This window comes from Pseudomonas sp. KK4 (assembly GCF_001984065.1).
Lineage (GTDB): Bacteria > Pseudomonadota > Gammaproteobacteria > Pseudomonadales > Pseudomonadaceae > Aquipseudomonas.
The window spans coordinates 1-43,289 of record NZ_LYVP01000045.1 but is presented as its reverse complement, the minus strand read 5'-3'; the positions used below and the strand labels follow the sequence as shown (position 1 = coordinate 43,289).

The following is a 43,289-nucleotide window of genomic DNA, read 5'->3' as shown; positions in this document are numbered from 1 at the left end:
GCGCGCGTTATCGTTGACGACCATCGCGAGCGAGCTCGCTCCTACAGGATTCAGACGGTCAGTTTTCGGCTGAACTTGGTTTCCATCACGATATGGGACGCGGTGTGTGCCACGCCTTTTATCATGTTGATCCGGGTGAGTTCGGCGTTGAGTTCGCTCAGGGTCGAGGTGCAGAGGTGGATGATGAAGTCGGACTCGCCCGAGACGGCATACACCGCCTGCACCGCTTCCATCTTGCGCAGTGCGGTCATGACGTCGGTGTAGCTCTTGTTGGTGCAGGAGGTCATGGTGAAGCAGTTGATGGTCTGCTGCAGCCGGTCCTGGTCGATGCGCACGCTGTAGCCGGTGATGACCCCGGCGTTTTCCAGGCGGGTGATCCGCTCTTGTACCGATGAGCGTGACACCCCGAGTTTGCGCGCCAGGGACGCAGTGGGTTCGCGGGCGTTGGCCTGCAACAGGCCAAGCAACTGCCTGTCCTTGTCGGTCAGGTTGAATAACGGACCGCGATTGTGCACATCCATGGACACTTGCTTGACCTCACACGGGTTCAGTTTTTATGGGTGGCCCGGCGTTGCGAGCGGGTTTCCTGGAACATGTCCATCATCTTAAGCCCCGCATACACCGTTTGGGCCGCCGCCGGGCCCAAGGGGCCACCGTTCCATTCCAGGCCATAGGCATCGAACAGACGGTAGCGATCGGTTTCGCCGCAGATCGCTTCGGCGATCACGCGCCCGCCAATCGGCGCGGTGTTCATACCATGGCCGCCAAATGATGTACACGTCCACAACCCCTTACCCAACGGGCCGATGTGCGGCATCTTGTGCCGCGCGTAACCCATCAGCCCCGACCAGGCTTTGTCGATCTTGATGCCGCGCAATTGCGGATACACGTCGAGAATGTCTTCGGTCAGCAACTGCCCGAGGCGTTTTTCGTCCTGCAGGTTGCGGGTGGTGATGCGGCCACCCCACAGCAGACGGTCACCGTCGACGACGCGGTAATAGTCCGAGGCCCGGCGATTATCGCCCACGGCATCGGTGGTGCCTACCGAACCGGCCAGACGCCCGCCCAGGCGTTCAGTCAGCACCGCATAGGTCGCGATCGGCAGAAAGGCCCGGCGCAATTTGCCGAACTCACGGCCGCCGTAGCCGCCGCAGCAATACACCACGGTGGAGCAATCGACACTGCCGTGTTCAGTGAGTACACGGTGCCGACCATCCCGACTCTCGACCCGGACCATCGGCGACTGTTCATGAATGATGCCGCCACTGCCTTCGATCAGCCCGGCCAGGCCGAGGCAATAATTCAGCGGGTGGAAATGGAAACCATGGTTGTCCCGCAGGGCCTGGAAATACCGGTCGGTCTTCAGCTTTTCACGCACGGCCTGGCGGTCCAGGTACTCCAGATGAAAGTCGAAATCCGTGGCCATTTTGTCCCGCAGGCGCTGGAGGTTATCGCCGTCCTCATAACGAACGACACTCAATTTTCCAGGGGTGGGCGCGCAGCCCGGCAGTTGATGACGGGCGATCGTATCCCGAACGATATCGACCCCCTCCAGCGACAGTCTGAACAGTGCGGCAGCGGTCGGTTTGCCGCAGCGGCGCTCGATGGCGGACAAGCCCTCGGACCAGCCTTGCAGCACAAAACCGCCGTTGCGCCCGGACGCGCCCCAGGCAACCCGGCCCGCGTCGAGCAGCACCACGGACCGGCCTCGGCACAGTAGCTCCCGGGCCGTGCTCAGCCCCGCGAGCCCCGCGCCGATGATGCAGACATCGGCCTGGACGTTGCCTGACAACGCCGCGCGCAGGGTCGTCTCGCGCATCGTGGCGGTGTAGTAGTTGTTGTTATAGCTGTACATGAAGTCCGTAGTCCTTTTTCGCGGCGCAGGCGGGCAGGACGCCGCGTCGAGGACGGGCGCCTGCGTTGCAGGGGAGGTTTACTGCACTTGGGTGAGGTCGGCGCCGTACCATTTTTCAGAGAGTTGCTTGAGCGTGCCGTCGGCTTTCATGTCGGCGACGATCTTGGTAAGCGCGCTGTTGAACGCTTCATCACCCTTGTCCACGGCGATGGCCAGGGGTTCGTAGTACGCCGGTTTGCCTTCGACTCTGACGATAGGGTAGCCGTTCTTGACCGCCGCCACGATGGTCGGCAGCGCGGACAGGGTGGCGTTGAGCCGGACCCCGTTGCCCATGCGCAAGTCATCCAGCGGGCCCATGCTGTCGCCATAGGTCTGGACTTCGCCGGGGGTGACGTCGTAGGTAAAGGGCGGCACATCCGCGGCGTCGATTTTCAGCCGACGGTTTATGTAGTCTTCCGACGTGGTGCCCGCTTCGACCCCGATGATCTTGCCGTTGAGGTCCGACGGCTTGGTCCCGGCCGCATCCTTGTGCACGGCGAACACGTACGGCGTGTAGTAGTAGATGGCAGGGAAGTCGAGCACCCGCGCCCGCTCGGTGGTGGGGGTCATGGAGCCGACCGACAGGTCCCAGCGGTTCGACCAACGACCGGCGGTGATGATCCCGTATTCGGGCGTCACGAAGTCGATCTTGCTGCCCAGGCGCCGGCCGATTTCGCTGGCGACATCGATATCGAAACCTTGCAGTTTGTTGTCCGGGCCGAGGAACGATTGCGGCGGCCAATTGGCGGCGGTGGCCACCTTCATCACTTTGGTTTGATGGATACGGTCCAGGGTCGAACCGGCCCAGGCCGCGCCAGTGGTGAGCGTGACGGCGGTGGCGACAGCGGCTGCGGTGAACAGGCGAGAGAGCGAGATCATGAGTAAGCCTCCAGTATCTTGAGTGCGATTGTTCTTGTTGTTGTCGATGCTTCGGAAGGTACGACGATGCTTCTCAGTGGCTGAGAATCTGCGACAGAAACTCCCGCGCACGCTCGTGCTGCGGGTTGTCAAAAAACGCGTTGGGTTTGCCTTGCTCGATGATGCAGCCGTCATCCATGAAGATGATCCGGTCGGCCACCCGGCGGGCGAAACCCATCTCGTGGGTCACGCAGACCATGGTGATGCCGTCCTGCGCCAACTCGCCCATCACGTCCAGCACCTCCTTGACCATCTCCGGGTCCAGCGCGGAAGTGGGCTCGTCGAACAGCATGATGCGCGGGCGCATGCACAGGGCGCGGGCGATGGCGACGCGCTGCTGCTGGCCGCCGGACAGCTGGCCGGGGTACTTGTCTGCCTGGTTGCCAATGCGCACGCGCTCAAGGTATTCGCAGGCCAGTTCGCGGGCCTTGGATTCGCTCAGCTTGCTCACCAGGCGCGGGCCGAGCATCAGGTTTTCCAGGACCGTCATGTGCGGGAACAGGTTGAACTGTTGGAAGACCATGCCGACCTGACGCCGGATGCTGGCCACGCAGGCGGCATCGCGGGTCAACTCGATGCCGTCGATGAACACGTGGCCTTTCTGGAAGTCTTCCAGCAGGTTCAGGCAGCGGATCAAGGTGGACTTGCCGGACCCCGACGGGCCGCACACCACCACGATTTCGCCGCTGGCAATGTGCAGGTCGATGCCCTTGAGCACGTGAAAATCGCCATACCACTTTTGCATGGCCTGGATCGAAATGGCGGGATACGGAGCAGGGGCGGCTGAAGCTGAAGGCTGATTCATCGTAGGGCTCCTGTTTCAGCGATGGGCGCGGTTGAAGTGCTTTTCCAGACGGGCCTGGACGGTTTCCAGCACGATCGACAGCAGCCAATACAGCACGGCGGCGGTGATGAGCATTTCCAGGTGGCGGAACTCGGCGCGGCCCTGGGTCCGGGCCAGGAACATCAGCTCCCAGACACCGATCACCGACACCAGCGAACTGTCCTTTAACATCGAGATGAACTGGTTGCCGGTGGGCGGAATGATCAGGCGCATGGACTGCGGCAGGATCACCCGGGTCATGGTTTGAAAGGGGTTCAGGCCGATGGCCCGCGAGGCTTCCCACTGCCCTCGGGAAATGCTGCTGATGCCCGCGCGGAAGATCTCCGTCATGTAGGCGCCATAGCACAGCGAGAGCGCCAGGATCCCCGCCGGAACGGCCCCGACGACATAGCCCAGTTGCGGAATGCCCAGGTAAATGAGGTAGATCTGGATCAGCAGCGGCACGCCGCGGAAAAACGAGGTGTAGAAACTGGCGATGGCAATCGCGAAGCCATTGGAAGACAGCCGCGCCGTGGCGCCCAACAAGGCCAGGACAAACGCAATGGCAATGGAAATCGCCGATACGTAGACGGTGGTGAACACCCCTTGGGTGATCATGAAGCCGACTTTGGTCGCGATGAAGCTGTAGGACAGGTTGAAGGTGTCGAAGAACAACAGGAACAACACCAGCAATTCGCACCAGACCGTAATGATCTGCGCCCGCAATGGGAACCGGCCAAGGATGAACAGGTTCAGGACCACCGTAATGGTGAACGTGCCGCCCACCGCGATATCACGCGCCAGGGGCGATTTGAGGTCAAGGACGATGGGCCCCATCAAGTTGGAAAGACGGCCTTCACCCACCCCGCAGACCAGCGTGATGATGAAAATCACCACCGCCATCGCGCCCATGAAGATGGCGCTGTCGGTCATACGAGCCTTGACGATATGGTCTTTGAACATGGCGTGCGTGCCTCAGGGGGAGCCCCGTTATTGTTGTGAGTTCATTATGGGTTGACGAAATGCCGGGCGGCAGCCCGCGAAATGCCGGGATGTTCGGTTTATGCGGGCAGATGAGGGGGTGCGATCCATACATATGCAAGGATCGGCTGGCAGATGTCGTTCGAAGGCGAGTTGCGACTGAGCGGCTCCTACAATGGAACGCAGTCAACTGTAGGAGCGAGCATGCTCGCGAAAAACATAGGGGCGACGCGGGCATGCAGACAGCCCACGTCATCGTTACAGAGCCTGCGCAAATCCTGTAGGAGCTGGCTTGCCAGCGAAGGCTGGGTGTCAGTCACCGAAGATGCTGGATGTACCGACCTCTTCGCGAGCAAGCCCGCTCCCACAATGTTTTGGGTTGGCCATGGATGCTGTGAACGACCCAAATCCACTGTGGAAGCTGGCTTGCCAGCGATGGCGGAGTGTCAGTCACCGAAGATGCTGGATGTGCCGGCCTCTTCGCGAGCAAGCCCGCTCCCACAGTAGTTTTGTGTTTGTCATGGATTTTTTGGTGGACCCAAAACCACTGTGGGAGCTGGCCTGCCAGCGATGGCGGTGGGTCAATCACTTTGATATTGGCTGTGCCGGCCTCATCGCGAGCAGGCTCGCTCCCACAGGTTTTTGTGGGTTGGTCGTGGATTTTCTGGTCGTCACAAATCCACCGTGGGAGCGGGCTTGCTCGCGAAGGCGGTGGGTCAGTCACCAGTGATGTTGGCTGTGCCGGTCTCTTCGCGGGCCTACAGGGGAGGGGGGGTGTCCTTGGCTATCCGCGCGATTTCTTCAATCCCTTCAGGCGTGCATTCGCCCTCTGCACGGCGGCCATTTTTTCCGGTCGCTTCATGCGTTTCCATTTCCTGATGTCGTCCTTGCTGCGTCCGCAGCTCACGCACAGGTCGCCACTCAACTGGCAGACTGCGATGCATGGGTTTTCGATTTCCTTGGCCATGATCAATAACCCTTGCCCGACGGTGCCAGGCGCTTTTGCCAATCGCCGCCGTGGCTGCGTTGGCACTCTTCTTCGGAGTCGAACCGTACGCTTTGGTCTGAAGGCTGCACCGCCAGGTCTGCTTCGTTCAATGCCGTGGCGGTCAACTCGAACACCCGAGCTTTGGCATGGGCCTGGGCGAGGTTTTTGTCGGCCAGGGTTTCGAACACCCAGGTGACCTTCAGCGTTTGTGCGAACGCGTTCGGGTCAGCGGTGTGGGTGAGCCAGGTAAAGCCCTGGAGTTCAAGTTTGGCGGTCTCGCACGCGTCGGTCAGGGTGGTGATCAAGCGGCGCTCGAGGCGCGCGAGTTCGCGTTTGCCAGGGGGCATGGCGGGTTCCTTTGGGGTCAGACAGGGCGAAATTCGACCGTCAGGTGGCTGACTTCATGAACAGGCTTGAGGCGGTCACGAATGCTGTCGGCGTTCGCGGACGCCTGACCCATGACGCTGACGATCGCCGCATGGGCTTGCGGCCCCACTCGCCAGACGTGCAGGTCGGTGATGGTCGCGTCCCCGGATTTTTCAACCAGTTCGCGTATTTCCTCGGCGACGTGTTCATCGGTTTGATCCAGCAGTACAGCCGAGGTGGCCCCCATCAACAGCCATGCCCAGCGCGCGATGACAACCGCGCCGACAATGCCCATCACAGGGTCCAGCCATACCCAGCCCAGGTAGCGGCCAGCCAGCAGGGCCACGATGGCCAGGACGGAGGTCAAGGCGTCCGCGATGACATGGACGTAGGCGGATTTGAGGTTGTTGTCGTGACCATGATGGTCGTGGTCATGGTGGTCATGATCGTGGTCATGGCTGTGGCCATGGCCCAGCAGCAGTGCGCTGACAACGTTGACGATCAAACCGACGATGGCAATGAGCGTCGCAGTGCCGAACTGAACCTCGGTTGGCTGCAACAGGCGCATGACGGACTCTACGCCGATGCCCAGGGACACCATGCCCAGGATCAGCGCCGACGCAAAGCCACCCAGTTCGCCAACCTTGCCCGTGCCAAAGCTGTAGCGCGCACTGGTGGCATGACGCTTGGCGTATCCGTAAGCCGCCGCGGCGATACCCAGGGCACCGGCGTGGGTCGCCATGTGGAAGCCATCGGCAAGTAGCGCCATGGAACCTGTGATGTAGCCGGCGGTGATTTCGCCGACCATCATCACCACGGTCAGTGCCACCACCCACAGGGTGCGCCTGGCGTTTTCTTCGTGGGCCGATCCAAGGAAGACGTGGTCGTGTACGTAATTGATGGGTGAGCTGCTCATGACGCGATACCTGTGGACTTCATTTGGAATAGCGGCGGATGGCTTCGAGAAGCTCCTCGACGCCCTTGTTGCGTTGCGCTTCGCTCAGCGCGGGATTCGCCACATGCTCGCGGGCGTGATCCTCGATGATTTCTTCCATCAAACCATTGATGGCACCGCGGGTGGCCGCCACCAGATGCAAGGTTTTTGCGCACTCGAGATCGGATTCCAGCGCACGCTCAACGGCCTGGATTTGCCCGGCGATGCGTTTGACGCGTTTGAGGAGATCGTCTTTGTTTGCTGCGATATGACCCATAGGGAAGCCCCTTGAACGGTTGATATTGCATCATAGGTATACCCCCCTACCCCTATGCAAGGAGCGTCTGACGAAACACCTTCCCTGATGATGCAGGAGCAAGCGATGAACGAACGAGCACCGCGGTAAACCCGCGCGCACTAGCGCAGCAAATGCACCACCAACCCCACCAACGCACACCCCAGCAGCACCTCGATCACACCGCGCTTGAAGCCAAGCAACGCAATGGCTGCAGCGATGGCAATCAGCGCCGACGGCCAGTCGAGGTGGGCACTGAAGCCGTTGGGCCATAGCACGTGATAACCGAAGAAACACGCCAGGTTGAGGATCACGCCGACCACCGCCGCCGTAATCGCGGTAAGCGGTGCGGTGAACTTGAGTTCGTTGTGGGTCGACTCCACCAGCGGGCCGCCGGCGAGGATGAACAGGAACGAGGGCAGGAAGGTGAACCAGGTCACCAGCGCAGCGGCCACGGCACCTGCCAGAAACGCCTGGTCGGCGCCGAATACCTGCAGGACATAGGCCCCGACAAAACCGACGAAGGCCACCACCATGATCAACGGCCCGGGCGTGGTTTCGCCCAACGCCAGGCCGTCAATCATCTGCGTCGGGGTCAGCCAGCCGTAGTGGCCGACCGCGCCCTGATAGACATAGGGCAGCACCGCGTAGGCCCCGCCAAAGGTCAGCAGGGCGGCTTTGGTGAAGAACCAGCTCATTTGGGTTAAGGTGCCGTGCCAGCCAAAAACGGCGGTGAGGATTGCCATCGGCAAGGCCCACAACACAGCGCCGACCAGCAACAGCAACGCCAGCTTGCGCCCACTGAAGCGGGCATGCGCCGGGGGCGGTGTGTCGTCATCGATCAAGGCCGGGCCAAAGGATTTTCTGGCGGCGCCGTGGCCACCGCTGGTGAATTTCTCGGGGGCCAGGCGGCCACCGACATAGCCGATCACAGCCGCGCCCAGCACGATCAGCGGGAAGGGCGCATTGAAGGCGAAGATCGCCGTGAATGACGCGGCCGCGATCGCCCACAGCCAATTGTTCTTCAGGGCCCGTGAGCCGATGCGATGGGCCGCCTGCACCACGATGGCCGTCACGGCGGGCTTGATGCCATAGAAAAGCCCGGCCACCACGGGCACTTCGCCAAAAGCGATGTACATCCACGACAGCGCAATCAGGATAAACAGCGAGGGCAGCACGAACAGCGCACCGGCAATGACGCCACCCCAGGTTCGATGTATCAGCCAACCGATGTAGGTCGCCAATTGCTGAGCCTCTGGCCCGGGCAGCAGCATGCAGTAGTTGAGGGCATGCAGAAAGCGCCGTTCCGAGATCCAGCGCCGCCGCTCCACCAACTCCTGGTGCATGATCGAAATCTGCCCTGCCGGCCCGCCGAAGCTGATAAAGCCCAGCTTCAACCAGAACCAGAACGCCTCGCGCAAACTGATCGGCACTGGCCTCGACCAGTCTTGTTCAAAGGCTGGGGCGGCTATCTTGTTCATTGAGTGTCGGTTCATGATTTCCCTAGCGCCAGCCCAGGGCCGGCGCGACGTGCTTGAGGATGGACTCGATCACATGGGCGCAATACTCCACACCCAGTTGATTGGGCACGGTCAGCAGCAGGGTATCGGCTGCCGCAATGGCCTCATCCTTGGCCAACTCCTCGATCAGCACATCGGGTTCTGCTGCGTAGTTACGGCCGAAAATCTTCTGGCTGTCGTCATCGAGAAAGCCGATGGTGTCCTCGGTCTGGTTGTTTTGACCAAAGTACATGCGGTCCATGTCGTTGGTGATGGCAAATATGCTGCGGCTCACCGACACCCGAGGCTGGCGTGTATGCCCAGCCTTTGCCCAGGCTTCGCGAAACACTCGGATCTGTTCAGCCTGCTGGATGTGCAGGGGGCGGCCGCTCTCGTCATTTTTCAGGGTCGAGGTCTGAAGGTTCATGCCCATTTGCGCCGCCCAGACCGCAGTCGCATCGGACCCCGAACCCCACCAGATTCTGTCGCGCAGACCTTCGGAGTGCGGCTCGAGGCGCAGCAAGCCTGGCGGGTTGGCGAACATCGGCCTCGGATTGGGCTGAGCGAAACCCCGGCCGCGCAACAACTCATAAAACACTTCGGTGTGGCGCCGTGCCAGGTCGGCATGGGTCTCACCCTCACGCGGCGCGTAGCCGAAGTGGCGCCAGCCATCCATCACCTGTTCGCCCGAACCGCGACTGATGCCCAATTGCAGGCGCCCACCGGCAATCAGATCCGCCGCGCCGGCATCCTCGACCATGTAGTGCGGGTTCTCGTAGCGCATGTCGATGACCCCGGTACCGATTTCAATCCGCCTGGTTTTCGCGCCCACCGCCGCCAGCAGGGGGAAGGGCGAGGCCAGTTGCCGGGCAAAGTGGTGCACACGAAAGAACGCCCCGTCCGCCCCCAGCGCCTCGGCCGCAACAGCCAGGTCGATCGATTGCAGCAGGACATCGGCGGCCGATCGCGTTTGTGAATGGGCAGATGGGGTCCAGTGGCCGAAGGAGAGGAAGCCGATTTTTTTCATGGGGATTTCTCTGAGGGGATGGCAAAAGCATAACGCCAATTTATTCGGGCCAAATGACGGACTGTAGTCTCATTGCGTTGTTTCAGAACCAACCGGGTGTTGTGAATGCGCCTTACAGGGCATTGAGCGCTTCACACCTGCTGGAAGCGGGCCGCATGGCCGCTGGCGCGGAACGCTTCGACGATGTAATCCACGAACACTCGCACTTTGGCAGGCAAGAGCTTGCGGCTTGTGTAGTAGATCGCCAGCGGCGTCGCTTCGGCGTACCACTCGGGCATTACGCGCACCAGCTCACCGCGCTCCAGCAACGGCAGGGCATGGGGCAGGGGCAGCATGGCGATGCCCATGCCGCTGGCGGCCGCATGGGCGATGGCCTCCGGGTCGTTGAGCACCATCACCGGACGCACGCTGGCCACCACTTCCTCGCCTGCCGTGTTCCTCAAGGTCCAGGGCGCCAGTCGTCCGGTGCTCAGCAGGCGCCGCAACAACCCTCGATGCCGGGCCAGTTCCAGCGGATGGGCCGGAGCGGGATGCGCCTTCAGATAGGCCGGCGAGGCGACCAGCACGATGCACAGGCGTGCCAGTTCACGGGCGATCAGGGCATCGGTCAACTCGATGCCACCGCCGATGGCAACGTCGAAGCCCTCGGCGATCAGGTCGACCTGGCGGTTATCGAAGTGCAGATCGGGCACTACGTCCGGATAGCGGCGCACGAACTCGTCCATCATCGGCACGAAATATTCGCGGCCTACGGTGTACGCCAGCGAGACCTTCAGGGTGCCCGCCGGTTTGCCTGCACCCTGGCGCAGATCGGCCAGGGCATCGCCGATCTCGCCCCAGGGCAGCCGCACCTGGCCGTACAAACGCTCGCCATCGGAAGTCAGGGCCAGGCGACGGGTGCTGCGCTGGAACAGGCGCACGCCCAGCCGTGCTTCCAACTGGCCGACGCTTTTGCTGATGGCGGCCGGTGTCTGGCCCATGCGCCGCGCGGCGGCCGAAAAACTGCCTTCGTCCGCGGCGGATATGAAGGCATCCAGATAGCTGCTGAGTTCGTTGAGCATGGTGGCATCTGATACCAATGGTTGAAACTGAACACTAAAGTTTGCGACTACCGAGATCAAGTGGCGATGTCGATGATGTGCTCACCCACTACCCAAACCAAAAGGTGAGCATCATGAGTACTCCATTGAACGGCAAAGTCGCATTCATCAACGGCGGCTCCCGGGGCATCGGCGCCGCCACTGCACGGCGCCTGGCCCGTGAAGGCGCAACGGTCGCCATTGGCTACTTCGCATCGGCCACCGCTGCCCAGGCGCTGGCCGAAGAAATCCAGGCCACGGTCGGCAAGGCCATCGCGATCAAAGCCGACGCCGCCGACGCCAAGGCGTTGACCCAGGCCATCGACAGCGTCGCCGAGCGATTCGGCCGCCTGGACATCCTGGTCAACAGCGCCGGTGTGCTGATCGTCGGCGCCCTTGAAGACTATTCGCTGGAAAATTTCGATCACACCCTGGCGGTCAATGTGCGCTCGGTATTCGTGGCGTCGCAGGCGGCGGCCAGGCATATGAAAGAGGGCGGGCGCATCATCAACATCGGCAGCACCAACGGCCAACGCATGCCATTTGCCGGCGGCGCGACTTACGCGATGAGCAAATCGGCGCTGATCGGTCTGGTCAAAGGCATGGCCCGCGACCTGGGGCCGCGGGGCATCACGGTCAACAACGTGGCACCGGGCCCGGTCGATACCGACATGAACCCCGAACACAGCGACTTCGGTGCCGGCCTGCATGACCTGATGGCCATCCGGCGTCACGCCAAGGCCGATGAGATTGCTGCGATGGTGGCCTATCTGGCAGGTCCTGAAGCCTCGTTCGTGACCGGCGGCGACTTGCTGATCGACGGTGGTTTTGCGGCGTAGTATCAGGTCCACCCTGTTCGCGGATGTCCGCCGGATTGACGTCCGCGAACAGCACTGAAACAGGTCAGAGGAAGGTGAGCATGCACACCGGATTTGAAGAGGTAGGGTTTCTCGGGTTCGACGTCTTCGGAACAGTGGTCGATTGGCGGACCAGTGTGGCTCGGGAGTCGGCTCCGTTTTTGAAGCGCTGCGATTTACGGATAGACCCGCTGGCCTTCGCCGATGAATGGCGGTCGTTGTACCAACCATCCATGCAACGCATTCGCTCGGGGCAGCGCCCGTTTGTGACGCTCGACGTGCTGAACCGGGAGAACCTCGAACAGTTGCTCGTCAGGCACAACGTCGAATTCGGGCGTCTCAAAGAACAGGACATGGCTGCCTGGTGCACGGCCTGGGAAAAACTGGACCCCTGGCCTGACGCCGTCGAGGGCCTCATGCGTTTGAAAAAACGCTTTGCCATCGGCCCCATCTCCAACGGCCATATCGCCGGCATGATGAACCTCGCCCGGTACGGCGGCTTGCCCTGGGAAGTCATCACCGGTGCCGGGCTCGCCCGTGCCTACAAGCCGCAACCCGAGGTGTACGTGAAATCGGCGAATGCGGTGGGTTTGCCGGTGCACCGTGTGGCCATGGTTGCCGCGCATAACGACGACCTTGCTGCCGCGCGCGCCTGCGGCTTGCGCACGGTATTCATTCGCCGCCCCACGGAATATGGCCCGGGGCAGCAATCGGATCTGGAGCCCGCGCAGGATTGGGACGTTGTGGCCGATTCCCTGAGTGAGCTGGCGTCGGTTCTAGGGGGCGGATGCGGTGTTCGGACAACGGTGTAGCTCCTTGATAAACAACGGGATGCAGGTCCTGGGCAGCGCTTGCCGCAGGCTAACCGAGCTGCTCGGCAAGCCCGACGATGAGACCTTCGGGTCCGCGAATATACGCGAGCCGGTAGGACGTCTCGTAATGCATCTGGCCAATCAGCTCCGCACCATGGGCCTGCATCCGCGCCACGACCGTATCGATGCCCTCGACGGCAAACATGATGCGGCGCAGACCCAAGGTGTTCACCGGCGCCTCCACCGGCCCGAACCGGACGGCGTCTGGTGTGTGGAATTTGTCCAGTTCGATGCCCTGGCCATCGGGGGTGCGCAGCATGGCGATGGTGCACCGCACGTCTGCCAATCCGATCAGTAGGCCGACGCAGGGCCCTTCAACGGTGGTCTGGCCCTCAAGTGTGAGGCCCAGCTCGATGAAGAACGCCTTCACTGCCTCCAGATCGTCGACAACGATCAGGATGTTGTCCATTCGTTTGATTGTCATGGGGCAATCCCTTTTCAGACAGTGTCGGTTTTTTTGAAGGTGCAGGTGCCAACGCAAACAACAGGCATTGGCGCCACTATCGCGGGGGACTACGGTTACGATCCCCCGTAACAGTCATTGATTGACAGGGCCTTCTGATAATACTCCGGACGGTGCGCGCGGCTTGGAAGGCGTGCAATCCTTCATCGCAATGTTGAACTCCCGATCAAGCGGCCAACTCATAATTCAAACGCCACTGCACACGACTACGAAGCAGCGATGACTCATCTACAGCCGCCTGGCCGCGAACTCGGAACGATATACGAAACCGATCTGCCCGCACGCCTGGACCGCTTGCCGTGGAGCCGATTTCACACCTTGCTGGTGTTCGCGCTCGGCATCACCTGGCTGCTCGACGGCCTGGAAGTGACTCTGGCCGGCTCGGTGTCCGGCGCGCTGAAAGACAGCCCTGACCTGCGCATGAGCAACTTCGATATCGGCCTGGCGGGCGGCGTCTACATCGCCGGCGCGGTGTTCGGGGCGCTGCTGTTTGGCTGGCTGACCGACCGCTTGGGGCGGCGCAAGTTGTTCTTCATCACGTTGTGGTTGTATGTCGGCGCCACGGGGGCCACGGCGTTCTCCTTCAACTTGGAAAGTTTCCTGTTGTTCCGTTTCCTCACCGGCATGGGCATCGGCGGTGAGTACACGGCGATCAACTCGACCATCCAGGAGTTCACCCCGGTGCGCTATCGCGGTTGGGTCGACCTGACCATCAACGGCACGTTCTGGCTGGGCGCAGCCCTTGGCGCCGGTGGGGCGATCGTGCTGCTCGACCCGCAGGTGGTCGGCGGCGACTTGGGCTGGCGCCTGTGCTTCGGCATCGGTGCGGCGCTGGGCCTGTTGATCCTGGTGATGCGCCTGTGGCTGCCGGAGAGCCCGCGCTGGCTGCTGATCCATGGTCGACACGAGCAAGCACGACAGATCGTCGAAGGCATCGAGGCGCGCCTGCGTGAACAGGGCCATGAACTGCCCGTCATCACCAGCAAGCCCCTGCGCCTGCATACGCGGGACCACACGCCGCTGGCGGAGATCTTTGAGACCCTGTTCATTCGCTTGCGCCGGCGCGCGCTGGTGGGGCTGACCCTGCTGACCGCCCAGGCGTTCTTCTATAACGCGATCTTCTTCACCTACGCGCTGGTGCTCACCGATTTTTACCAGGTGCCTGCCGAGCGTGTCGGCTGGTACGTACTGCCCCTGGCCCTGGGCAATTTCTGCGGGCCGCTGCTGCTGGGTCGCCTGTTCGACGTGATCGGCCGCCGCGTGATGATCAGCTTCACCTACGCGATGTCCGGCATATTGCTGGCCCTCAGTGGCTACGCCTTCCTGCGCGGCTGGCTGGACGTCACCCAACAAGCCGCGGCATGGATGGTGATCTTCTTTTTCGCTTCGGCCGCGGCCAGCTCTGCCTACCTGACCGTGGCGGAAACCTTCCCGCTGGAAATCCGCGCCCTGGCCATCGCCGTGTTCTACGCGTTCGGCACCGGCCTGGGCGGCATCATCGGGCCGATGCTGTTTGGCGAGCTGATCCAGACCCAAGAGCGCAGCAGTTTGATGATCGGTTATCTGATTGGCGCTGCACTGATGTGGGTGGCGGCGGTGGTGCAGGCGGTTTGGGGCGTGGCGGCGGAGCGTCGGGCGCTGGAGGAGGTGGCCAGGCCGTTGTCGCAGGCGGGGCCTTGGAGTGGCCCCGGCTGAGGTCGTCGGGAAGGGTGGCGAAAACCCGAAGACAATAGTCAGGCAACCGGTGGCACGTAGATCACTCGATTGCGTCCGGTCTGCTTGGCGGTATAGAGCCCGGTGTCGGCGCGTTCCAATGCCTGGTCGATCTGCTCGTCATCGGTCAGCAGGGTGCAGCCGATGCTCAGGCTGACCCGCAATGGGCCGGCGGACAATTGCATCGGTTCGCTGCCGATCATTTGGCGGACACGTTCGGCAATTTTCTCCAGTTCTTCGCTGTCTTTTACCCTGATCAGGGCAACGAATTCTTCACCGCCCTGGCGGACCACCAGATCATCCGGGCGCAGCGCCGCGCGCAGGCGGCGGGCGCATTCGCAGAGCACCTGATCGCCACCGGCATGGCCGTAGTTGTCATTGATCGCTTTAAAGTGGTCAAGGTCCGCATAGATCGCCCCCAGGCGCAGGCTGCTCTGTTGTGCCAGCCGTCTTTCATGGTCCTGGAAAGCGATCAAACCGCCGCGGTTCCACAACTGAGTCAAGGGGTCGAGCATGGCCTTGCGTTGCTCGCGGTCCATTTTTACGCGCAAATCACGGTTGTTCTGGATCAGACTGCGCAGTTGCAAATAGCCCTCTGCCAGGGTGGCCAGGTCTCTGAAATTGGTTTGCTGCGTTTCACTCAATACGCGCGGGCGAGGATCGAACATGCACAAGGTTCCAATGGCTTTGCCATTGCCGGCGCGCAGCGGGTGCCCGGCGTAAAAACGGATGTAGGGCGCGTTGAGTACCAGCGGGTTGTCGACGAAGCGCGGGTCGTGCGTGGCATCGGGTACCAATAACGTGCCTTCACCGAGAATGGCGTAGCCACAGAAGGACACGTTGCGCGGGGTTTCGCTGGCGTCCAGACCGATACGGGCCTTGAACCACTGACGGTCCTGATCGATCAGGCTGATCAGTACGGTGTCCACCTGCGCCAGTTGCTGCGTCAGCTTTACCAGCGTATCGAGATAATGCTCGGCCGGCGTATCAAGCAGGTCCATCTCTTCCAGTGTGCTCTGGCGAAGTGTTTCGTCGGTGGGTAGGGGACAAGCGGGCATGGGACTTCCTTCTTTTGATGACAGGCAGCGGCTGTCAAGATGAGGACATGTCATTCTCTGAAAACGCTGGGGCCATCTAAGCATAGTAAGGTTGCGGGAGGCGAGTCTGGAGGACTCCTGCCACACATAAGGGGATGCAGCTTTCCTTGCAGGCGCGAGCTTGCTCGCGAAAAACCAGAGAGCGCCGCGGTGTGTCTGGTTTCCAGCGTTATCGTTGACGACCATCGCGAGCAAGCTCGCTCCTACAGTTTATGTGCCGAGAACGCCGCTCCCCCTGTAGGCGCGAGCTTGCTCGCGAAAAACCGGAGAGCGCCGCGGTGTGTCTGGTTTCCAGCGTTATCGTTGACGACCATCGCGAGCTGGCTCGCTCCTACAGGGGGGTGACGATCATTTCGACGGTGATGCCTGCGGCCGGTGACACCCAGAGCTGGTAGTCGCTGCCGTCGTCGGGCGTATGGATTCGGTAGTGGATGCCGTGTGCCTCGAGGCGGTCGAGCAGAGCGTTCCACTCGTCGAGGTCGGCGACGCGCAAGGCGATGTGGTCGATGCGTGGCGACACTGTTCCTGCGGGTGATTCGCCCGTGCCCTGGCTGAGATGAATCAGCGGCCGGCCCTGGCTGTAAAGCCACGCACCCGGCAGCCGAAACCCCGGGCGGTGGCCATTTTCCAATCCCAGCACCTCTGTAAAAAAACCGACGGTTTGCTCGAGATCCGGGACGACGATGTTTGCGTGATCCAGTTGCATGAAGATCCCCTGTGATGCCAATGAAGTCATCGTAGTGTGCCGGGCAGGCAGGCATTTGAACATTCGCCCGGCGTTTGATGGATTATCAAACGATTTGGAAATATCGAAATCACAAGGCCATTTCCCTGGAGGCTTGCTCGAACCGGTCACGCAAAAAATCCAGCAAGGCGCGTACCCGTGGTGCCAGGTAGCGGCTGCGGGGGTAGAGCGCATGCACGGGCGCTTCGACCGATTGCCAACCCGGCAGCACCAGGCTCAAGCGTCCCGCCGCCAGGTCGGCGCTCACGTCCCAGATCGACTTGAGCACGATGCCGTGGCCATCGATCGCCCATTGCCGGGCCAACGCGCCGTCATTGGTCTCGCGCGCAGCCTCCAGCGGCACCTTGAACAACAGCGTTTCCTCCCCGCGGTGCAGGTGCCATTCGCTGGACCACCCTGACTGGCCGGCGACAATGTGATCGAACTCGACCAACTGCTGCGGATGCTCGGGCGTGCCCCGGCGTTGCAGATAGCTGGGTGCGGCGCACAGTACCCGGCGATTGGCCGCCAGGGGACGGGCGATCAGCGAGCTGTCAGGCGGTACACCGAAGCGGATCACCAGGTCGACCTCGTCGGCGATCAGGTGCGACAGCGAGTCGGACAACAGCAGCGCCGGCACAACCTGGGGATAGAGAACGGTGAACTCATCGAGCCAGGCATTGAGCACGTGGCGACCGAAGTCCGAGGTGGCGGAGATCCGGATCTTGCCGCGAATTTCCTTCTTTTCTGCCGACAGCGCCGCCCGGGCATCATCCAGCGCCTGCAATGCCTGGCGGCAATGCTGCAAATAGATCCGGCCTTCATCGGTCAGCCGCAACTGGCGGGTGGTGCGCTCGAACAGGCGAGTGGCCAGTGACGCTTCGAGCTTGAGCAGGCGGGCGCTGGCGGCGGCTGGCGACAGGCCCAGCTTGCGTCCGGCAGCCGAGAGCCCGCCCAGTTGGGCCGCTTCGACAAACAGGCGGATGGCCTCGAGGTTATCCATGATTGTTCCAGTATTTTTGAAAATCCATCAAAGACTAGCCCAATTATCAAATCAGATCCCCGATCGCAGACTGAGCCCATCCACTCTCACTGGCTCAGGAAACTCCATCATGACGACGTTATTCACACCGATCTCCTTTGCAGGCCTCAATGCCCCTCACCGGGTCGTGATGGCGCCCATGACCCGTGCTCGCAGCAGCCAGCCCGGCGATATTCCCAATGCCCTTAACGCTCAGTACTACGCCCAGCGAGCGTCGGCGGCGTTGATCGTGACCGAGGCGGCGCAGATATCCCCGCAGGGCAAGGGCTATTCCTTCACCCCCGGCATCTACAGCGAAGCGCAGGTGCAAGGCTGGCAGGGCGTAACCGAAGCGGTGCATGCCGAGGGCGGCCGGATCTTCCTGCAACTGTGGCACGTCGGGCGCTTGTCCCATCCGGACTTCCACGGCGGCGACCTGCCGGTGGCGCCGTCCGCCGAACCTTTCGAAGGGCAAATCTGGAAAGTCGACCCGGTCACGGGGCAGGGCGGCATGTTCGACAGCCCGACGCCGCGAGCGCTGACCCGCGCCGAGATCGCCCAGATCGTCGACGACTTTCGCCAGGCCGCACGCCGGGCCATCCGTGCCGGTTTCGATGGTGTGGAGATCCATGGTGCCAACGGTTATCTGGTGGACCAGTTCCTGCGCACCACCTCCAACACACGCACCGATGAATACGGCGGCTCACGCAGCAACCGCCTGCGTTTTCTCAAGGAAGTGGTCGACGCGGTCAGCGATGAAGTCGGCGCCGAACGCACGGCGATCCGCCTGGCACCGTTCCTGACCGCCCGCGGCATGGCCTGCCCGGACATCCTGCCGACCATCCTCGAAGCGGCCGAGTACCTGCAGGAAAAAGGCATCGGCTACCTGCACCTGGTCGAAGCGGACTGGGACGATGCGCCGGTGTTCACCGAAGCGTTTCGCCAGGCCATTCGCCAACGCTTCACTCGGCCGATCATCGTTGCCGGCAATTACGACCGCGCACGCGCCGAGTGGGTCATCGGCCAGGGCTATGCAGACCTTGTGGCGTTCGGCAGACCGTTTGTGGGCAATCCCGACTTGCCTTTGCGCCTGGAGCAAGACCTGCCACTGGCGGCTCTCGATCCCGCGACATTGTTCGGTGGCACGGCCCAGGGCTACACCGATTATGCCTCCATCGCCCGCGGAGAAACCCAATGCGCTTGCTGATTGCAGGTCTGCTGGCGGCTGCGGTCCTCGGTCAGCCTGCGCTGGCCGCGGAACCGACACTGGTCACTCCGAACGTGCTGATCACCGATCCCGGTGCCAAGCCTGAACAGGTTCAGGCGCAGACCCTCGCTGCACGACGTTACGCAACCTTCTGGTCATCCGGCGATCCGTCGCTGGCCCGGCAGGCTCTGGCGCCCGACTTCATGGACCGCGCCTTGCCCCCGGGCCGAGCCCAGGGCATTGCCGGGCCGCTGGCCGCGTCCCAGGCGTTCCACGCGGCAGTGCCCGACCTGAATTGCGAGGTCCGGCAGATGATTGTCAGTGGCGATCGCGTGGTATCGCACCTGCGCTTCACCGGACACTTCACCGGCAGCTTCAACGGGGTCAGGGGACAGGGCCAGGCAGTGGACTTCATTGCCACCGACCTCTACCGCATCGCCGATGGCAGGATCGCCGAAAACTGGCATCTGGAAGACAACCTGACCTTCCTGCAGCAAATAGGCGTAGTCCCCCGCTGAACAACCGGCAACCCTGGCCCCTGTAGGAGCGAGCACGCTCGCGATGAACGAAAGCACACCGCGGGGCATCAGGCGCCCCGCGTTATCGTTCACGACCATCGCGAGCGAGCTCGCTCCTACAGATCCCGCGCCCAGGTCTGGCTGACCAGGTCTTTGCCGAAACTGTGCACCTGTTCCTCGTCGACCAGTTGAAAGCCTGCCTTCTGATAGAGCTTTCGGGCATCGCCAAGCACGCTGGTGGTCCAGAGCATCATGCGCGTGTAACCGGCATCGTGCGCAAATCGCAGGCTTTCATCAAGCAGTCGATTGCCGATGCCCATGCCTCTGGCACTGGCGTCTACATAGAGCATTCGCAGTTGGGCAGTAGTCTGGTCATGTTTGACGACAAAGACTGAACCGATGACCTTGCCATCTTTTTCCGCGATCCAGCATCGCTCGCACGATGGATCGAATTCACGAAGATATTTGGCGACAATTTCTGCCACCAGCGCTTCGAACTGCGAATTCCAACCGTATTCGCGGGTATAGAGCTGGGCTTGCTGCTGAACGACAATGCCCATGTCACCTGGCTTGGGGTCGCGCAAGAGATAGGACGGATCGCGGTCGCCCAGCAGCGCCTGTATCCGCTTCATCGCTTGGGTCAATTGCTCTTGCTGCGACTCAGGCAAGCCTTGCAGCATCGCCACGACTTCCTCGCGGGCGGCTTGCTCCAGCGAGGCCAATACGCTGCGGCCGGACGCGGTGAGCTGGATTTGCGAGGCCCGGGCGTCGCTTGCCGAGCGAGTCTTGCCAATCAAGCCCTGTTTCTCGAACCCGCCTATGACCCGGCTGACGTAGCCGGCGTCCAGGCCGAGCATCTGGCACAGGTCAGCACTCTTGAGGCCATCACTGGCGCCCAACTCGAAAAGAATGCGAGCCTCCGTCAACGAGAATTCGGCCTTGAGCAGGTGCTCTTGCAGCGCGCCGATCTGGTGGGTGTAGAAGCGGTTGAAGCGGCGTACCGTTTCGGCGCGTTCGATGAGGGCGGTCATGGCAAATCTCATATGGTTGCTTTGGGCAATAATATGGTTGCCTTAGGCAATCATGTCAAATGTTCGGTGGTCGGCTTGCGAGGGGTTTTTGGGGCGGGCCATCGTTAATAATAGAGTTGTGAAAAAACACAACTCAGGTAGTATCACCACAAAGGACAGGGAAGCCAATGGATATACTCAAGCCATCACGTTTTGACGACGCTGCGATGTTGTACCCCAACGACAGGGCCGGGCTATGCCGGTGCCTGCGCCTTTTGAAGATGGCCCGCCCGGCGGAATTCGCGGATCTGCAAAAAATGTTCGGTACGCAAGGTATCGATTTGTTCAAGCCGCGAGCCGCCATGAATTGGGTGGTGATCGACGTCGGCGGCAACAACCTGAGGGTCATCGGCGCAGTGAACTACGCCCGACAGAAGTTCTATGTCAAACACATCTACACCCATGCCGATTACGACGTTGCCAACCTCTGGTACGCAAAAAACAAAGGAGTAAGACGATGAGTGCAACCCGCACCGACTTTCAATCCGTGATCGCGACACTGGGTGAACTGCACGCGGTACTGGAGCGCCTGCGCGGTGAATTCGTGCACGGCATCGAGACCCCCGCCGACTACGAGCGTGCAACCGAGCTGCTCGATGAGCTCACCGACGGCCGTGAACTGAGCAAGGTCGAGGAGAAAATTCTCGTTGAACTTGAGGACGCGATCCTGGCTTACCAGCGCGACTCCGACCAGTTTCGCCAATCGAATGCCGCGTTTGAAGCGAGCTGTACCCCTGTGCAACTGATCAAGGATCTGATGGCGACACAGGGGCTCACCGGTTCCGACCTCCCTGAAATCGGCGATAAAACGGCTGTGTCCAAGGTGCTCAGTGGCGATCGGCCCATCAGCCACAAGATGGCTTATGCGCTGGCTCAGCGTTTTGCGATGGATCCGGGGGCGTTTGTGCCGACAACCCCTGCCAAGGCAACGTCCATGAAACCGGATCGGCCCGTGGCCAGGAAAACCTCGGCCAATTACCGCTATCGCGACACTGCAGTGGCCGCACATTTGGTGACAGAGGCCGATACTGCTGAGTATGAAGCGATAGCCCCCAAGGGGCGTAAAAGCACAGATAAAGCCCCGGCGAAGGGGTAGTGCAGGATAAACAGCAGTCCGGCGAACCTGAACATAAAGCGCGCTCCCTGTCGGATCTGGCTTCAAGGCAAGTTGATGAAAACCAGAACATGGCGCGCACTGATACCTTTATCGACCCGCTCCCATGCACTTTGCGCCAGGGGCAGCGTCCTTAAGTGAACAGCATTACTCAGAACGGCGGGGCATCCTCTTTGAAAACTGCGTTCGCGCAGTCACCCTTGAACAAGTTGCTCAGCCAGCCCGACGATGATGCCTTCCGGCCCGCGAATATAGGCGAGCCGGTAGGATTGCTCGTACTGCATCTGGCCAATCAATTCGGCGGCATGGGCCTGCATATGCGCCACCACTGAATCGAGACCCTCAACGGCAAACATGAGCCGACGCAGCCCCAAGGTGTTGACCGGCGCATCCACAGGGCCGAACCTGATGGCGTCGGGCGTGTGGAATTTGTCCAGCTCGATTCCCTGACCGTCGGGCGTGCGCAGCATGACGATGGTGGACTTGACGTTTTCAAGCCCTATGAGGCGCCCGACAGCGGCCCCCTCGACCGTGGTTTGGCCTTCGAGGGTGAGGCCCAATTCGATGAAGAAGGTTTTCACCGCGTCGAGATCGTCGACGACGATCAGGATGTTGTCCATTCGTTTGAGGGGCATGGGTTTGGTCCCGTCGGGCTGCAATAGGCCGAAGTGATTGTCTTGGGTAAACGAGAGTCTGCCCAGTATATCCAAGCCCCCCAGGACTGCTTGCCAAGGGGGCAACTTCACACTTTACCAACGAGCACCTTCCACATTGCCTGACCAGCGGCGTCTCAGGCCGGTGTCGCCTTCAGGCAGTGCGCAGCGCGGCCCTCCCATTTGGCAATCACCAACGGCGCCAGGGCATTGCCCAGCACGTTCAAGGCGGTTGTCGGCATTTCCATCAACCGGTAGACCCCAGCGATGAACGCGATGCCTTCCAGGGGCAGGCCGGCACTGGCCAGCGTGGCTGACAAAATCACGAACATGAAACCGGGTACGCCGGCAGCCCCCTTGGACGTCAGGACCATGGTGACCACGAGCAGGGCCTGGTCGCCGATGCTCAAATCGATGCCATACAACTGCGCCACGAACAACGTGCCTATGCCCAAAAACAGCGAAGCACCATCCAGGTTGAACGAGTAGCCGACAGGTACGACGAAACTGACCAGCGAGGGCGGTACTCCGTATGTCTCAAGCTTCTTCATCAACTGCGGCATGACCGCTGCCGAACTGGCACTGGAGAAGGCCAGGACCAATTCGTCCTTGATATGGCGCATCAGGGCGAACAGGTTGATGCCGCAGAGTCGCGCCACCAGGTTCAGAACGACCAGTACGAAGAAAGCGATGGCGACATAACTGACCATGATCAGTTTGGCCAATGGCAGCAGAGAACTGAAACCGAAGTTGGCCACCGTCACGGAGATCATTCCGAATACGCCGATAGGTGAGTAGGCCATGATCATCGAGGTGACCTTGAACATCGCTTCCGAGACGCCGCGCAGCAGCGCAATCACCGGTTCCTTGCGTTCGTTGCTCAGCTTCGAGACACCCAGGCCGAACATCACCGCGAAAAACAACACCGAAAGCAGACTGCCCTGCGCCATCGCATTGATCACGTTGTCGGGGATGATTCCGACAATGATTTGCCCCAGGCTATGACCCGCTCCGCTGCTGGTCGGCAGGGTGATCGCGGCTGCCTTGAGGCTCGCCAGATCTGTTCCGGCTCCGGGCTTGAGCAGGTTGCCAATGACCAGCCCGATGATGATTGCCAGGGTGGTGATGCAGAAAAAATAACCCAGCGATTTAATCCCGATGCGGCCAAGGGATTTGCCGTCACCGTGACCGGCGATGCCGACCACCATGCAGGAAAACACAATCGGTACGACGATCATCTTCATCAGCTTGATGAAAATGTCGCCTGCGGGTTGCAGCAGGTTGTCGACCAGCCATGGACGGGATTCGGGAAACCGGTGCAGCAGGGCGCCGATGGCGATGCCGGCGAGCAGGCCGATCATGATTTGCCATACCAGCGCGATACGGGGCTTGTGCATGGGGATGCCTCATTTGATGACAATGATTATGAGTGTTGTTCTAGGCAGTCAATGAGCAGCCGTCCGATGGCTGTCGGATGTCGCGAGCGCTCGTCAGCGCAATCGTTGGCACGCTTGTTCGAGGCGATGGCAGCCTTCTTCGATGACGTCCAGTGAGCTGGCAAAGGACAGTCGGATATAGGGCGACATGCCGTAAGCCGCACCGCTGACGGTGGCCAGTCCGTATTCCTTGAGCAGATGGGCGACCAGCGCCGAATCGGTCTGGAGGGTTTCGCCATTTTCCGTGGTCTTGCCCATCAGTGCGCTGACGTTGGCGAACACATAAAACGCCCCGTCCGGCGGCGTGAAGCGCAACTCGCTGATCGATGCCAACAGTTGCAGCATGCGATCGCGACGCATCTGATAGACCTCGCGCATGTCAGCAATGGGCGCCTGGTCACCCGCGAAAGCGGCCACCGCTGCAGCCTGGCTGATGGAGCTCGGGCAGGTGGTGGTTTGCGACAACAGTTTGCCAATGGCTGCGATGAGCCAGGCAGGGCCTGCGCCGAACCCCAGGCGCCAACCCGTCATGGCATAGCCTTTGGACGCCCCGTTGACGATCAGCGTACGTGCCTTGAGATCCGGTGCGATCCGTGCCAAGGACACATGCCGGGCATCGGCGTAGACGAACTGTTCATAGATTTCGTCGGCCATGATCAGGACGTGTGCGTGCCTGCGCAGCACGGCGGCCAGCGCCAGCAGTTCGGTATCGGTGTAGACGGCGCCGCTGGGGTTGTTCGGGGTGTTGAGAATCACCCACTTGCTGCGCGGTGTAATGGCTTGTTCAAGCGCCTGGGGCGAGAGTTTGAAGCCGTTGCTTTCGTCACCGGGAATGATCACCGGGGTGGCATCGTTCAAGCGAGCGATATCCGGGTAAGACACCCAGTAAGGCGTGTGCACGATCACTTCATCACCCGGATTCAGGGTCGCGGCCAGTGCGTGATAAATGATGTGCTTGCCCCCACACCCGGCGACGACTTCGTCCAGGCCGTAGGTCAGCCCATTGTCACGTTCGAGCTTTTGGCAGATGGCCTGTCGCAGGGCGAGCGTGCCGGTGGTGGCGGTGTAATGCGTGTCACCGCTGTGCATGGCGGCATTGGCCGCTGCAAGGATGTGTGGCGGGGTATCGAAGTCCGGTTCGCCTACAGTGAAGTTGACGATGTCGCGACCCTGAGCGCGTAACTCAGCCACCAGTGCGTTGGCGGCAATGCTCGGTGAAGGCTCGATGCCCAGCACTCGGTCAGACAAAAAGGAAGTGCTCATGTCGTTCTCCTCAATCGGCCAGGCCGGCCTGTTTCAATACCTTGTCCATCCAGCTTTGGCGGACAGCGCCGGTGGCGATTTCCGCTTTCACCTCTTCTTCATGCGCCGCATGTTGCGCGGCGCGGCGCAGAACCTCAGCGGCATCCGACTGGGAGAAGGCCACCAGTCCATCTTCATCGCCCACCAGCAGGTCGCCTGGCTGGATGACCATGCCGCCAATGCTGACCGGCACGTTGATCTCACCCGGGCCGCTTTTATACGGGCCGCAGTGAACGACGCTTCGGGCATAGCATGGGGTGTCGTCGAAACTGGCGACGTCACGAATCGCCCCGTCTATGACGAATCCGACGCAGCCACGTTGTTGGGCGTAGAGCTTGACCAGTTCGCCGATCACAGCGTTGTTGGTATCGCCTTGGGCGTCTACCACCAGGACATGGCCTGGCTGCAGCATGCTCATGGCTTTGTAGATCAGCAGGTTGTCGCCAGGACGGGTTTTGACGGTCAGGGCGGTGCCCACCAGTTTTCCGCTTCGGTTGTAACGCGTAAGGCCGCGCGCACCGATATGGCGACCGAGGTTGTCGCTGATGTGCGGCGTCACCACGTGGGCGAAAGCTTGGAGCACTTCAGCATCGGCCAGCGGAGGATTGGGAAGAATGCGTGAACCTGGCAAGGACATGGCGGATCTCCGTAAGAATGAGGTAGCAGCCGATCAGGGCTGTGGCTCGATCTTAGGAGTGATGAGTAAACAGTTTTAGCGATATTTTATTATGCGTTACCATCGCTTTTTTTCATGTGAAGAAAGCATGATCACTTTCAAGCAAATCGACGCGCTGTACTGGATAGCCGAGCTGGGCAGCTTCGAAGCGGCGGCGAACAAACTCAACATGTCTCAGTCGGCGATTTCCAAGCGCATACAGGAACTCGAAGAAACCTTTGATGTGGAGATTTTCGACCGCAGCAAACGCAACGCTCGGTTGACCGAGAAGGGCAGTGAGCTGCTCGATTACGCCAGGGACTTGCTTGAGCGGCGCGACTATTTGCTGGAGCGCGTCAGTGCCCGTGAAGTCCTGGTGCGACGATTTCGCCTGGGTGTCACCGAACTCACCGCGCTGACCTGGTTACCGGCGCTGGTCGAGGCGATACGACAGGCTTATCCAAAAGTGCAGATCGAGCCTTCGGTGGAGCTCAGCAGCGAGTTGTTTCGCAAACTGGAAAATGACCAGCTCGACTTGATCATTGTGCCGGACGTCTATGACGACGCTCGATTCGTCAGTACGCCACTCCAAAGCGTTGAAAATGCCTGGATGTGTGCGCCAGGTCTGATTGGCGATCCAGACCCTGTGAGCCTCGACGTCCTGGCCGGGTTCACGGTGTTGACCCAGGGTTCACAGTCCGGCACTGGCCTGGTCTATGAGCGATGGCTGGCTTCCCATGACGTGCAATTGCCCAAGACCCTCACCAGCCACAACTTGCTGGTGCAGGTGGGGCTCACTTTGTCAGGGGTAGGGGTCAGCTACCTGCCCAAGGCGTGCCTGTCGCACTTGATCGACAGTGGTGCCTTGCGGGCCCTGGTCACCACGCCTGGGCTGCCGCGAATTCGCTACGCGGTGCTGTACCGTTCTGATCGGCAATTGGGTTTGAACCAGAACGTTGCACAGTTGGCTGTCAGCCACTGCGATTTTTCGACGCTGCTGCTATAGGAGGGCGGCAACCGACCCATGGCCCACTGTTTTGCTAGGCCCGCTGACGATTTCGCTGCTGTTTCACCTTATACATCTCGCGGTCTGCCAGCTTCGTCGCCTCGTCCACGGTCACACTGCCCGGCATCACCGCCACCACCCCGACGCTCGCGCCGGGATAGTGGATATCGCCAAGCCCGTGGCCCAGTTCATAGTTGCCTATGGTCGCTTTGGCCAGGCGATCCTGCAGCAGGTCGGCGGCATGGCGCATGTCTTTTGCCGGCTCTGCGTGTTCGGAAGGTGTGCCCAGGGCGATCACGATGAATTCATCGCCGCCGGTGCGCCCGATGACGTCGCTCGCTCGGAGGCCATGTTGCAGTTGGGTGGCCACACCGCGCAGCAGTTCGTCGCCTGCCTGGTGGCCGCGGGTATCATTGATGAGCTTGAAGCCATCCAGATCGATGACACCCATCAGGATGTACTTGTTCTCCCGCTGGGCCAGGGCGAACAGGCGCACGGCGTCGTTGAGGATGGCGCGGCGGTTGGACAGGCCGGTGAGTGGGTCGGTCAGGGCCAGTTTGGTCAATTCGGCGTTGGCCGTCTGCAGTTGCTCGACGAGCATCCCGCGTTCAAGGGCATAGCTGAGCAACGATGACAGCAGCATCAGCAGGGGCTCCACCTCAGGCGTGCGGGCCACCTGATCCGAGCTGGCGGCACAGACCGTCCCCAGCACTTGGCCGTCCCGGGATCTGATGGGCGCGCTCACGTAGGTTCGGATGCCCAGGGCCGTGGCCGCCTCAGAGTCACCCCAGGTCTGGGCGACGTTATCCGAATACAGGCGATTCTCGTCCAGCGCCCGCTTGCACAGCGTATCTGCCCAAGGCACCACCAGCCCCTCGGGAATCACCATGTCACCGACGTTGCGCGCGAACTCGACACGCTGGACACCCTCGTCGGTATCAATCGTCGTCAGGTAGGTCGACTCCATGCCGGCCACCTGGCTGAGCAGGGTCAGCAAGGGGCGCGTGAGCTGCTCCAGTGTTTGCGCTTTTGGAAGGGTGTCGCAGAGAAAGGAAAGCGTCTGATCCATTGGGGAGCCAATAACTGAAGGGTGCTTCAATTATCGGCTGATGGGGGGATTGCTGAACAGTGAAGGGGTTTTCCCTGCGGGGCTTGCTTGCGATAGTGTGAAACTCATCTCACTGGAGACTTGTTCGAACTGTTCGAGCAGAAAATCCAGTAAGGCGCGCAACCGTGGCGTCAAGACTGTGGCCACTGATCCTGAATCTCATACCACGACGCCTTGGACGCCACCTCGATATGTCGCTGCTTCTGCGACGTAAAAGGCGTGTCCAGGGTACCCAGTGCTACGGATACCCAGTCTGCGTACTCACTCCTGTCTTTCGACCAGAACAACGACGAGCCGCATTGGCTGCAAAACTGACGAAGTACTGACTCGGAGGAGCGGTAGCTCCTGATGTGCTCAGCACCGTGAATGATCTGCAAATCAGTGCGCGGTACGCTGCCATAGCTGGCAAATGCCGCCCCATGGCTTTTGCGACATTGGCTGCAATGGCAATGCGAAAGCGCTTTCGGGCTTGATTTGATTTCGTATCTGACAACGCGGCAGAGGCAGCTGCCTTGGAAAGTGCAGGTCATTGTTGGTACAGCCCGAAAAAAAGACAGGCCAATTTAATCGGTGAGCAGGTGCGCGGACAAACAGAATAAAAACGTCTTCCTCATCTACGCTATTGAGCAAGCATGAAGCTGATAACGAGGCCAGGATGACAATCGGTGTTAGACATGATCTTGCGTATTCACTCCTCCTGTTCGCTCCCATTCTTCTCTACGCAAGCATGGGCGCCGATCCGCTGTACTCAGGTTTCTGGTACCTGCTCGGTGTGCCCGTGGCGGCGCTGGTGCCGGGCTTGATCCTGCGAGCTCCGGCATTGTTTCTCACTGGCACGACAGCGGCAGCGATCGCGAGTCTGTTGGTCTACATGAAAGTCATGCTCAGTCACGCTCGGCCCGAAGGGTTGCTAGTGCTTGGGCACCTGTTTTCCATGCCCGGCATGTTGGTAGGCGCTGGTGTAGCGGCTTGGCTATTGAAGTACCGGGTGAAAGCACGCCTGCCATGGATTGTCGCAGGCGTCGGTTTTCTGGGCGCTGCCCTGGGTTTCTTGCTCGCCCAAATGATTCTGTGCAGCACGATGATGCACTGCGGCGTACTGTCGTTTTGAGTGTGGGTTTATGCAAAGGGGCATGAGGGAACTGACTTCAATGTACAAGAAAAAATTCTGTCATTTCATAGCGCGCGAATGCTATCAAGGGGTCATACATGACCAAAATAAGGCGATTTTGCGCAATAGCTGGTCAGATATAACCATTGTCAAATAGTCAGAGGCGGCCATGTCTTTCATGCATTTACTCTATTCGCCAGCTGAGATCGCCAGGAATGTTGGAGAGAACGCCAAGACACTGCGCCTATCAAAAAACCTCTCTCGCAAGACGCTCGCCGAAAAATCGGGGGTGTCTGAGTCTACCATCAAGCGATTCGAGACCACTGGAGTGGTGACCCTGGAGGCTCTGATCCTCATGGCCACCGCTCTTGATGAACTCACTTGCGTAACCCGGCTCTTCAAGACTGAGCATCCAAATTCAATTGAAGAGCTCAAGAATGCCAAGCGCAAGCGGGGGATGAGGTGATGACGAAAGAGTTGAACGTACCGACGCGCTGACCGTCTCGAGAAGTGCGTAAAGCCCTCGATCCACTCACACCTGATCCATCGCCTCGGTCACCCCCTGATCCTCACCCAAAAACCCACCACTCTGGTGCTGCCAGAGCCGTGCATAGAGGCCGTTCCTGGCGAGCAATTCATTGTGGGTGCCTTGTTCGACGATGCGGCCATCGTCCATGACGATCAGTCGGTCCATCGCTGCGATGGTGGACAGTCGGTGGGCGATGGCGATCACGGTTTTGCCTTGCATCATTTCATCCAGGCTTTCCTGGATGGCCACTTCGACTTCCGAATCCAGCGCGCTGGTGGCTTCGTCGAGCAGCAGGATCGGCGCGTTCTTGAGCATCACTCGGGCGATGGCGATGCGCTGGCGCTGACCGCCCGAGAGCTTGATGCCGCGCTCGCCCACCAGGGTGTCGTAGCCGCTGTGGCCCTGGCGGTCGCTCAGTTGGCTGATGAATTCATCGGCCTGGGCATTGGCCGCGGCGGTGCGTACTTGGGCGTCGGTGGCATCGGGTCGGCCGTAGGCGATGTTGTCGCGGATGGAGCGGTGCAGCAGGGAAGTATCCTGGGTGACCATGCCGATGGCGCTGCGCAGGCTGTCTTGCGTCACGTGGGCGATGTCCTGGCCGTCGACGCGGATCTGCCCGCTGTCGACGTCGTAGAAGCGCAGCAGCAAGTTGATGAGCGTGGATTTACCCGCACCGGAGCGGCCCACCAGGCCGATTTTTTCCCCCGGGCGAATGTTCAGGCTCAGGCCATCGAGCACCTGGCGTTCGCCGTTGTAGTTGAAGCGCACATTGTCGAACGTCACCGCGCCGCCGGAGGTCACCAGCGTGCCGGCGTCCGGCGCATCCTGCACCTTGGGCCCGCGGGTGAGGGTGGACATGCCGTCCTGCACGGTGCCGATGCTTTCGAACAGCGAAGTCATTTGCCACATGATCCAGTGCGACATGCCGTTGATGCGCAATGCCATGGCTGTAATCGCCGCCACGGCACCGGCGCCGACTTCGCCCTGGTGCCACAGCCACAGCGCATAACCGCCGGCGGCCATGATCAGCGCCACCACCAACGCCTGGTTGACGATCTCGAACTGACTGACCAGGCGCATCTGGCGAAAGCCGGTCTGCTTGAAATCCTCCATGGCCGCGCGCGCGAAATGCGCTTCGCGATTGGAATGGGAGAACAGCTTTACGGTGGTGATGTTGGTGTAGGCGTCCGAGATCCGTCCGGTCATCGAGGAGCGCGCATGGGCCTGTTCCTGGCCGACTTTGCCCAGGCGCGGCACGAAGTAGCGCATGGCCAGCGCGAACAGGATGATCCAGGCCACGAACGGCAGCATCAGCTTCAGCGCGAAACCGCCGGCCAGGGCGATGATCGCGATGAAATACACGCCGATGCCGGGGGCGATCTCGATCAGGGTGAACAGCACGTCGCGCACCGCCAGCGCGGTCTGCATCACCTTGGTGGTGACCCGGCCGGAGAACTCGTCGGAAAAGAACGACAGGCTCTGGCGCAACATCAATCGGTGGAAGTCCCAACGCAGGCGCAGCGGTAAATTGATCGCCAATATCTGGTGCTGCACCATCGTGCGCAACGCCACCAGGCCGACGCTGGCCACCATCACAATGGCCATGCCCCACAACACGCGACTTTCCTGCGCCGCCGCTTCACCGCCGGCCTGCCAGGTCGAGAGCAAGTCCACCACCTGACCCAGGAACGAAAACAGCCACGCCTCGTAGATCGACACCGCGGCGCTGAGCAGCGCAAACGCCAGCACATAACCACGGGCACCCCGCGTGCACGCCCACAGGAACCGCGCCAGCCCATCGGGCGGCGGCGGTACCTCGTCGGGCGGGAAGGGGTCGAGTCTTTGTTCAAATACGCGAAGCATGGAGGTCACCGAAACAATCAAGTTACGGGGATTCTGCCATTTAAAGTTTGGTTTGAGGGGGAACGCTGCTTTTGTAGGAGCGAGCTCGCTCGCGAAAAACGAGAGAGCGCCGCGGGGTGTCAGGTGGCCAGCGTTATCGTTGGCGACCATCGCGAGTGAACTCGCTCCTACAGGGTTTGGTGTGTTTTAAACATTGCGGGAGGCGGTGTGTTTAACGGGTGTCAGGAATCTTTCCGGGAAGCTACAAAGCCTTGCGCGGTTGCCTACGCGTACGCCAGAATCCGCCGGCTTGTGCGCCTGGGGTGCGGGTTTTATCGTTTGGCGGTCGCTGGAAACAGCGATCGGGTTTGGTAGCCCGGTTACGCGCTCAGACGCACAGCGCCACCGTTTTTTATGGTGGTCATGCGTAGGGCCCGCTTGCGGGCGCCGGATAGTGCGACCGGTCTACCAACCTGCGTATGGCCGCCACCCTTCGTTTGGTAGCGAGGGTGATGGCTCCTTCAAATTCGCACTAGAGGTTCCACCCATGTTCAAAGTCACACCCAACCCCCCAGACACCGATTCCACATCCCCCTACGAAGCCGATTCAACCAGGCTCAACGACGCCGCCGAGCGTGCCCTCGATTATCACTTCCCCTCAAGCGCCGACATCAAAGCCACGCCCCGCACCCCCAGCACGCTGTTCACCGTGAACCCGCACACCAGAACCGAAGACCTGATGGTGTACCTGGTGGAGACGCTGGCGTCGGTGGATGTGATGGTCCATCAACTGGTGGATCATCTGGAAGGGGGCGATCGCAACGCCTTGCTGGGCATTTCCAGCTGCGTGATGTTGGCCGAGATCACGGCCAATCGGGTGCTGGATCAGATGGATCCGCCCTGAGTCGCACACTACCTATGAGCCGTTGGATACCTGTGTGGTGAGGGAATAAACCCCTCACCACCGTTTGCCATTGCTGACTATCAACCCCCCATCAACGGTGCCAGTGCGGCCTGAATCCTCGCCATCTGTTCGGGTGTTGTCATGTGCGTGAGCAGCCGTGAAAAATGCGGATGCTCCACCCCTGAGACAATGTATTGCCAGCGGTAGGCGCTCAGCACGCAGGCGTTGATGTGCTGCGCTTCATCGGCACTGAACGATCGTGGAACATTGCCGATGAAGTAGTCGGCGTCGGCTGCCGCTTGCGCCTGCACGATCCCATCGACGGCCCCCACCAGTGCAATCAGATCATTCACCGCCTGGTCGCGCTCGGCCGGCGAGAGTTTGGCGTGTTCGGCCTGCCACTCCAGTTCATCGAGCACGACGTGCCGGCTTTCATCCTTCCAGTGGAATTTGAAGACATCCTTGAACAGTGGGCACAAATCCTCCCCCGGGGCGATGCTCTTCTGGTAGTGCGCCTGAACGAACAGCTCGATATGGCAAGTCAGCGCCAACACCGACCAGGTGCTCGCGGCCAATACCGCCCGGGCCACTTCGTTGGGGTCGGCCACTTGACGATACCCCGTGGGCAATTGCTCAGCGAGCATCGCCTCGATGCGCCGGAACAGCTCCTGATGCTTGATCTCGTCGCTGGAAAATTGGACCAGCGCTTCAAAGGCCAACTGATCGTCAAAGACATGGGCCCGGCCCTGATCGAGCATTTTGGCACTGATGAACCGCTCGACCAGGCCAAACAGGTACGCATAGGTTCGCCCCTGAATCTGGCTGAGCAGGCGAGCCTCGGTCGCCCCGAGAAAGCTCAGGCGGTCGACGTGCGACAGGCCGTCGGGCAGGAATTTGCGTGAATGGTCGAAACGGCGATCCTGCAGCAAGTCGCGGTCGATCTGCCATTCGGCTTTTTTCGATGCCTTGACCATTTGCGCGTAACGGTCAGCATTGGCTGACGCTGAGCGTGGAGCGATAACAACGGTGTTCATATGGATCTCCTGCTGCCCTGGTTGAGTTGGAATGGGGCAATTGCGGTTGACGTCGGAGCCAAAGATCTTGGGGGCAAGCCGCTGGGACAGTCTCGATCGCTGATTCCGCACAGGTGCTAATCTAGTGGTCGCAGTTCAGGCGGTGAATGACCGGTACGCCTGAATTCCTGCTCCGGCGTCCGGAAAGAGGGCGGGCCATTGTTGGATGCGCTGTCTGATGTCTTGCGAGTGATTCGACTGTCTGGAGGGGTGTTCCTGGAGGCAGAGCTCACTGCGCCCTGGTGCATCAACGGAAGAATCTCGAGCCAGGACTGCAAACCGTTCATGGAGGCGCCTCGACACGTCATCGCGTCGCATTTTGTCGCGGCGGGGCACATGCAAATACAGGTCGACGGGGGCGCCGCCGTCGATGTGAAGGCCGGCGAACTGGTTCTGCTGCCGCGCAATGACCTGCATGCCTTCGGCAGCGACCTGAGCCTTGCGCCCCTGCTGGCCAGCCAGGTGGTCAAACCGCCGGATGTCGGCGGCATTTCTCGGATCAACTATGGCGGGGGCGGTGAACTCACGCAGTTGTTGTGCGGGTTCCTTGGCACTGAAACCCCTTTCAGTCCGTTGCTGTCGTCGTTGCCACCGTTGTTGATCCTGGACGTTCGTGCGACCGGTTCGGGGGCGTGGATCGAAAGCTCCTTCCGGTTTGCGGTCAGTGAAATCGCAGCGGGGCGCGTCGGCTCGGCGACGGTCATCGCCAAGCTGTCGGAACTGCTGTTCGTCCAGGCCGTCAGCCAGTATGTGGCCAGCCTGCCCGCCGAACGCCGCGGTTGGCTGGCGGGGTTGCGCGACCCGCACATCGGCCGCGCCCTGGCGCTGCTCCATGCGCGTCCCACCGAGGGCTGGACCGCAGAAGCCCTGGCGCTGGAAGTGGGCATGTCGCGCTCGGTGTTCGCCGAGCGGTTCACGACCCTGGTGGGGCAGCCTCCGATGCAATACCTGACCCTCTGGCGCATGCACGTGGCGGCGCAACAGCTGCGCGAAGGGCGCGGCAACGTGGCGCAAATCGGCTTTGCAGTGGGCTACGAATCCGAAGCCGCGTTCAGTCGCGCCTTCAAGCGCCAGTTCGGCACGTCACCTGGCAATTGGCGCAGGCAATCAGCGTGAGCGGTCAAGTGAGCGTGATCGGAATGTAGCCCGGGACGCTCTGCATCCCATGGAACAAGCCCGCGGTAAGATTTCTCGGACGCAAATAAAATGGCCACCCCGGCACTGAATGCCGAGGTGGCCAAGGGGCTTGCGGTCTACCTCACTTCAAGTCGAAACGATCCAGGTTCATCACCTTGGTCCATGCCGCCACGAAGTCCTTCACGAATTTCTCCTTGTTGTCAGGGGTGGCGTAGAACTCCGAGATCGCCCGTAGCTGCGCGTTGGCGCCGAACACCAGGTCCACCCGTGAAGCCGTCCATTTCGGCTGGCCGGTCTTGCGGTCGCGACCTTCGAACTCTTCGTTGGTGTCGGAGGTGGGTTTCCATTCCACGCCCATGTCCAGCAGGTTGGTGAAGAAGTCGGTGGTCAGTTGCCCTTTGCGGTTGGTGAAAACACCGTGGGCGGTTTGCCCGACGTTGGTGTCGAGCACGCGCAGGCCGCCGATCAGCGCGGTCATTTGCGGTGCGGTGAGGGTCAGCAGTTGCGCCTTGTCGATCAGCAGGTGCTCGGCCGACACCTTGTAGCGGGTTTTCAGGTAGTTGCGAAAGCCGTCGGCGATCGGTTCAAGGTGGCCGAACGACTCGACATCGGTCTGCTCCTGGCTCGCGTCCGTACGCCCCGGGCTGAACGGCACGGTGACGGTGTGACCGGCATTTTTCGCCGCCTGTTCGACACCCGCGCTGCCGGCGAGCACGATCAGGTCCGCCAGGGAGATTTTCTTGCCGCCGGCGTTGAATTCCCGCTGGATGCCTTCGAGCTTGGACAGTACGCCGGCCAGCTGATCAGGCTGGTTGACCTTCCAGGATCTCTGCGGTTCCAGACGCAGCCGCCCGCCGTTGGCACCACCGCGTTTGTCGGAGCCACGGAAGGTGGAAGCCGCCGCCCAGGCGGTGGACACCAATTGCGACACGCTCAAGCCGGATGCCAGCACCTTGCTCTTCAGAGCAGCCACATCGCTGTCGTTGACCAGTTCGTGGTCGACCGCCGGGATCGGGTCTTGCCACAGCAACTCTTCAGTGGGGAGTTCCGGGCCGAGGTAGCGCGACAGCGGGCCCATGTCACGGTGCAGCAGTTTGTACCAGGCCCGGGCGAAGGCGTCGGCCAACTGGTCGGGGTTGGCCAGGAAGCGCCGGGAGATCGGCTCGTAGATCGGGTCGAAGCGCAGGGCCAGGTCCGAGGTCAGCATGGTCGGCTCACGGCGTTTATTGGGATCGAAGGCATCCGGAATGGTCCCGGCACCCGCGCCGTTTTTCGGTTTCCACTGGTTGGCGCCGGCCGGGCTCTTGGTCAGCTCCCATTCAAAACCGAAGAGGTTTTCCAGGAAGTCGTTGCTCCATCGGGTCGGCGTGCTGGTCCAGGTCACTTCCAGGCCGCTGGTGATGGTGTCCGGACCTTTACCGGTACCGAACTTGTTCTTCCAGCCCAAGCCTTGCTGTTCGAGGCCAGCGGCTTCCGGTTCCGGCCCGACGTTATCGGCGGGACCGGCGCCGTGGGTCTTGCCGAAGGCGTGGCCACCGGCGATCAGCGCCACGGTTTCTTCGTCATTCATCGCCATGCGGGCGAAGGTTTCGCGGATGTCCAGGCCCGACTTGACCGGGTCAGGCTCACCTTCAGGGCCTTCGGGGTTGACGTAGATCAGGCCCATCTGCACCGCGGCCAGAGGCGTTTCCAGGTTGCGACCGTGTTGGGTACGGCTGTCCTCGTTTTTTCCGGGCTCGGCCACCAGGGGCCCGTCGCCAGGGTTTTGCACGGGTTTGTTGTCGTCGTCGCTGTCACTGGCGTAGCGGGTGTCGCCGCCCAGCCATTTGGTTTCCGAACCCCAATACACGTCCTCATCCGGTTCCCAGACATCCGGGCGGCCGCCGGAGAAGCCGAAGGTCTTGAAGCCCATGGTCTCCAGGGCGACGTTGCCGGTGAGTACGATCAGGTCGGCCCAGGACAGGTTGCGCCCGTACTTCTGCTTGATCGGCCACAGCAGGCGCCGGGCCTTGTCGAGGCTGACGTTGTCCGGCCAGCTGTTGAGGGGGGCGAAGCGCTGCTGGCCGGAGCCGGCGCCACCCCGTCCGTCGGCGGTGCGGTAGGTGCCGGCGGCGTGCCAGGACATGCGCACGAACAGCGGGCCATAGTGGCCGAAGTCGGCGGGCCACCAGTCTTGCGAATCTGTCATCAGCGCCGCCAGGTCGCGTTTGACGGCGGCAAAGTCCAGGCTCTTGAACGCTTCGGCGTAGTTGAAGCCTTCACCCATGGGGTCGGACAGGGGCGAGTGCTGGTGCAGGATGTTCAGGTTCAGTTGGTTCGGCCACCAGTCGCGGTTCCTGGTGCCACCGCCGGCGGCGTGATTGAACGGGCATTTCGATTCGTTTGCCATGTGTGAGCTACCCTCGGTCGAGTTCATTGCGCTTCCCGGCCCGGTGCGGGCCTGGAATAGAAGCGAGCGAAATCCATGACTCAGGCTGCCAGCCCCGCGAGCGTCGGGGGCGTCTGGGCATCGCAGACAGCGGCAATCAAGTTGCCACCATGCCTAGTCAGTTTTCTGACTCATTCTTATCTTCACATCAGCTCTGTGCCGGCCGTTTGCACCGGCACCGGGTAAGGCTAGACCGCTATCGGCAAGTCAGCTAATAGCCGCAGTATTGCTAGCCGATAGGCGCAGTCTTTCAAGTCGACGCAGAGTTATGTCGGTGCCTGTCAGCGATGTGCCACAATCATTGAGGTCACCGCAGCATTATCAGGCGAACTCAATGGACGGCCCAGGATTTCGGTACGAGCAGGAACGCTTCATCGCCCAACAGGTGCGAACTGACCGATTGCATCAACTGTTTCGTCAATCGGTCAGCGCTGTATTTGGCAGCTTCCTGGCGCAGGTCATGCTGTGCTGGCTGTGCTGGGAGCGGTTCGATCATCAGATCGTTGCGTGGTGGGTCGCGCTGCTGACGGCCTCGACCCTGATTCGCATCCTGATGTTCGTGGCGTATTTTCGCAGCCCGCCAGCGGCGCGCACCCATCAGCGCTGGGAACGTGTCTATTTCGGCACGTTGGTGCTGTCCGCCGGGATCTGGGGCGGCGGCGCGCTGGCGGTCATTCCGGCTGACGATCTGCTGGCCCAGGCGCTGGTGATGCTGTTTACCGTGGGCATGTCGGTCAGCGCGGTGTCCTGCTATTCGGCTTATCGCTACATGACGGTGGTGTCCATCGCCCTGGTGTTGTTGCCCAGTACGTTCTGGCTGCTGGTTCAGCCGTCGACCCTGCAACTGGGCATGGGCGTGGCGGTGCTGGTCTTTGCCTCCTTCGTGTGTAATGCCACCCGCAAGCTGTCCGATGCGCTGGAAACCGCTTTTCGTCTGACCCGTGAAATGGAACTGGCCCACAGCATTTCCACCCGTGCCGCACAGACCGATGAACTGACCGGGCTCAGGAATCGCCGGGCGTTCTACGAACAGGCGCAGCGCCTGTACAACCATTGCCAGAACTACCAGTTGCCGCTGTGCGCGGTAATGCTGGACATGGACCATTTCAAACACATCAACGACACCTACGGCCATCAGGTCGGCGACCAGGTGTTGCGGCAGATGGGCGTGGTGATCTGCCGGTCGTTTCGCGAAACCGATGTGTACGGTCGCTTGGGCGGCGAGGAATTTGCGGTGCTGCTGCCGGATACGTCCCTTGAGGCGGCGCAGCACATTGCCGAGGATCTGGTGCAGTCGATCTCTGGGCTGATGACGGGGCCGGTTCACTGCATCACGGCCAGTGTCGGGGTGGCGTCGATGGAGTCGAGCGTCAAGGACTTGCACAGCCTGATGAGCAACGCCGACAAGGCGCTGTATCGGGCCAAGGCGCGGGGGCGCAATCAGGTGGCGGTGTCCGAGTAGGCAAAAAACCTGCGACAGCCATCGAGTCGACCACTGGTCGAGGTGCTATTGATCTATAGAGCCAATATGTCTAGTTTTGAATCTATGGATTCAGAAAAAGGTATCGGCATGTCGGTCGCGCTGCAAACCCAGGGCTTCACTAAAAACCAGTGCGTGACCGGGCTGCGTGCCGCTGTCGGCGTTCTCGAGAAATGGAACGCGAGCAGCGATCAGGCCTGTCGCATCCTGCGCATATCCCGCAGCACCTACACCCGCGCCCGCCAGCGCGATCAGGACTGGGCGGTGGCCCTGGACGCGGACCAGATGCAGCGCATCAGTTTCGTGCTGAACATCCACGCCACCCTGCGCCTGATCTTCGATAACCCGCAAAACGTCTACGGCTTCGTGGCGATGGCCAACGACAACGAGTTTTTCAACGGCCGAAGCCCGCTGGAGATCATGGCCCAGGGCGACATGATTTCGCTGTACGAGACGTTCCGGCGCATCGATGCGTTGCGGGGCGGGCAATGGTGAAGCCGGCCGGGTTGCCCGTGTTTGCAGGCGAATCTTTGCAGGCCTATCGGCTGGTCAATTCGAAATTCCCACCAATCGCAATCTTCGATGACGTGGCCGACGCCGACGAATTCGATGTGCTGTACGAGATCCAGGCGCTGACCAATCCGCGGCTGAAAAACGAGGTGGGGCACCTTGAGTTGATCCCTCGCAGCGAGATTCCGTTCGGCATTACTGGCTGTTCCTACGCGACGGCGCCCTTTACCCACGTCAACCCGGCAGGCTCGCGCTTCAGTGACGGCAGCTTTGGCGTGCTGTACCTGGCGGACACCATGGAAACGGCCTTGGCCGAGGTCCAGCATCATCAGGCGCTGTACTGGTCGAAGGTGCGCGAGCTGCACTACGAGCGGTTTGTGTTCCGAGGGCTGTCCTGCTCGTTCGTGGACAAGGCGATGCAGGATGCGACGGGCATTGCAATGAGCGATCCGATCTACGCCCCCGGCGACTACACCGATTCCCGGCGGTTCGGCAAAGCCCTCAAGCGTGCCGGCAGCCCGGGCCTGCGCTACCACTCCGTGCGCATGCCCGGCAGCCATTGCTGGGCCCTGATGACCCCCAGGCCCGTGCTGTCGATCGTGCAGACCGCCCATTACGAAATGATCTGGAACCGGCAGATCACCAGCGTCAATCAGATCAGCGAGACCTGACCGAAGTTGAATCTTTGGTGCAATGGGGGCCTGTGGTCCCACAGAAATTTGTGCTCTGGGGATTTATCTGTGGTGAAGGCATGCCTTCACCACACCTGACCACTGCCCATCAAAAAAGCACGTTCAGGCTTTCACCCAACGTTGCCGGCTCCAGCTGCTCAATGAATCGACGGCAAACACCAGCACCAGCATCGCCAGAATGATGCTGCTGGCCCGGGCTTCCTGGAACAGGCTGAGGCTCACATACAGCATCTGCCCCAAACCGCCGGCACCGACGAAGCCGAGCACGCTGGCCATGCGGATATTGTTTTCCCAGCGGTACAAAACGTAGGCCAGCAGTTGCGGCAACAGGTTGGGCAGGGTGCCATAGCAGAAGGCCCACAGGGTGCTGCTGCCCTGCAGGCGCAGAGCTTGGGCCGGTTGTGGCGGGGTGTTTTCCAGGGCTTCGGCGAACAGCCGGCCGAGCACCCCGGTGGTGTGCAGGGCCAGTGCCAGGGTGCCGGCGTTCGGGCCGAGGCCGGCGGCCAGTACCATCAGCGCCGCCCACACCAGTTCCGGCACCGCCCGCAGCGCATTGAGCAGCAACCGCGACAGGCTCTTGAGCGGCCAGCCGAAGCGCCCGGCCGCCGGCAGTGCCAGGATCAGCCCGAACACCGCCGCGAGCAAGGTGCCCAGGGCCGACATCGCGATGGTTTCCAGCGCGCCATGGGCGATGGCCTGCAAGTGAGGTTCACTCAGGTCAGGGCTGAGAAAGCGTTGCGCATAGGCGCCCATCTGTTTGAGGTTGTCACTGCCGGCCAGGGCGCCGAGGTCGATGCTCAGATAAGCGAAAGACGCCACCACCGCGACAACGATGCCCAGCAACAGCGCCAGATTGATCAGGCGATTCATCCCAGCCTCCAGCGCAACAGGCGACTGAGCTGATCGGCAAACAACACCAGCAGCAGGAAAGTCAGCAACAGGCTGGCCACTTCACCGCCGGCGAACATGCGCAGCGACAGGTCCATCTGCTGGCCCAGGCCGCCGGCGCCGACGAAGCCCATCACCACCGAGGCGCGGATCGCGCATTCCCAGCGGTACACCGTGTATGACAGCAATTCGGCGGCGACATTGGGCAGGATGCCGTAGCAGAACGCCGCCAGCCGACCGCTGCCCGCTTGCAGCAGGGCATGGGCCGGGCGTTGGTCCACCGATTCGAAAATCTCCGCATAGACCTTGCCCAGCATGCCGCTGTAGGTGATGGCGATGGCCAGCACCCCGGCGGTTGGGCCCAGGCCGACGGCGCGCACGAACAGCAGGGCCCAGACGATTTCCGGCACGCTGCGCAGGAAAATCAACAGCCCGCGCACCGGCCAGCGCAACAGCCGCCCCAAGACGCTGGGGCGGCCGGAAAGCGACGCCGCCGACAGCGACAACGCGCGGCTGGCCAGCAGACTGGCAGGCACCGCCAACAACAGCGCCAGGGCCATGCCGGCCGTGGCGATGGCCAGGGTTTGCAGGGTGGACTGCCACAGCAGCGGCAGGAAGTCGTCGCCATAGGCCGGGGGCCAGAAGGTCGAAACGAAACGACCGATTTCGCTCTGGCTGTCGCTGCGCAGCAGCACGCCCAGGTCCAGTTCGCTGAAGCGTATGCCAGGCCACAGCAAGGCGATGGCCAGCAGGCTGAGCAGCAGGCGAGGGCCGGTGGCCGGGTCTCGGGAATCGCGGCTCAGCATCGTGGAATCTGCACACTCAAGGGGGGCTGGGGCGCTGGCGGGGATTGCAGTTGCTCATTGGCGTAGAGCCGGTCGAGCAGGTCATGATCGACGTCGCTGGAGGGCAGGTCGAACAGGATCTGCCCGTCGCGCAGGCCGATGACCCGGGAAAAATGCGCCAGGGCCAGCTCCACCGCATGCAGGCTGGCCACCAGGGTGACGCTGTGTTCCCGGGCATGGCGACACAGCACCGACAGGGTGTGCCCGGCGAGCACCGGGTCCATGGCCGACACCGGTTCATCGGCCAGCAAGACCTCGGGTGCCTGATACAGCACTCGGGCCACGCCGACCCGCTGCAACTGGCCGCCGGACAGTTGCTGGCACTGGGCGAACAACTTGTCGCCCAGGTCCAGCCGGGCCAGGGCCGCCCGTGCCCCCGGGATGTCCACCGGGTGCAACAGGTTCAGCAGGCTCTTGCCCAGGCTCCACTGACCCAACTTGCCGGCCAGCACCGCGGTGATCACCCGCTGGCGTGGCGGCAATGGCGGCGCCTGGTGCACCAGACCGATCCGCGCGCGCAGGCGCTGACGCTGGCGGGCCGACAGCGTCCAGGCGTGCTCGCCCAGCAAGCGCACATCGCCGCTGCCGGGACGCAGGGCGGTGGCCAGCAGATTGAGCAGGCTCGACTTGCCGGCGCCGGACGGGCCGATGATCGCGACCTGTTCGCCGGCCGCGATGTGCAGGTTTACGTCACGCAGCGCCTGAACCCCGTTGCCGTGGGTCAGGCTGACGCCGGTCAACTTCAAGGTCATTTGAGCAGGTCGGCGGCGCGGGCGGCTTCTTCGATGCCTTTGTAATTGTCCGGGCTGGTTTCGATGAAACGGCTGGCAGCCTGCAGATCGAGGATTTCCTTGTCCGCCGGTTTCGCCGGGTCAAGCGCCAGGAAGGCGGCCTTGATCTTGTTCGCCAGCGCTGGATCGAGGGTGCCGCGCACGGTCCAGTTGTAATCGAAGTAGGCCGGGGTGGTGGCGAATACCTTGACCTTGTTGGTGTCGACCTTGCCGGCGGCCACCAGTTTTTCCCAGACGCTGGCGTTGAGCACCCCGGCGTCGACCTTGCCGGCCTGGACCCAGGCCACGGTGGCGTCATGGGCGCCGGAATAGCCGACGCGGCTGAAGTAGGTCTCCGGCTTGATCCCGTCCTTGAGCATGAAGTAGCGCGGCATCAGGCTGCCCGAGGTGGAAGACACCGAGCCGAAGGCGAAGGACTTGCCCTTGAGGTCGGCCAGGGATTTGACGTTGGGGTCGGCGGTGATGAATTTGCTGGTGAACTGGGCGTCCTGTTCACGCTGGACCAGGGGAATCGCATTGCCGGTCTTCAGGCGAGCCTGGACGAAAGTGAAACCGCCGAGCCAGGCCATGTCGATACGGTCGGTGGCCAGCGCCTCGACCACCGCCGGGTAATCACTGACCGGCACGAACTCGACCTTCATCCCCAGTTGCTGCTCGAGGTACGCGCCCAGCGGCTTGAATTTGCGCAGCAGTTCGGTAGGGGCCTCATCGGGAATCGCGCTGACCTTGAGGGTCTCGGCGGCCTGGGTAAGCAGGGTGCAGGCCGACAAGGTCAGGCCGATGGCCAATGCCAGGGTTCGCTTGAGCATTAAAGTTCTCCGTTTTGTTGCGCAAGGGGTGCGATGTAGTGAGAGGGTAGCCGAAATGGTGGTGTGAAGCTTGCTCGGGAACAGGCGGGCGGCTTCAACATCGATGTTGTCAGACACACCGCCTTCGCGAGCAAGCCCGCTCCCACACTGGATCTCCGGTGGAGGCAAATTCCGCCAACACCCCAATCAATTGTTGTAGCTGGCCTGCCAGCGATAGGGCCGGCACAGCCAGCATCACCTGTGCCTGACCCACCGCCATCGCGAGCAGGCTCGCTCCCACACTGGATCTCCAGCGGAGGCAAATTCCGCCTACACCTCAATCAATTGTGGGAGCTGGCCTGCCAGCGATAGGGCCGGCACAGCCAGCATCACCTGTGCCTGACCCACCGCCATCGCGAGCAAGCCCGCTCCCACAGTGGATCTCCAGTGGACGCACATTCCGCCTACACCCCAATCAATTGTGGGAGCTGGCCTGCCAGCGATGAGGGCGGCACAGCCAGCATCACCTATACCTGACACACCGCCATCGCGAGCAGGCTCGCTCCCACACTGGATCTCCAGTGGACGCAAATTCCGCCTACACCCCAATCAACTGTGGGAGCGGGCTTGCTCGCGAAGGGGCCGGCCTGT

At 61.4% G+C, this 43,289-nt stretch carries 45 protein-coding genes and 1 pseudogene; 15 read left to right on the top strand and 31 right to left on the bottom strand.

All coding sequences use genetic code 11. The annotated features are described in order from the left end of the window. Positions 1 to 50 precede the first annotated feature (50 nt). The 12 genes from B0W55_RS16500 to B0W55_RS16440 all read right to left on the bottom strand — a co-directional run bounded on the left by B0W55_RS16500 (position 51) and on the right by B0W55_RS16440 (position 10,786). The gene (locus tag B0W55_RS16500; protein ID WP_077047000.1) at positions 51 to 521 is read right to left on the bottom strand and encodes an Lrp/AsnC family transcriptional regulator; all 471 of its coding nucleotides are present in this window, start codon (positions 519 to 521) and stop codon (positions 51 to 53) included. Positions 522 to 547: 26 nt separating this feature from the next. Then, positions 548 to 1,855 carry an FAD-binding oxidoreductase gene (locus B0W55_RS16495; protein ID WP_077046999.1) on the bottom strand — a complete coding sequence of 436 codons (1,308 nt, stop codon included), beginning with the start codon at positions 1,853 to 1,855 and terminating at the stop codon, positions 548 to 550. A gap of 78 nt (positions 1,856 to 1,933) precedes the next feature. Continuing rightward, positions 1,934 to 2,773 (bottom strand): transporter substrate-binding domain-containing protein, encoded by an 840-nt coding sequence (locus B0W55_RS16490; RefSeq protein ID WP_077046998.1) that lies wholly within the window; start codon positions 2,771 to 2,773, stop codon positions 1,934 to 1,936. 73 nt (positions 2,774 to 2,846) lie between these two features. Then, positions 2,847 to 3,617 carry an amino acid ABC transporter ATP-binding protein gene (locus tag B0W55_RS16485; protein ID WP_077046997.1) on the bottom strand — a complete coding sequence of 257 codons (771 nt, stop codon included), beginning with the start codon at positions 3,615 to 3,617 and terminating at the stop codon, positions 2,847 to 2,849. Positions 3,618 to 3,632: 15 nt separating this feature from the next. Next, positions 3,633 to 4,598: an amino acid ABC transporter permease gene (locus B0W55_RS16480; RefSeq protein WP_077046996.1), complete on the bottom strand. Its 966-nt coding sequence runs from the start codon at positions 4,596 to 4,598 to the stop codon at positions 3,633 to 3,635. A gap of 802 nt (positions 4,599 to 5,400) precedes the next feature. Beyond that, positions 5,401 to 5,583 carry a DUF1289 domain-containing protein gene (locus B0W55_RS16470; protein WP_077046994.1) on the bottom strand — a complete coding sequence of 61 codons (183 nt, stop codon included), beginning with the start codon at positions 5,581 to 5,583 and terminating at the stop codon, positions 5,401 to 5,403. 2 nt (positions 5,584 to 5,585) lie between these two features. Next, positions 5,586 to 5,951, bottom strand: coding sequence for a hypothetical protein (locus B0W55_RS16465; protein WP_077046993.1), 366 nt, complete (start codon positions 5,949 to 5,951; stop codon positions 5,586 to 5,588). Positions 5,952 to 5,968: 17 nt separating this feature from the next. Continuing rightward, on the bottom strand, positions 5,969 to 6,886 hold the full coding sequence (gene dmeF, locus B0W55_RS16460) for a CDF family Co(II)/Ni(II) efflux transporter DmeF (RefSeq protein ID WP_077046992.1): 918 nt from the start codon (positions 6,884 to 6,886) through the stop codon (positions 5,969 to 5,971). A 19-nt stretch (positions 6,887 to 6,905) separates the two neighbouring features. Further along, positions 6,906 to 7,181, bottom strand: a complete 276-nt coding sequence (locus tag B0W55_RS16455; protein WP_077046991.1) for a metal/formaldehyde-sensitive transcriptional repressor — start codon at positions 7,179 to 7,181, stop codon at positions 6,906 to 6,908. Positions 7,182 to 7,321: 140 nt separating this feature from the next. Next, a complete protein-coding gene (chrA, locus tag B0W55_RS16450; RefSeq protein WP_077046990.1) occupies positions 7,322 to 8,680 on the bottom strand; it encodes a chromate efflux transporter in 1,359 nt (452 codons plus the stop codon). Between the two features lie 22 nt (positions 8,681 to 8,702). Further along, on the bottom strand, positions 8,703 to 9,725 hold the full coding sequence (locus tag B0W55_RS16445) for an LLM class flavin-dependent oxidoreductase (RefSeq protein ID WP_077046989.1): 1,023 nt from the start codon (positions 9,723 to 9,725) through the stop codon (positions 8,703 to 8,705). Between the two features lie 131 nt (positions 9,726 to 9,856). Continuing rightward, on the bottom strand, positions 9,857 to 10,786 hold the full coding sequence (locus B0W55_RS16440) for a LysR family transcriptional regulator (protein ID WP_077046988.1): 930 nt from the start codon (positions 10,784 to 10,786) through the stop codon (positions 9,857 to 9,859). Between the two features lie 113 nt (positions 10,787 to 10,899). On the opposite strand from B0W55_RS16440, the gene B0W55_RS16435 reads away from it, so the two are divergent. Continuing rightward, the gene (locus tag B0W55_RS16435; RefSeq protein WP_077046987.1) at positions 10,900 to 11,643 is read left to right on the top strand and encodes an SDR family oxidoreductase; all 744 of its coding nucleotides are present in this window, start codon (positions 10,900 to 10,902) and stop codon (positions 11,641 to 11,643) included. 80 nt (positions 11,644 to 11,723) lie between these two features. After that, a complete protein-coding gene (locus tag B0W55_RS16430) occupies positions 11,724 to 12,473 on the top strand; it encodes a haloacid dehalogenase type II (RefSeq protein WP_077046986.1) in 750 nt (249 codons plus the stop codon). A gap of 49 nt (positions 12,474 to 12,522) precedes the next feature. Here B0W55_RS16430 and B0W55_RS16425 read toward each other — a convergent pair whose 3' ends face one another. After that, complete coding sequence (locus B0W55_RS16425) at positions 12,523 to 12,957, bottom strand: VOC family protein (RefSeq protein WP_077046985.1); 435 nt, start codon at positions 12,955 to 12,957, stop codon at positions 12,523 to 12,525. A 258-nt stretch (positions 12,958 to 13,215) separates the two neighbouring features. Here B0W55_RS16425 and B0W55_RS16420 point away from each other — a divergent pair, with 258 nt between their 5' ends. Further along, complete coding sequence (locus B0W55_RS16420; protein ID WP_077046984.1) at positions 13,216 to 14,691, top strand: MFS transporter; 1,476 nt, start codon at positions 13,216 to 13,218, stop codon at positions 14,689 to 14,691. Positions 14,692 to 14,729: 38 nt separating this feature from the next. Here the strand turns inward: B0W55_RS16420 and B0W55_RS16415 are convergent, their stop codons facing one another. From B0W55_RS16415 to B0W55_RS16405, 4 genes and pseudogenes are all read right to left on the bottom strand, one after another. Continuing rightward, complete coding sequence (locus B0W55_RS16415) at positions 14,730 to 15,767, bottom strand: sensor domain-containing diguanylate cyclase (RefSeq protein ID WP_077046983.1); 1,038 nt, start codon at positions 15,765 to 15,767, stop codon at positions 14,730 to 14,732. 275 nt (positions 15,768 to 16,042) lie between these two features. After that, positions 16,043 to 16,120: pseudogene (locus B0W55_RS31605) on the bottom strand (outer membrane lipoprotein carrier protein LolA); the annotation flags it as partial. A 17-nt stretch (positions 16,121 to 16,137) separates the two neighbouring features. Next, positions 16,138 to 16,512, bottom strand: a complete 375-nt coding sequence (locus B0W55_RS16410; protein WP_077046982.1) for a VOC family protein — start codon at positions 16,510 to 16,512, stop codon at positions 16,138 to 16,140. Between the two features lie 109 nt (positions 16,513 to 16,621). After that, complete coding sequence (locus tag B0W55_RS16405) at positions 16,622 to 17,533, bottom strand: LysR family transcriptional regulator (protein ID WP_077046981.1); 912 nt, start codon at positions 17,531 to 17,533, stop codon at positions 16,622 to 16,624. Between the two features lie 109 nt (positions 17,534 to 17,642). Here B0W55_RS16405 and B0W55_RS16400 point away from each other — a divergent pair, with 109 nt between their 5' ends. Further along, the gene (locus B0W55_RS16400; protein WP_077046980.1) at positions 17,643 to 18,758 is read left to right on the top strand and encodes an alkene reductase; all 1,116 of its coding nucleotides are present in this window, start codon (positions 17,643 to 17,645) and stop codon (positions 18,756 to 18,758) included. Next, positions 18,746 to 19,276 (top strand): ester cyclase, encoded by a 531-nt coding sequence (locus B0W55_RS16395; RefSeq protein ID WP_077046979.1) that lies wholly within the window; start codon positions 18,746 to 18,748, stop codon positions 19,274 to 19,276. The genes B0W55_RS16400 and B0W55_RS16395 overlap by 13 nt, the downstream gene beginning before the upstream one ends. Positions 19,277 to 19,392: 116 nt before the next feature. On the opposite strand, the gene B0W55_RS16390 is transcribed toward B0W55_RS16395, so the two are convergent. Then, positions 19,393 to 20,307 (bottom strand): helix-turn-helix domain-containing GNAT family N-acetyltransferase, encoded by a 915-nt coding sequence (locus B0W55_RS16390; protein ID WP_077046978.1) that lies wholly within the window; start codon positions 20,305 to 20,307, stop codon positions 19,393 to 19,395. A 167-nt stretch (positions 20,308 to 20,474) separates the two neighbouring features. Here B0W55_RS16390 and B0W55_RS16385 point away from each other — a divergent pair, with 167 nt between their 5' ends. Both B0W55_RS16385 and B0W55_RS16380 read left to right on the top strand, forming a co-directional pair. Next, complete coding sequence (locus tag B0W55_RS16385; RefSeq protein WP_077046977.1) at positions 20,475 to 20,807, top strand: type II toxin-antitoxin system HigB family toxin; 333 nt, start codon at positions 20,475 to 20,477, stop codon at positions 20,805 to 20,807. Next, on the top strand, positions 20,804 to 21,442 hold the full coding sequence (locus tag B0W55_RS16380; protein ID WP_077046976.1) for a type II toxin-antitoxin system HigA family antitoxin: 639 nt from the start codon (positions 20,804 to 20,806) through the stop codon (positions 21,440 to 21,442). The genes B0W55_RS16385 and B0W55_RS16380 overlap by 4 nt, the downstream gene beginning before the upstream one ends. A gap of 212 nt (positions 21,443 to 21,654) precedes the next feature. Here B0W55_RS16380 and B0W55_RS16375 read toward each other — a convergent pair whose 3' ends face one another. The 4 genes from B0W55_RS16375 to B0W55_RS16360 all read right to left on the bottom strand — a co-directional run bounded on the left by B0W55_RS16375 (position 21,655) and on the right by B0W55_RS16360 (position 25,488). Then, positions 21,655 to 22,095, bottom strand: a complete 441-nt coding sequence (locus B0W55_RS16375) for a VOC family protein (protein ID WP_077047004.1) — start codon at positions 22,093 to 22,095, stop codon at positions 21,655 to 21,657. Positions 22,096 to 22,250: 155 nt separating this feature from the next. After that, positions 22,251 to 23,510: a cation:dicarboxylate symporter family transporter gene (locus B0W55_RS16370; protein ID WP_077046975.1), complete on the bottom strand. Its 1,260-nt coding sequence runs from the start codon at positions 23,508 to 23,510 to the stop codon at positions 22,251 to 22,253. Positions 23,511 to 23,603: 93 nt separating this feature from the next. After that, positions 23,604 to 24,812 carry a pyridoxal phosphate-dependent aminotransferase gene (locus tag B0W55_RS16365; RefSeq protein WP_077046974.1) on the bottom strand — a complete coding sequence of 403 codons (1,209 nt, stop codon included), beginning with the start codon at positions 24,810 to 24,812 and terminating at the stop codon, positions 23,604 to 23,606. 10 nt (positions 24,813 to 24,822) lie between these two features. After that, a complete protein-coding gene (locus tag B0W55_RS16360; protein ID WP_077046973.1) occupies positions 24,823 to 25,488 on the bottom strand; it encodes an RraA family protein in 666 nt (221 codons plus the stop codon). Between the two features lie 127 nt (positions 25,489 to 25,615). Between B0W55_RS16360 and B0W55_RS16355 the strand changes: the two genes are divergently transcribed. Beyond that, complete coding sequence (locus tag B0W55_RS16355) at positions 25,616 to 26,512, top strand: LysR family transcriptional regulator (protein WP_077047003.1); 897 nt, start codon at positions 25,616 to 25,618, stop codon at positions 26,510 to 26,512. Positions 26,513 to 26,546: 34 nt separating this feature from the next. Here B0W55_RS16355 and B0W55_RS16350 read toward each other — a convergent pair whose 3' ends face one another. Beyond that, entirely contained in the window at positions 26,547 to 27,581 is a 1,035-nt protein-coding gene (locus B0W55_RS16350) for a sensor domain-containing diguanylate cyclase (protein WP_077046972.1), read from the bottom strand. 170 nt (positions 27,582 to 27,751) lie between these two features. Beyond that, a complete protein-coding gene (locus tag B0W55_RS16345) occupies positions 27,752 to 28,150 on the bottom strand; it encodes a GFA family protein (RefSeq protein WP_077046971.1) in 399 nt (132 codons plus the stop codon). A gap of 125 nt (positions 28,151 to 28,275) precedes the next feature. On the opposite strand from B0W55_RS16345, the gene B0W55_RS16340 reads away from it, so the two are divergent. Then, positions 28,276 to 28,731 (top strand): hypothetical protein, encoded by a 456-nt coding sequence (locus B0W55_RS16340; RefSeq protein ID WP_077046970.1) that lies wholly within the window; start codon positions 28,276 to 28,278, stop codon positions 28,729 to 28,731. A 169-nt stretch (positions 28,732 to 28,900) separates the two neighbouring features. Then, positions 28,901 to 29,197, top strand: coding sequence for a helix-turn-helix transcriptional regulator (locus B0W55_RS16335; protein ID WP_077046969.1), 297 nt, complete (start codon positions 28,901 to 28,903; stop codon positions 29,195 to 29,197). 66 nt (positions 29,198 to 29,263) lie between these two features. Here the strand turns inward: B0W55_RS16335 and B0W55_RS16330 are convergent, their stop codons facing one another. Beyond that, the gene (locus B0W55_RS16330) at positions 29,264 to 31,123 is read right to left on the bottom strand and encodes an ABC transporter ATP-binding protein (RefSeq protein WP_077047002.1); all 1,860 of its coding nucleotides are present in this window, start codon (positions 31,121 to 31,123) and stop codon (positions 29,264 to 29,266) included. A gap of 526 nt (positions 31,124 to 31,649) precedes the next feature. Between B0W55_RS16330 and B0W55_RS16325 the strand changes: the two genes are divergently transcribed. Then, entirely contained in the window at positions 31,650 to 32,006 is a 357-nt protein-coding gene (locus tag B0W55_RS16325) for a DUF6124 family protein (protein WP_077046968.1), read from the top strand. An 80-nt stretch (positions 32,007 to 32,086) separates the two neighbouring features. On the opposite strand, the gene B0W55_RS16320 is transcribed toward B0W55_RS16325, so the two are convergent. After that, entirely contained in the window at positions 32,087 to 33,040 is a 954-nt protein-coding gene (locus B0W55_RS16320; RefSeq protein WP_077046967.1) for a diiron oxygenase, read from the bottom strand. Positions 33,041 to 33,238: 198 nt separating this feature from the next. On the opposite strand from B0W55_RS16320, the gene B0W55_RS16315 reads away from it, so the two are divergent. Beyond that, positions 33,239 to 34,195 carry an AraC family transcriptional regulator gene (locus B0W55_RS16315; RefSeq protein ID WP_077046966.1) on the top strand — a complete coding sequence of 319 codons (957 nt, stop codon included), beginning with the start codon at positions 33,239 to 33,241 and terminating at the stop codon, positions 34,193 to 34,195. A 142-nt stretch (positions 34,196 to 34,337) separates the two neighbouring features. Here the strand turns inward: B0W55_RS16315 and katG are convergent, their stop codons facing one another. Further along, positions 34,338 to 36,605 carry a catalase/peroxidase HPI gene (gene katG / locus B0W55_RS16310; protein WP_077046965.1) on the bottom strand — a complete coding sequence of 756 codons (2,268 nt, stop codon included), beginning with the start codon at positions 36,603 to 36,605 and terminating at the stop codon, positions 34,338 to 34,340. Between the two features lie 373 nt (positions 36,606 to 36,978). On the opposite strand from katG, the gene B0W55_RS16305 reads away from it, so the two are divergent. The 3 genes from B0W55_RS16305 (at position 36,979) to B0W55_RS16295 (ending at position 39,305) form a co-directional block, all read left to right on the top strand. Further along, positions 36,979 to 38,106 (top strand): diguanylate cyclase, encoded by a 1,128-nt coding sequence (locus tag B0W55_RS16305; RefSeq protein ID WP_077046964.1) that lies wholly within the window; start codon positions 36,979 to 36,981, stop codon positions 38,104 to 38,106. Positions 38,107 to 38,214: 108 nt separating this feature from the next. Further along, on the top strand, positions 38,215 to 38,619 hold the full coding sequence (locus B0W55_RS16300; RefSeq protein ID WP_077047001.1) for an antitoxin Xre-like helix-turn-helix domain-containing protein: 405 nt from the start codon (positions 38,215 to 38,217) through the stop codon (positions 38,617 to 38,619). After that, positions 38,613 to 39,305 carry an RES family NAD+ phosphorylase gene (locus B0W55_RS16295; RefSeq protein WP_077046963.1) on the top strand — a complete coding sequence of 231 codons (693 nt, stop codon included), beginning with the start codon at positions 38,613 to 38,615 and terminating at the stop codon, positions 39,303 to 39,305. Before B0W55_RS16300 ends, B0W55_RS16295 begins: the two co-directional genes overlap by 7 nt. 123 nt (positions 39,306 to 39,428) lie before the next feature. Here B0W55_RS16295 and phnE read toward each other — a convergent pair whose 3' ends face one another. The 4 genes from phnE to B0W55_RS16275 are packed head-to-tail and all read right to left on the bottom strand — an operon-like array spanning position 39,429 to position 42,659. After that, positions 39,429 to 40,196, bottom strand: a complete 768-nt coding sequence (phnE, locus tag B0W55_RS16290; RefSeq protein ID WP_077046962.1) for a phosphonate ABC transporter, permease protein PhnE — start codon at positions 40,194 to 40,196, stop codon at positions 39,429 to 39,431. Continuing rightward, the gene (locus tag B0W55_RS16285) at positions 40,193 to 41,020 is read right to left on the bottom strand and encodes an ABC transporter permease (protein WP_077046961.1); all 828 of its coding nucleotides are present in this window, start codon (positions 41,018 to 41,020) and stop codon (positions 40,193 to 40,195) included. Before B0W55_RS16285 ends, phnE begins: the two co-directional genes overlap by 4 nt. Next, entirely contained in the window at positions 41,014 to 41,811 is a 798-nt protein-coding gene (locus B0W55_RS16280; RefSeq protein ID WP_077046960.1) for a phosphonate ABC transporter ATP-binding protein, read from the bottom strand. Before B0W55_RS16280 ends, B0W55_RS16285 begins: the two co-directional genes overlap by 7 nt. After that, entirely contained in the window at positions 41,808 to 42,659 is an 852-nt protein-coding gene (locus B0W55_RS16275; protein ID WP_077046959.1) for a putative selenate ABC transporter substrate-binding protein, read from the bottom strand. The genes B0W55_RS16280 and B0W55_RS16275 overlap by 4 nt, the downstream gene beginning before the upstream one ends. Positions 42,660 to 43,289: the final 630 nt, after the last annotated feature.

What these genes read in the sequence shown, in the direction of transcription:
- B0W55_RS16500 (WP_077047000.1), bottom strand. Translation starts at nt 521, where the DNA reads ATGGATGTGCACAATCGCGGTCCGTTATTCAACCTGACCGACAAGGAC.
- B0W55_RS16495 (WP_077046999.1), bottom strand. Translation starts at nt 1,855, where the DNA reads ATGTACAGCTATAACAACAACTACTACACCGCCACGATGCGCGAGACG.
- B0W55_RS16490 (WP_077046998.1), bottom strand. Translation starts at nt 2,773, where the DNA reads ATGATCTCGCTCTCTCGCCTGTTCACCGCAGCCGCTGTCGCCACCGCC.
- B0W55_RS16485 (WP_077046997.1), bottom strand. Translation starts at nt 3,617, where the DNA reads ATGAATCAGCCTTCAGCTTCAGCCGCCCCTGCTCCGTATCCCGCCATT.
- B0W55_RS16480 (WP_077046996.1), bottom strand. Translation starts at nt 4,598, where the DNA reads ATGTTCAAAGACCATATCGTCAAGGCTCGTATGACCGACAGCGCCATC.
- B0W55_RS16470 (WP_077046994.1), bottom strand. Translation starts at nt 5,583, where the DNA reads ATGGCCAAGGAAATCGAAAACCCATGCATCGCAGTCTGCCAGTTGAGT.
- B0W55_RS16465 (WP_077046993.1), bottom strand. Translation starts at nt 5,951, where the DNA reads ATGCCCCCTGGCAAACGCGAACTCGCGCGCCTCGAGCGCCGCTTGATC.
- dmeF (WP_077046992.1), bottom strand. Translation starts at nt 6,886, where the DNA reads ATGAGCAGCTCACCCATCAATTACGTACACGACCACGTCTTCCTTGGA.
- B0W55_RS16455 (WP_077046991.1), bottom strand. Translation starts at nt 7,181, where the DNA reads ATGGGTCATATCGCAGCAAACAAAGACGATCTCCTCAAACGCGTCAAA.
- chrA (WP_077046990.1), bottom strand. Translation starts at nt 8,680, where the DNA reads ATGAACAAGATAGCCGCCCCAGCCTTTGAACAAGACTGGTCGAGGCCA.
- B0W55_RS16445 (WP_077046989.1), bottom strand. Translation starts at nt 9,725, where the DNA reads ATGAAAAAAATCGGCTTCCTCTCCTTCGGCCACTGGACCCCATCTGCC.
- B0W55_RS16440 (WP_077046988.1), bottom strand. Translation starts at nt 10,786, where the DNA reads ATGCTCAACGAACTCAGCAGCTATCTGGATGCCTTCATATCCGCCGCG.
- B0W55_RS16435 (WP_077046987.1), top strand. Translation starts at nt 10,900, where the DNA reads ATGAGTACTCCATTGAACGGCAAAGTCGCATTCATCAACGGCGGCTCC.
- B0W55_RS16430 (WP_077046986.1), top strand. Translation starts at nt 11,724, where the DNA reads ATGCACACCGGATTTGAAGAGGTAGGGTTTCTCGGGTTCGACGTCTTC.
- B0W55_RS16425 (WP_077046985.1), bottom strand. Translation starts at nt 12,957, where the DNA reads ATGACAATCAAACGAATGGACAACATCCTGATCGTTGTCGACGATCTG.
- B0W55_RS16420 (WP_077046984.1), top strand. Translation starts at nt 13,216, where the DNA reads ATGACTCATCTACAGCCGCCTGGCCGCGAACTCGGAACGATATACGAA.
- B0W55_RS16415 (WP_077046983.1), bottom strand. Translation starts at nt 15,767, where the DNA reads ATGCCCGCTTGTCCCCTACCCACCGACGAAACACTTCGCCAGAGCACA.
- B0W55_RS16410 (WP_077046982.1), bottom strand. Translation starts at nt 16,512, where the DNA reads ATGCAACTGGATCACGCAAACATCGTCGTCCCGGATCTCGAGCAAACC.
- B0W55_RS16405 (WP_077046981.1), bottom strand. Translation starts at nt 17,533, where the DNA reads ATGGATAACCTCGAGGCCATCCGCCTGTTTGTCGAAGCGGCCCAACTG.
- B0W55_RS16400 (WP_077046980.1), top strand. Translation starts at nt 17,643, where the DNA reads ATGACGACGTTATTCACACCGATCTCCTTTGCAGGCCTCAATGCCCCT.
- B0W55_RS16395 (WP_077046979.1), top strand. Translation starts at nt 18,746, where the DNA reads ATGCGCTTGCTGATTGCAGGTCTGCTGGCGGCTGCGGTCCTCGGTCAG.
- B0W55_RS16390 (WP_077046978.1), bottom strand. Translation starts at nt 20,307, where the DNA reads ATGACCGCCCTCATCGAACGCGCCGAAACGGTACGCCGCTTCAACCGC.
- B0W55_RS16385 (WP_077046977.1), top strand. Translation starts at nt 20,475, where the DNA reads ATGGATATACTCAAGCCATCACGTTTTGACGACGCTGCGATGTTGTAC.
- B0W55_RS16380 (WP_077046976.1), top strand. Translation starts at nt 20,804, where the DNA reads ATGAGTGCAACCCGCACCGACTTTCAATCCGTGATCGCGACACTGGGT.
- B0W55_RS16375 (WP_077047004.1), bottom strand. Translation starts at nt 22,095, where the DNA reads ATGCCCCTCAAACGAATGGACAACATCCTGATCGTCGTCGACGATCTC.
- B0W55_RS16370 (WP_077046975.1), bottom strand. Translation starts at nt 23,510, where the DNA reads ATGCACAAGCCCCGTATCGCGCTGGTATGGCAAATCATGATCGGCCTG.
- B0W55_RS16365 (WP_077046974.1), bottom strand. Translation starts at nt 24,812, where the DNA reads ATGAGCACTTCCTTTTTGTCTGACCGAGTGCTGGGCATCGAGCCTTCA.
- B0W55_RS16360 (WP_077046973.1), bottom strand. Translation starts at nt 25,488, where the DNA reads ATGTCCTTGCCAGGTTCACGCATTCTTCCCAATCCTCCGCTGGCCGAT.
- B0W55_RS16355 (WP_077047003.1), top strand. Translation starts at nt 25,616, where the DNA reads ATGATCACTTTCAAGCAAATCGACGCGCTGTACTGGATAGCCGAGCTG.
- B0W55_RS16350 (WP_077046972.1), bottom strand. Translation starts at nt 27,581, where the DNA reads ATGGATCAGACGCTTTCCTTTCTCTGCGACACCCTTCCAAAAGCGCAA.
- B0W55_RS16345 (WP_077046971.1), bottom strand. Translation starts at nt 28,150, where the DNA reads ATGACCTGCACTTTCCAAGGCAGCTGCCTCTGCCGCGTTGTCAGATAC.
- B0W55_RS16340 (WP_077046970.1), top strand. Translation starts at nt 28,276, where the DNA reads ATGACAATCGGTGTTAGACATGATCTTGCGTATTCACTCCTCCTGTTC.
- B0W55_RS16335 (WP_077046969.1), top strand. Translation starts at nt 28,901, where the DNA reads ATGTCTTTCATGCATTTACTCTATTCGCCAGCTGAGATCGCCAGGAAT.
- B0W55_RS16330 (WP_077047002.1), bottom strand. Translation starts at nt 31,123, where the DNA reads ATGCTTCGCGTATTTGAACAAAGACTCGACCCCTTCCCGCCCGACGAG.
- B0W55_RS16325 (WP_077046968.1), top strand. Translation starts at nt 31,650, where the DNA reads ATGTTCAAAGTCACACCCAACCCCCCAGACACCGATTCCACATCCCCC.
- B0W55_RS16320 (WP_077046967.1), bottom strand. Translation starts at nt 33,040, where the DNA reads ATGAACACCGTTGTTATCGCTCCACGCTCAGCGTCAGCCAATGCTGAC.
- katG (WP_077046965.1), bottom strand. Translation starts at nt 36,605, where the DNA reads ATGGCAAACGAATCGAAATGCCCGTTCAATCACGCCGCCGGCGGTGGC.
- B0W55_RS16305 (WP_077046964.1), top strand. Translation starts at nt 36,979, where the DNA reads ATGGACGGCCCAGGATTTCGGTACGAGCAGGAACGCTTCATCGCCCAA.
- B0W55_RS16300 (WP_077047001.1), top strand. Translation starts at nt 38,215, where the DNA reads ATGTCGGTCGCGCTGCAAACCCAGGGCTTCACTAAAAACCAGTGCGTG.
- B0W55_RS16295 (WP_077046963.1), top strand. Translation starts at nt 38,613, where the DNA reads ATGGTGAAGCCGGCCGGGTTGCCCGTGTTTGCAGGCGAATCTTTGCAG.
- phnE (WP_077046962.1), bottom strand. Translation starts at nt 40,196, where the DNA reads ATGAATCGCCTGATCAATCTGGCGCTGTTGCTGGGCATCGTTGTCGCG.
- B0W55_RS16285 (WP_077046961.1), bottom strand. Translation starts at nt 41,020, where the DNA reads ATGCTGAGCCGCGATTCCCGAGACCCGGCCACCGGCCCTCGCCTGCTG.
- B0W55_RS16280 (WP_077046960.1), bottom strand. Translation starts at nt 41,811, where the DNA reads ATGACCTTGAAGTTGACCGGCGTCAGCCTGACCCACGGCAACGGGGTT.
- B0W55_RS16275 (WP_077046959.1), bottom strand. Translation starts at nt 42,659, where the DNA reads ATGCTCAAGCGAACCCTGGCATTGGCCATCGGCCTGACCTTGTCGGCC.